Consider the following 55,680-nt stretch of genomic DNA (forward strand, 5'->3'; position numbering starts at 1 on the left):
CACTGACGCCCAAGCCAGGATGTTTCGGCTCCTGCCGGTCAACCCCGGCCCGGACGTCGCCACCACCACCGCCGCCCACCTCGCTGACCTACCAGGCCCCACCCCCACCCACCCAACACCGCAACAAACGCTCGGCAGCGCACACCCCACCCACCCGACACCGCAACAAACGCTCAGGCAGCACGCCACCCCCCACCCACCTGGGCGCGCCACATCAACGGGACGCGAACTGAGGCAGGCCCACACCACGCCCGGCCGATCAAAGCGAAGGAGTCACGCACCCGGCCCGAGCCCGCCGCCTGGTGAGAACAGAGCCAGCGCGGGGTGTGCGTACGCCGGAAAGGAAACTGCCCCGCCGGCGGGGCAGGCGGGGCAGCGACGTGCGGGAGTGGGACGGACGTCAGGACGGTTCGCGGGCGCAGATGAAGCGCGGCTCGGCGTCGTAGCGCCAGGTGAACTTCTCCCGTTTGACGACCTTGCCGTCCTTCTTGATGACCCGGAAGGCGTCCTGGGTGAAGCCCTGGCTGCCGCTGGCGGGGATGCAGGTGGGGCCCGGCTCCAGATAGACGGTCTTCGGCTGGGTGATGTTGCGCCGCGGGCTGTACTCCGTCTTCACGCTGTCCCAGATCTTGGTGCTCCAGATGGACACCGTGATGGAACTGGACGTGTACGAGGTGTCGATCAGGACGCCGTACTCGGTGTTGTTGCGGAACTTGAAGTCCAGGTCCGGCCAGAAGATGGTCGACTCGATGACCGCCGGGTACCGGCTGAACCAGTACGAGTGCGGCTTGTGCTCGACGTCCTCCAGGCCCGCGTAGTAGGTCGCGTTGAACAGCGTGGTGGTGAACTGCGAGGTGCCGCCGCCCACGCCCGGCACCAGCTTGCCGTTCAGGATGACCGGGGCGTCCCGGTAGCCCTGGGCGTAGCCGCGCTCACCGGTGTGCCCGTTGAGCGAGAACGTCTCGCCGGGCAGTACGACCGTGCCGTCCACGTCCTTGGCGATCGTGATGATGTTCTGGCTGCGCGGCGAGGAGAGCCCACCGGTGAACCGGGTGGTGAACGTGGACACCCGCTCCTTGATGCCGAGCCCGGCCAGCTTCTCCGCGGTCAGCTCCGGCTCGGCCGGCTTCAGCTCACCGGTGACCTTGCGGTCCTCCGTCTTCGGCAGGACGGCCAGCAGGTCGCGGCCGAGGGCGGCGCTGTCGAGCTGCTGCCCCGGCTTGCCGTCAACGACCTTCGGCTTGCCCCCGGAGATGGTCATCCGGGCGTCCTTCGGCGGCACCTCGATCGTCGCCAGGTCGTCGCCGAGCGCGGCGCGCAGCCGCTTCACGTCGACCTGCGGGGTCAGCTTGCCGGCCTTGTCGGCGGTGAACCGCAGGCTCCTCGCGATCGCCTTCGGCGGGATCTGCACGGATCCCTTGTCGGTGGTGAGCGTGACCGGCGCGGCGACGGCCGGCTCCGCCAGCTCGGCGACCAGCCGGTCCACCTCCTCGGCGGTGGTCGCCGGGTGCGTCTCGACCAGCGGCACGGTCGCCGGCTGGCGGCTCAGCCAGCCCTCCCGCACCACCTGCGCGGAGCGCTCCGGATCCAGCGCGAGGCTCGGCTTCGGGTGCACCGCCTTCGGCGTGGTGCCCTTCCAGGTGATCGCCGGCATCGTCATCTTCCGGCCCTGGTCGCCGACCACCTTCTTCAGGGCGGTGTCGAGCCGGGCGACGTCCACGGTCACCACCGGCTGCACCGCGCGGGACCCGACGAGCCGGTCGACCGCGTGCGCGTCCGCCTCGGCCGCCGCCGCCACGGTGGCGTCGACGTCGACCGCCAGGCCGACCTCGGCCGGGACGATCTCGGCGGTCCGCTCGCCGACGCGTACCGACAGGGGGGCCGCGAGCTCGCCGGCGCGGCGGTCCAGTGCCGCCCGCAGTTCCCGGGCGGCGTCCGCGCGGCTCTTCCCGCCGAGCTCCGCCCCGAGCACCGTCGTCCCGCGGGGCACGTCACCGGCGTACGCGTAGGCACCCACCCCCGCCACGGAGGCCAGCACCGCCGTGGCGACACCGGCGGCGAGCAGCAGGCGGACCCGGCGGGACCGGGACCCCCCGCCCGGTCGGCCGGCGGGCACGACGGGTTCCGGCTCGTCACCCGGCCAGGTCACCGCGGTGACCTGCACAGTGGGCCGGTCGTCGGCGGGTGGGTTCTTCTCGCCGTACAGCGTCACGGTCACCTCGATCGGGGCATACCACAAGGGGGGAGCGCTCGCCCCGCCCGGAAGACACCTACGGTAACCAACGGCCCGGCGCGGCGGCAGTCTGCGCCCCTCCCGTTGCGGCAGCGCGTGTCGCGCGGCGTGTCGGCGGGGGCTGCCCGGGTGCGCGGCGCGGCGGCGGTCATGGCACGGTAGGGGCATGCGAGCGGACGAGGCGGTCCTGGCGTACGGCGGCGGTTGGCTGGACCGGGCGGGGGAGCTGCGCGCCGACCCGGAGCGGATCGCGGCGCTGATGGCCGACCCGGGCAGCGTCGTCCTGCCGTTCTGGCGGGACCGGTGCCTGGTTGCGGAGGACGTGCCGGTGCGGTTGACCGGCGACCTGGCGGCCGGGGTGCTCGCCCTCGCCGACGAGACCGCCTTCCTGGGCATGGGCGACGACACGTCGGCCGTCTTCGCGGTGGACCTTTCCAGCCGGTCCGAGGCCGCCGCCGTCGAGGCGGCCGGGGCGGGCGCCGCCGTGGACGTCCGGGCGTTGGTCGGCCGGCTCGGTCCGGCCGAGGCGGCCGTCCAGGCGTACGCGCGGGGGCTGCTGCACTGGCACCGGCAGCAGCGCTTCTGCGGCGCCTGCGGGGCGTCGGCCGTCGCCCGGGGCGGGGGACACGTCCGGTCCTGCACCGGGGTGGACTGCGGCCGGCTCCTTTTTCCCCGGATCGAACCGGCGGTCATCGTGCTGGTCGAGGCGCCCGGAGCACCGGACCGCTGCCTGCTGGCCCGGCACGCGGGTGCGCGGGAGGGGGCGTACTCGACGCTCGCCGGTTTCGTGGAGGTGGGCGAGAGCCTGGAGGACGCCGTCCGGCGGGAGATGGCCGAGGAGGCCGGGGTGACGGTGACCGACCTGACGTACGTGGGGTCGCAGGCGTGGCCGTTCCCGGCGGGACTGATGGTCGGCTTCCGGGCCACGGCCGCGTCCGAGGAGGTGCGGGTGGACGGCGAGGAACTGCTGGAGGCGTGCTGGTTCACCCGGGACGAGCTGCGCGAGCGGGTGGCCGCCGGGTGGCCGCTCGGCCGGGTCGACTCGATCGACCACCACCTGCTCCACGGCTGGCTGTCGACGAGCTGAGAAGCGTCACGAGGAACGCGAACGCGGCGGTGGCGACGGCGCTCCACATGATCCCCTCGAAGGTGCGCGGCGCGACGAGGACCGCCATGACAGCGAGGCCAGCGGTCGCGGCCCACAAGGGCGCGGAGGGCCACCGGGTTCCGGCCGCGATCTTTGCATTAACGAGGACGAACACCAGCGCGTACAGCGCGCCGGTGGCGGCGAAGTACGGGGCGTGGCCGTCCAACTGTGCGTAGTTCGCCCCGCCCGCCAGGCGGAACGCGAGTCCGCCAGCCAGGGCCGAGGCTCCGACGAGCACGACGCCGCAGGCGCCGACGACGGCGAGAGCGACCGTTCGGGCACGGCTGTCCCCGACGGCCAGCCGGGGAAGCGCCAGCACAGTGATTACCTGCGGCGCCCACAGCGCGCCTTTGGTGAGCACCGCGCCGACGGCGTACGCGCCCGACTCCGACGCCGGAAGCAGTTGGCGGGCGAAGATCAGGTCGGCGTACGACACCACGAGCATCGCCAGCGCGGCCGTGCCGGCACTCAGGACCTGCCGGATCCGCAGTGTGTTCGCGGTCTCGACGGCGCTGTCCGCCGCTGTCCGCTGGCGGTCGGGGCGCGCGATCCAGGCCAGGATCGGCAGGGCGGCGTACCCGGTCACCATGCCGGCGAGGAGCGTGGCGATGACATCCGCACCAAGGACGAGCGCTACGACCATGCCGGCGTAGCGCCCGACGGCCAGCACCCCCATGCCAGCGGCGAGACGGTGGAATCGCTGGTCGCCCTGGAGCTCCCCGAGCCAGCCACCGGCCAGGACGACGGCGAAGGTCATGGCTGCGGCCAGGGCCACGACCTGGGCGGACAGGCGCAGGGCGATCATCAGCAGCGGTGCTGCGGCGACGATGGCCATGCCGGTGACGGCCGTGGTGACGACGGTGACCCGAGTGGTCGGCGCGCCGGGGTAGCGGGCCCGGTGCACGGCGACCGCCATCTGCAGCCCGGTGCCGGTGACGCTGGCGATGGCGACGAGCGCGAGCACCGTGGCCAGGACGCTGAGCTCCTCGACGGCAAGGTGGCGAGCGCCGAGCATCGGCACCAGATAGGCCAGCCCATTCGTCACCATCGCCGCGACCGCCACGGAGGCGCCGGACGCTCCCATGCGGCCCATGTTCGGCTTGGCTGTCGTCTCAGTCATCGCGCCTCATGTCGGTTCCGCCGTGCGGGACGGTTGTCGCCCGGAGCGACACACCGTCGCCGCGAGCCGCTCATCGAGGTCGTCTGGCAAACTACCGCCAGCGTCGACCCGTGCCTAGAGAGTGCCGATCGGGTGTCCGGAGCGGTCGACGGCGGAACACTGTGGGGGTCCTCGTGCGCCGACCGTCACCAGGGCTCGCATGGCCCAGGGTCGTCGCCTGGTGCCGTCGCTGGTGGCCGGAGGCGGTGCTTGGCCTCGGCGTGGTCGTGGCGATCCTGGGCCCGGTCCTCCCCAGCGGCTTCGTGTTGCGGTACGACCTGGTGTTCGTCCCCGAACCGCCGTTTGGCGCGGTCGTCTGGGGCAGCGGCTCCGAACTGCCGCGCGCGGTGCCCAGCGAGTTCCTCGCCGTGGGCCTCAGTCAGTTGGTGCCGGCGGACGTCGCGGAGAAGGTGCTCCTCGGGGGCGCACTGGCCCTGGCGGCGGTCGGCGCCGCCCGGCTGGCCCCGGTCGGCCATCCCGTGGCTCGTATCGCCGCCGGCCTCTATTACGTCTGGAACCCCTGGGTGTACGGACGACTGCATCTCGGGCAATGGGCCATCGTCGCGGGATACGCCGCTCTGCCGTGGGCGTACGCCTGGGTCCTCGGCGTGGTACGGCGGCCGGCGGACGCCGCCGGACCGGGCCGGCGCGGCACCGTGGCCGGTGGGCTCGCGGTCGTTGTGGGTGGGCCGGCGCTGGTGCTGGCCGCGGCGCTTGCCTGCGGGCCGGCTCTCGCCCTGGCCCGCCGTTGGCGGGCGCTGCTGGCGGGTGCGGCGGTCTTGGCCGGCCTGACGGCCCCCTGGCTGATGGCCCTGGCGCACCGGGACGGCGTGCTCGCCATCGACGAGCGCGGCGTCGCGGCCTTCGCCGCCCGGGCCGACACGCCGCTCGGGGTGCTCGGAAGCGTGGTCACGCTGGGCGGGATCTGGAGCAGGCACGCGGTTCCGTTCGGGCGCGACCAGTGGCCGGTTGCCCTGCTCGCGCTCGCGCTCGCCGCGTCGGCGGCCTGGGGGTTTCTCCTGGCCCGTCGCCGCTGGCCGCCCGCCGCGTGGTGGGGACTGCTTTCTGGGGCCGCCCTCGGCACCGCGATCGCCGTCGTCGCGGCCTGGCCGATGGGCGAGAGGTTGATGGTCGCTCTCGTCATGCACCTTCCCGCGACTGGCGCCGTCCGGGACGGTACCCGGCTGCTCGCCCCGCTCGCGCTGTTGCAGGCGGTCGGCCTCGGGATGCTCGTGGAGTCTCTGGTGGCGGCGGCCGTTCGGGCGCTCGCCCTGCTGGTGGCGGTCGCTCCGGTCCTGCTTCTGCCAGGCATGGCGTGGGGCCTGGGTGGTCAGCTCGACACGGTCCCCTACCCCGCGGAGTGGGCAGCGGTACGGGCGGTGGTGAACGCCGACCCCGTCGCCGGGAGCGTGGTCTCGCTGCCCTGGTCGTCGTTCCGCGCCTACCGGTGGGCCGGCGACGTGCCCGTGCTCGACCCGGCCCCGCGCGCGTTTCGTCGACCGGTTGTCGGCGACCAGGACGTGCTGGTCGGGAGGACCCGGATCCGTGGCGAGAGCTTTGAGGCCGATCGGGTGGCGGCTCTCCTCGCGGCACCCGGCGATCCGGGCCCTGCCCTCCGTCGCCATGGCGTCCGATACGTGCTCGTTCAGACCGATCAGCCCGGCGGCGCGGAGGACCAGGCCCGCTTCGGCAGCGCGGAAGTCGTCCGGCGGGACCCGACGCTGACGCTGCTACGCCTGTCTGGCGGCGATTCTTCCGCCTCCGGCAGGACTGTCGGCATTGCTCCTGCCCTGGGCTATTCGGTACTCGGGGGCACCCTGCTGCTCGCCCTTCTGCGCCCCTCCATTCGCCGCCGACACGTGCTACTGTCCGGTCACTTTTGTCGAAAGGATCGTCAATGAAGGCATCCTTCAATCCCCTCCTCACCGCCGTCGTCGCCGCGGCCATCGGGGCGGTGCTGGGCATCCTGGTCGTGTCGCTCGGGACGTCGTACGTCGGGAACACCACCCCGGCCAACGTCGAACAGCCGATCATCGTGTACGGCGAGCGTTGACGGCCCTTCATGGAGGTCCGCCCTCCTGACGTGTCGTCAGGCACCGTCGTCCTCGACGTCGTGGTGCCCGCCTACAACGAGGCGCGGCGCCTGCCCCAGACCCTGTTGCTGCTTCGAGAGGCGCTGGCCGGCCTCGGCGTCCCCTGCCGGGTGACCGTCGTGGACAACGCGAGCACCGACGAGACCGCCCATGTCGTGGCTGCCACGCCTCCCAGCGCAGTGCCCGTCCGGCTCCTGCACTGCGTCGACCGTGGCAAGGGGTTCGCTGTGCGGACCGGGATGCTGGCCTCCGACGCGAGCTATGTGGGTTTCTGCGACGCGGATCTGGCCACGGCACCCGACCACCTCGCGCACGTGCTGAGCCTTCTCATCGGCGGTGCCGACGCGGTGGTGGGATCGCGCGCGCACCCGCAGTCGGTGGTCCAGGACCGGCACAGCGTCCTGCGGCGGTGGGGCGCGGTGGCATTCCGGGGAGCTGTCCGGCAGGTGGTGCGGGGCGTCAGCGAGACGCAGTGCGGGTTCAAGTTCTTCCGCGCCGATGTCGCACGGCGGGCCTTCGAGCCGCTGCGCTGCGGGGGCTTCGCCTTCGACGTGGAGGTGCTGGGACGCGCCGAGCGTGCCGGAGCACGGCTGGTGGAGATTCCGGTCAACTGGGTGGACGTGCCCGGCTCGCGTTTTTCCCCGGTGCGCCACGGCTGGCGCAGCTTCGTGGACGTTGCGGTTATCCGTCGGCGGCTACGGCAGGTCGAGACCGTCCCAGCGCTGTCGGTCGTCGGTCTCTCGGTGCCCCCGGACATGACCGGTGGCGCCGCCACGGTGGGCGTGCGACCGTGAGCGGTCGCAACGCCCGGACCGTCACCGTCCTCGAATCCACCAGCGACGTCGACGTGGCGGGGCGCCGGATCGTGGTGCTCAACTGGAAGGATCCCTGGCATCCGGACGCGGGTGGCGCCGAGGTCTACGCCTGGCAGGTCGCCCGCGACCTGGTCGCCGCCGGAGCACAGGTCACCTTCGTCACCGCCCGCCCCGCCGGGCAGAGCGCCGAGGTGATTCGAGAGGGCATCCGGATCGTCCGGGTGGGCGGCCGGTGGAGCATCTATCCCCGGGTGCTGAGCTGGTTGCTGCGACGTCGGCGCCGGTTCGACGCCGTGGTCGACTGCCAGAACGGGATCCCCTTCTTCAGCCCGCTGGTGCTGCCCCGATCCGTGCCGGTGGTCTGCGTGATCCACCATGTGCACGACCGGCAGTTCCGGCTGTACTTCGGCCCGGTCGTCGGCCGGTTCGGCGCGTGGCTGGAGGGACCTGTCGCCCGCCGGGTCTACCGGACGGGGGTGATGCTCGCGGTCTCCCCGTCCACCGCCGTCGCTGTGCGGGACCGGCTGCGGTGGGTGGGGCCGGTCGTCGTCGTACCCAACGGGGCCGTCGTACCCAACGAGGCCGGCGCGCCCACCGCCCCCGGTGGCGACGCCGACAGGAAGCGGGACGCTCGGCCCCGGCTCGTCTGCGTCGGCCGGGTGACCCGGCACAAGCGGGTGGACCTGGTGGTCGACGCCGTCGGCCGACTTCGCGACCTCAGACCCGAACTGCACCTGGACGTCGTGGGCAGCGGGCCGGACGTGGGGACGATCCGGCGCCATGTCGCCGCGCGTGGCCTGGACGACGCGGTCACCGTCCACGGCTTCCTGCCAGCCGCCGATCGGGACGCGCTGATGGACGCCGCCTGGCTGCACGTCTCGGGCTCCTGGGGCGAGGGATGGGGGCTTGTCGTCGTCGAGGCCGCGGCCGCCGGGCTGCCGACGGTCGCCTTCGACGTGGACGGGTTGCGCGACGCCGTACGACCGGGGCGGACCGGATGGCTGGTACCAGACGGTGAGGACCCGACGGGCAACCTGGCCGCCGGCTTGGACCGCGCGCTGGACTGGCTCGCGGTGCCCGAGAACGCCGCCCGGACGGCCGCCGACTGTCGGCGGTGGAGCGGCTCGTTCCGCTGGGCCGACACCGGCCGGCGGGTCCGGGAGGTGCTGGCGGACATGCTCGGCCCCCGCGCGGTGCCGTGGTCGCCCGGGAACGCATGCCTCGTGGTCCGGACCGACCAGCCGGAGGGCCTGTTGGCCCGGGTGGCGCCCCTGCTTCCGCGCACCCGGCACCTGGTGGTCGAGCGGGACCGGCTGTGGGTCCTGGTTCCCGGCGCGGAAGCGGCGGCGGTCCGGGAGGTGCTGGTCCGGGCCGGCGTCCCCGACGACGCGGTGACCCAGCAGGAGGCCACCACGGAGGAATTGCTCACCGGAGCTCCGGAACGGCAGTGCTGACTGGGTGGTGGGCCGCTCTGCGCGATTCCGGCACCTCGTCGGCCTCGGCGTACGCGGCGGTGTGGCGCCTGCGCGAGGTGCTGATCTGCCTCGCCCTTGTCGGTCTCTGCATCACTCAGGAGCCCGGCCTCATAGTGCCCGACACGAAGCTCGACATGGCCGTGGATCCCGCAGGCTTCCTCACCCGGGCCTCCGATCTCTGGACCTCTGAGTGGCAGTTCGGCACGCTTCAGAACCAGGCCGTCGGCTACTTCTTCCCGATGGGGCCGTTCTTCCTCCTCGGTGATGCGGTCGGCCTCCCGGCGTGGGTCGTCCAGCGGCTGTGGATGGCCGCCCTGCTGTGCGTGGCGTTCACCGGGACGGTGCGGCTCGCCCGCGCCCTCGACCTGGGTGGTCCGGCGTCCCGGCTGGTCGCGGGCGCGGTGTTCGCGCTCTCCCCTCGCGCGCTGACCCTGGTCGGCACGGTGTCGCTCGAGTTGCTGCCCTACTGCGTCGCGCCGTGGGTGGTGCTGCCCCTGGTCAGGGGCGCCGCCGGCGGCTCCCTACGGCGGGCGGCCATGCTCAGCGGGCTGGCGGTGGTCTGCATGGGCGGCGCGAACGGGGCCGCTGCGGCGTGCGCCGTGCTGCCGGCGTTCCTGTTCGTCCTGACGTGTGCGCGGGGACGGCGGCGCATCGTCCTGTTCGCTTGGTGGACTGCGGCGCTGGTCGCGGCGACCTTCTGGTGGCTGGCACCGCTGCTGCTCCTGCAACGCCACGGTTTCCCGTTCCTGCCCTACACGGAGAGCGCGGCGGTGACGACGAGCGTCACCACGGTCCCGGAGGCCGTTCGCGGCGCAACCCACTGGGTGGGTTACCTGGCCGTCGACGGGGTGCCCTGGTGGCGTGCGGGGTGGGCGTTCGCGACGGTGCCGTGGCTGGCTGTCCTCACCGGCCTCGTCGCCTGCGTCGGGCTGGCCGGGCTCGCCCGCCGGGACCTGCCGGAGCGGCGCTTCCTGGGAATCACGGCCGTGGCGGGGCTGCTCAGCCTGACGGCGGGGAACGTGTCGGACGTGGGAGCGGCCTTCGGCCCGACGGTGCGGGAGGTCCTCGACGGCCCGCTCGCCGCCCTGCGAAACCTGCACAAGTTTGACGTCGTCCTCCGCCTGCCGCTGGCCCTGGCCACCGCGCACATGCTGCACACCGCCGGCCGGGTGGCGACCATCCGTCGCCTTCCACGGCCCGCCGAGATGGCACCCCGCCGCGCCGCGGTGATCGTCACCGCCGCCGCGGTGTTCGCGATCGCCGCCGGAGCGGGTTCCGCGGGACTCGCCGCCGGTGGCGGCTTTCCGGCCCTGCCCGAGCACTGGCGACAGGCTGCCGGGTGGCTCGACCGCAACGCCGGGCACAGCACGACGCTGCTGGTGCCCGGGTCGAACTTCGCCGAGTACGGCTGGGGCCGCCCGATGGACGAGCCGATTCAGGCCCTGGCGGAGTCCAGGTGGGCGGTGCGTTCGCTGGTGCCGGCCGGCTCGGCAGGCAACGCCCGGCTGCTCTCCGCGATCGACGCGCGGCTGGCGACGGGTGCCGCCTCGCCGGGGCTGGCAGACGTCCTCGGCCGGCTCGGGGTGCGCTACCTGCTAGTCCGCAACGATCTCCGGCCGGCCCTCGGCGCCACCGCTTGGCCCGTGCTCGTGCACCGGACGCTGGACAGCGCTCCCGGGTTGTCGCGGGTCGCGCACTTCGGGCCGACGGTCGGGGCAGAGCCAGACCTCGGTGGCGCATGGGACTACGGGCTGCACCGGCCGTACCCGGCGGTGGAGATCTACCAGGTCGACGTGCCGGCGGCGCGCGCGACCCTCACGGACGCGGACGAGCCGCTCAACCTGGTCGGTGCACCGGAGACACTGCTCGACCTCGCCGACGCGGGTCTGCTCGGCGACCGGCCGGTGATCCTCGATGGCGACGCCGGGGCATCCACAGACGCGGGTGTCGTCCTCGCCGACAGCCTCCGCAGCCGGGAGGTCGACTTCGGGCTGGTCCGGGGCAACACCTCACGCACGTTCACCCCCGACGACCGACCCGAGCAGCCGCGCGTGGTCCACGACATCCTCGAACCTGGCTGGCGGTCGTCGTTGACCACGGCCGGATACACCGGGGTGGCCGACGTTCGGGCATCGTCCAGCGCGGCCGATGTCGCGGGTCCGGCCGGGCTGCGCGACCCGTCCGCGTTGCCGTTCGCGGCCGTCGACGGTGACACGGGCACGGCTTGGCTGTCGGACGGCGCGCGCAAGCCCGTGGGCCAGTGGCTGGAGGTTCGGTTCCAAGGCAAGATCCAGGCGCAGTCGGTGGAAATCCAGGTGATCGACGACGAGCTGATCGGGGCGCCGGTGACCAGGGTCCGGGTCAGCACCGCGGGTGGTTCCTTCGTGCACTGGGTGGCCACCGCCGGACGGGCACCGATCCGGTTGGCGCTGCCGTCGGGTCTCACCACCTGGCTGCGGGTGACGGTTGATGGCGTGGCCGACCACGACGTTCCAGGGCGCAGGGCGGGGATCCGCGAACTGCGGGTCCCGGGCGTGCATTCCGGACGATTTCTGCGGATGCCGGCGCTGCCCGCCTCCGCCGGCTCGCCGGAGGTCGTCGCTCTCGCCCGCAAGCCTGACGGACGGTCGGCCTGCACTGTCGCCGGCGACCACTACGTCTGCGCCCCCGACCTGATCCGCCGTGGCGAGGAATCCGCTCTACTGCCCCGCCGCTTTGAGTTGCCGGCGGCGTCAACCGCCCACGTGATCGGCCTGGCCCGGCCGAACCCGGCCACCGCTCTCGCGGCGTACGACGATTTGGCGGCTGGGCCGGTGTTCGCCACGTCGAGCGCGTGGTTCTCCGATCCGGTCGCCTCCGGGAGGGCGTTGGGCGACGGAGACGACGGCACGTCCTGGTGGGCGGACCCGAATGATCCGCAGCCCACGATGGAACTGAGGTGGGCCAAGGTTCGGAAGGTGAGTTGGGTGCGGCTGCGTTTCGCTCCGAGCCTCGTCGGCGCGCCGCCGAAGACGGTCCGGATCACCGGTGACGACGGGATCCGCGAGACGACGGTCGGCCTGGACGGCATGGTCCGCTTCCCCGCGCTGCACACCCGCAACCTCGTCGTCGCGGTGACCTCGACCGTGCCGCGGGTCAGCCGGTCGACAGCGCTGTTCGAGCCACAGGCCCTGCCGCTGGGGCTTAGCGGGATGGACGTCCAAGGAGTGCCGGAAGCCAACCGGCCCCGCGATCTCGCCCGCGAGGTGACCCTGCCCTGTGGTGCCGGGCCGATCATCGTCGTCAATGGAACCCGGGTGCCGACGACGATGTCCGGAACCCTTCGTGACCTGCGGGACCTACGGCCCCTGCCGTACCGGTCCTGCGCGGTCGAGTCCCGCGCCCGGCCGCGCGCCGTTCCGACCCCGGTGGCGTTGCGGCGGGGGCCCAACGAGGTTTTCGCCCCGGCGGACCGCTTCGTGGTGGAAAGTGTGCTGCTGACCAGCACGACGGCGGGCCGGTCGATGACCGCGCGGGGGGACGACGAGCCGTACGTGCGTGTCTCGCGGGTGATCAGCTGGAACGACCAGCGTCGGACGCTTCAGGTGGGGTCCGGTACACGCGGCTATCTGGTTGTCCCAGAGAACGCCAACCCGGGCTGGCGGGCCTCGCTCGACGGCGTTCGGCTCGAACCGGTACGGGTCGACGGTTGGAAGCAGGCCTGGCACGTGCCGGCCGGGGACGGCGGTCGGGTCGAACTGGTCTTCACGCCCGGAGTGCAGTACCACCTCGTCCTACGGATCGCGGTCGTCCTGCTCCTGGCCTTGGTCGTCGCGGCGGTGGTTCCGGCCCGTCGCCGGCCGTGGCACCCTGTGGTGCCAGCGGTTCCGGTGACGATGCCGACCGCGCCCCTTTTCGCCGTCGGGGTGCCGGCCCTGCTGGGTGGGCCGGTGGGTCTCGGGTGCGCACTCCTGCTCGTCGCCCTGCACCCACGGCGTGCGCCCGCTCCCGCCTGGACCTGGGTGCCAGCCGTCCTCGGCCTCACGATGCACGGGACCACGCGGTGGTGGCTGCCGGGGATCGGCTCGGAACCGCTCGCCGCGCTACTCGGCGCGATCCCGACTGGCCTGCTCCTCGTCGCGGTCGCCGCCTTGGCGCTGCGCTTTCGTCGGGTCGATGACCGGCACCAGATACGGCGACCCGGTTGGCTGCTCGGCCGGGCCCGACGCCGCGGCTTGGAGGACCGGGACCTGGTTGGGACCGCCGGACTCCGCGTTGGCATCGATCGAGGGCCGGCCGGGCGGATTCCGCACGGCCGGCGGCCGCCGCCCTACGAGCCGCCGGAGCCGCTGCGCCGGCCGCTCGATCAGGTGGTAACTGGCGATCGCCGCCGGAACGGTGAGGGCCACGGTCAGCACCAGCAGCACTCCGAACGAGCTGTCGAACCGGGTGAACCCGAGCAGCCGGAAACAGGCTTCGAGGGCGAGGAGGTGCCAGAGGAAGACGCCGTACGAGATCCGGCCGAGGAACCTGGACCAGGGATGACTGAGGATCCGACGAGGTAGGCCGCCCGGTCCTGGGCCGACGAGCGGGGCCATCACGCACCAGGTCATCGCGAGGAACATCAGGTGTTCGGTGATTGCCTCGGTAGGCGTGGCGGGTTCAACCGAGCGGGGACCAGCGATCGGGGTGCTGGCGATCCAGAGCAGGGCGGCGGCGATCAGCCAGGACGTCCCAGGGGCGATCATGACGGTGCGCAGCCCGCGGGGAGTGGCGTTCCACAGGTCGCCGTCGGTCGGGGGCGTGCCGTCCGGGGAGGGCGCCGGCGAGACGCGGATCGCGCCCGGGGCGGTGCCGGCAGGCCAGCCCGCGAGGACCGACAGCATGATCCCGATCCCAAACCAGTCCAGGTACGCGGGGAGCCAGAGCACGGCCAGTTGCGGCAGTGGCGAGTTCGGCCCGTGGGTGTACCCGTTCCAGGTGAGGCCGGCTAGGACGAGCCCGGCGCCGAGCGCCAACTGACGACGTGCGCGAGCCTGTGGGGTGCGGCCACCCAGGCGTCGACCGAGCACGGCGACGACCGGCAGCGCCGCGTAGAACGCCACCTCAGTGGCGAGGCTCCAGGTCTGTTCCATCCCGACGGGCAGCCGCAATGGCTGATAAATCTGCGCCAGAAACAGGGGAATCGTCCAGTCCCAGACTGACCGGAGGTAATTGATGTTGAGCCAGACGAGTGCGACAACCGCCATTGCCCAGTAGGCCGGCAGGATGCGCAGCGCGCGGTGCCACAGGTATCTCTGTACGGAAGGCTCCGGTCGCGCGTGAATGGCGGCGAGCGCGAATGGTCGGTACAGGAGAAAACCGGACATGGCGAAGAACAGTGCCACGCCGACGTCCAGCCGGGCCAGCAGCCCACCGGCGTGCCCCACCGAGGTGGTCAACCCGCTCAGGTAGGCGACGTGATGGACGAGGACGCCAGCCACCGCCAGGGCGCGTAGCCCGTCCAGGGCGGGCAACCATCCTTCGGAACCGCGGGCACTCGGAGCGGGCGTCCGCCCTCCCTCACTGCTTCGGTCCGACTCGACAGAAGGGCTCACATTTCCTCAACATCCCATGTGGGCGGGGCGACGGCGAGGCTGCTTCCCGCCGGATTGGTGCGGCTCAGGACGCCGAGTCGGACCATATCCGAAAACACTCTCAATCATGTACTGTCAGCCGACCAGTCGAGCTGTATATGGGGAGGAGCTACATGCGACCTGCGCCGGGTGCCGTCTTGGTGGCGGCGGGCACGTTCCTGATTGTTGGGGCTTTCGCTACGCCGCTGTACGTCGCGCCGGCCCTCGTCAAGGTGCCCCTGGACCAGAGCTCGGTCACCTATTCGAAGGCCGAGAACGCTACAGTTCTGGACTTCGGCACGCTGTCGGAGCGCAGTAACGTCAACCTGACCGCAGTGCGCGCAGTGCGGGGCGATGTCGGGGCCGGCAACAAGGACCGGGCCGTCTTCAACGTCGGCGTCCGGGTGACCGACGAGGCCGACAAGGAGATCACCGTCAGCACCGACCGGGTGGCCCTCGACCGCCGCACGGCGGAGGCGGTTGCCTGCTGCGCCGAGGACATCAACGGCACGCCCTTCAAGCACAAGGGTCTGACCTACACGTTCCCGTTCGGGACCGAGAAGAAGACCTACCAGTATTTCGACAACAGCGCCCGCCAGGCCTACCCGGCTCAGTACGTGGGCACCGAAGAGCTGCAAGGGCTGACCGTCTACAGGTTCGAGATGACGGTCGAGCCGATCAAGATCAGTGAGATCAAGGTCCCCGGCAACCTTCTCGGCTCCACCGAGCCGATGGCCAGTGCCGGCCGCTACTACGCCAACAAGCGAACCCTCTGGGTGGAGCCCGACAGTGGCGTGATCGTCAAGGGCAGGGAAGAGCAGTTGCAGACGCTGCGGGACGCGGCTGGCGTGGACAAGATCAAGATCATCTCGGCGACGCTCGCCTTCACCGAGGAGACCCAGAAGCAGCAGGCGAAGGTCGCGAAGAACGCGCGCCAGCAGATCAACCTGCTTACCCTGGTGGTGCCGATCGCACTCGGCGTCCTAGGCCTGCTTCTGGTGGCGTTGGGCGTGTTCCAGGCGATCCGCGCGAACCGCAAGGGTTCGGCCGGTGCTGCTGTGGACGCCGATGACCGACCGACTGCCGACCTTCCGTCGCAGGCGGCGGGGCCGCGTGACGAGCCGACGGTGCCGTCCGGACCCCGCCACACGCAGCGCAGCGAGTCGTGACGTAGCGGTACGCCTGAACCATGTGGGGCCGGTCGACCATCGGGTCGACCGGCCCCACGTTTGTCGCGGATCCGCCGGCCCGGCAGTTACTGGCGGCGCAGCGCGTAGCGGGTGCACCGCCAGTCTTCGGTGTACGGCAGGTCCGGCCGCTGGCCGACGATCTCGCCCCCATGTCTGGTTGCCAGGCTCACCATGTCGGCGTGCGGCACCGGCGTCATGCGCATCGGTGCCGGGTAGTTGAGCAGCCGGCGCTGCGCCCAACTGATCAGTCGGTAGGGTGCGAGCTGCCAGATGAAACCCTTTGCCGTGCGTGCCGGTTCCGTCGGCAGCCCCACGACGGCGATCCCTCCCGGTCGCAGGACACGCAGGAAATCCGCCAGGTAGCGGTCGATTGCGGGACGCGGCAGGTGTTGCAGCACCAGGGCGCTGTAGACCAGGTCGAAGTGGCCGCCGGGGAACTGGCTAAGGTCGGCCGCGTCGTTGAGCACGAAGCGAATCCTGCCGTCGCTACGGTCGAGCTTCCGGGCGTTCTCGAGCATGGACGGGGCGATGTCGACGCCGACGACCTCATCCGCGTGGGCGGCGAGCGCCTGTGACAGCCGCCCGACGCCACAGCCGAAGTCCAGTGCCCGCTCCCACCGCGTGGGCAGGTCCAGTTGGCCCAACCAGCGGACCGTCTCCTCGACGTCGGTGCGGCCCGTGGCAAGGAACTCCTTGACGTCCCACCGCCCGCCGCGCTTGCCGGGCTGCACCAGCACTGCCCAGAGGGGGTCCTCCGCGCCCAGCCTTGTCCAGTCGCGTCGCACGTCGCTCAGGCTCACCGGCAAACAGTAGGCCATCCGCCGCATTTGTCGACGCAACCGGACCGTGCCGCCGGTGCGGGGCCGGTGTCCCGCCGGCCCCGCACCGCACCTCAGAGGCGGGCGAGCGCCCTGCGCAGCGGGTCGAGCCCGAGCGAGCCCAGGTCGAGCGCCTGGCGGTGGAACTCCTTCAGGTCGAAGTCGGCGCCCTTGCGGGCCTTCGCCTCGTCGCGGGCCTGGAGCCAGATCCGCTCGCCCACCTTGTACGAGGGGGCCTGCCCCGGCCAGCCGAGGTAGCGGTTCAGCTCGAAGCGCAGGTTCTCGTCCGGCACCCGGCAGTGCGCCCGCATGAACTCCCAGCCCAGCTCCGGCGTCCAGCGCTCGCCCGGGTGGAAGCCGAACGGGTTGTCCTTCGGGATCTCCAGCTCCAGGTGCATGCCGATGTCGACGATCACCCGGGCGGCCCGGAACGCCTGCCCGTCGAGCATGCCGAGCTTGTCGCCCGGGTCGTCCAGGTAGCCCAGATCGTCCATCAGCCGCTCCGAGTAGAGCGCCCAGCCCTCGCCGTGCCCGGAGACCCAGCAGAGCAGCCGCTGCCAGCGGTTGAGCAGCTCGGCGCGGACCGCGGTCTGGGCGACCTGGAGGTGGTGACCCGGCACGCCCTCGTGGTAGACGGTGGTCACCTCGCGCCAGGTGGAGAAGTCCGTGACGCCCTGCGGCACCGCCCACCACATGCGACCGGGGCGGGAGAAGTCCTCGCTCGGGCCGGTGTAATAGATCGCGCCGTCGCTGGTCGGGGCGAGGCAGCACTCGATCCGGCGGACCTGCTCCGGGATGTCGAAGTGGGTGCCGTTCAGGTCGCTGATCGCCTTGTCGGCGAGCGCCTGCATCCAGTCCCGGAACGCCTCCTTGCCCTGGATGGTCCGGGCCGGGTCGGCGTCCAGCGCCGCGACCGCCTCGTCGATGGTCGCGCCGGGGCCGACGATCCGGGCGGCCACCGCCCGCATCTCGGCCTCCAGCCGGGCCAGCTCCTCGAACCCCCAGGCGTACGTCTCGTCGAGGTCGACCCTGGCGCCCAGGAAGTACTGCGAGGCCAGCTCGTAGCGCTCGCGGCCGGCGGCCTGCTTCTCCCGGCCCAGCGGGGCCAGTTCGGTGCGGAGGAACTGCCCGAACTCGGCGGTCGCCGCGGTCGCCGCCGCCGCGCCCCGGCGCAGCTCGGCACCGAGGCTGCCGTCGGCGCCCAGCCGCTCGACCAGCCCGTGGAAGAAGTTGTCGCCGTCCGGGTCGGTCCAGATGTCGCACTGCTTGGCGACCTCGACCAACTGCACCCGGGAGCTGACGTGGCCGGCGGCGGCCGCCTCGCGCAGCGTCGCCTTGTAGCCCTCCAGCGCGCCCGCGAAGCCGTTCAGCCGGGCGGCGATGTTGGCCCTGGCGTCGTCGCCCTCGGTGGGCATCAGGTCGAACACCATGCGGACCTCGTGCAGGCCGCTGGCGATCACGTTCACCTCGCTGGTCGTCTCGCCCGCCTCGTAGCGGGCGAGGTCGAGGCCGAGCCGCTCCTGCATGGCCTCCTTGGCGGTCCGTTCCGACTCTGATTCCGGCTCGGTCACGTCCAGGTCGGCCAGAGTCTGTCGGATCAGCCCGGCCCGGGCGGCGTATCCGTCCGGTGACAGATCGTCGAGCTGGCCGTCGTAGCCGGCAATGCCGACGTAGGTGGCGCCGGTCGGGCTCAGCGGCGCCCAGTCGGCCACGTACCGGTTCGCGAGGTCATCGATTCGTCCCACGCTGCGACCCTACGCGACGCGGCTGCCGAGTTGTCGAGCGTGTTTGCGGTGTTCAGGGCAGCGGTCGCGCGGCCGGTCCGGACAGGTGACGGCGCGCCGGCCCGCCGTCGGCGAAGACACCCGGGGGCAGCGTCGCGACGGCGCGATCCCGACCGGTAGGACGGTCGCTGTGGTGGTCGACACGACGTGGAGAAAGTCGCGGGACATTGTCGTGGGGCTGCGGCAGAGTGTCAGGAGTGACGGCGGATATCACCCCTGACCGGGCGGCGCTGCGGAGCTGGCTGCCCGGGTTCGTCGCGCTGGCGGCGATCTGGGGCTCCAGCTTCCTGTTCATCAAGGTCGGCGTCGAGGAGCTGCATCCGCTGCACCTCACCCTCTACCGGGTCGGCGCCGGCGCGGTGACGCTGCTGGTGGTGCTCGCCGTGCTCCGTGACCGGTTGCCCACCGAGCCTCGGGTCTGGGCGCACCTGGCCGTGGTCGCCGCGTTCGGCGTCGCCGTGCCGTTCACCCTCTTTGGCTACGGCGAGCAGCGGGTCGAGTCGATGCTCGCGGGCATCTGGAACGCGACCACTCCGCTGATCGTGCTGCCGCTGGCGGTGCTGGTGTTCCGCACCGAGCGGCTGACCGTCCGCCGCGCGGTCGGGTTGGCGCTGGGCTTCGTCGGCGTGCTGGTGGTGCTCGGCGTCTGGCAGGGCGTGGGCGGGGCACACTTCGTCGGGCAGCTGATGTGCTTCGGCGCGGCCGCCTGCTACGGCGTCGCCATCCCGTACCAGAAGAAGTTCGTCGCCGGCAGCACGCACTCCGGGCTCTCGCTCTCGGCGGCGCAGTTGCTGATGGCGGCGGCCCAGCTCGCGGTCGTCGCGCCGTTCGTCGCGGGGGCGCCGCCGGCGCCGACCGGCCTTTCGGTCGAGGTGGTCGCCAGCGTGCTGGCGCTCGGCGCGCTCGGCACCGGCCTCGCCTTCGTCATCAACATGCGCAACATCCGGGTCGCCGGGGCGAGCACCGCCTCCACCGTGACCTACCTGATCCCGGTCTTCGCGGTGCTGATCGGCGCCCTCGCCCTCGATGAGCGGCTCACCTGGCACCAGCCGGTCGGCGCGCTGATCGTGCTGCTCGGCGTCGCCGTCTCGCAGGGCCTGATCGGCCGGCGTCGGCCGGCGGCCGACGCCGCCGCGCCGCCCGCGCCGGCCATCGTGCCGGCCACCCCTCGCTGAACGGCACCGGCCGACGTCGCCGCGCGGTCTGCGCGGGCCACCTGACGCTGAGCGGTACCGCAGTCTCGGCCGGGCGCCCCGGCCCGGGGCGGCCGGCGAGGCGACAGCTCAGCGCGCGGCGTGCCCGCGCGCCCAGTCGACCAGCCGGTCGGCGTCCCACGTGTTGACCACCCGGTCGGCGGGCACCCCGCAGAGGGCGGCGCGCTCGCAGCCGAACCGCTGCCAGTCGAGCTGCCCCGGGGCGTGCGCGTCGGTGTTGATGGCGAAGTCGCAGCCGGCCTCCAGGGCCCGGCGGATCAGCCGCTTCGGGGGGTCCTGCCGCTCCGGCCGAGAGTTGATCTCCACGGCCACCCCGCGCTCGGCGCACGCGGCGAAGACGGCGTCCGCGTCGAAGTCGCTCTCCGACCGGGTACGCGGCCGGTGCGCCCGGTCGCCCGGCCCCTTCACGCCGGCCGGCCGGGACGACACCATCCGCCCGGTGCAGTGGCCGAGGATGTCCAGGTGCGGGTTCGCGATCGCGGCCAGCATCCGCCGGGTCATCTTCGCCCGCTCGTCGTTCAGGCCGCTGTGCACCGAGCCGACCACCACGTCGAGGCGGGCCAGCAGCTTCTCGTCCTGGTCCAGCGAACCGTCGGCGAGGATGTCGACCTCGATGCCGGTCAGGATCCGGAAGCCCTCCGGCAGCGCCTCGTTGACCTTCGCCACGTGGTCGAGCTGGCGGCGCAGCCGGTCCGCGGTCAGGCCCCGGGCCACCTTCAGTCTGGGCGAGTGGTCGGTCAGCACCACGTACTCGTGGCCCAGCTCGACCGCGGCGAGCGCCATCTCCTCGATGGGGGAGCCGCCGTCGGACCAGTCGGAGTGGGTGTGGCAGTCGCCGCGCAGCGCGGTGCGCAGCGCGGTCGCCGCCGCGTCGAGGTCGGTGCCCTCGGTGGCGACCAGTCGGCGCAGGTAGACCGGCTCCTCGCCGGCGAGCGACTCGGCGACGCAGCGGGCGGTGACGTCGCCGACCCCGGACAGCTCGGTGAGCTTGCCGGTGCGGGCCCGCTCGGCCATCTCCCTTGCCGGTAGCGCGGCGAGGGCCGTGGCCGCCGACCGGAACGCCCGGACCCGGTAGGTCGCTTCGTTCGCCCGCTCCAGGAGGAAGGCGATCCGGCGGAGATCGGCGATCGGGTCCCGGGCGCTCATTCCATGGAAAATACGCCCCCGCGCCGCCGGTCGCAGGGACGGCCGGCGGCGCGGTCAGCCGGTCGTCGCCGGCGCCTTCGGGCAGCCGTGCCGGCGGTGCCACGCGGCCACCTCGGCGGCCGGCTCGCGGTTGCCCTTGCGCCGCCACGAGTTCAGGTAGGGCGCCGGCCAGACCACGCCCCGCCGGATCCACCAGCCGTCCCGGCCCGTACACGGCGGGGAGATGCCGAAGTGCAGGTGGCAGACGTTGTTCGCGTTGCCCGTCCGGCCGACCTCGCCGAGCAGCCGCCCCGCCCGCACCCGCACGCCGGCGTCGATCCCGTCGGCGATCCGGCGCAGGTGCGAGCCGTAGTAGCGCACCCCGTCGTCGCCGAGCAGCGAGACCGACAGCCCGCCGTTGTAGGGCCCTCGCGGCCCCCGCTTGTCGAACCGGTCCACCCGGCTGACCTCCAGGACGACGCCGTCGGTCACCGCCACCACGGGCTCGCCGCAGTCGGCGAAGATGTCCGTTCCCGGGTAGGCCGAGTGGGTCGGGTGGTAGGCGACGTTCGCCGCGCGTACCGGAAAGACGTGCGGCAGCCCGGCGCGGGTCGGCGCCGCCGACGGGCCGGTCGGGGCGGCGGCGTCGGTCGGGGCGGCGGACGACGGCGCCGGCTGCGCGGCCGTGGCCGGCAGGCTCGGGCGGGGGGTGCCGGGTGCCGTCCCGGGCCGGCTCGTCGCGCAGCCGGTGGCCAGCACCGGCACGAGCAGCAGCAGGACCGGGTACGCCGGACGCGCGCGGCGGCGTCGGATCGTCGGCGGGGGCACCCGGACATCCTGACAGAGTCGGTACGGTGGGACGAGCCGCACGGCAGAGGGAGGCGCAGGTGACGACCGGACCGTACGCCTTCCCGCCCGACCCGGACCTGCGCCCGGCGCCGCGTGCCCCCTCGGGGCTCTTCCCCGCCGGGCCGCCGTCGCGGCCCACCTACCGCGAGCCGCACCCGGTCACCGGCGTGGGCGTCGCCGTGGGCGGCGGCGCGGCGACCGTCTGGCTGCTCCTGTTCGGCCTGCTCGGCCGCAGCGTGTCCGAGTACGCCTGGTGGACGGTGGCGGCCGGCGGCCTGGCCTGGCTGGCCGCGCTGCTGCTGGTCCGCGCCGGCGACCGGGGGGTGGCCACCGGGGTCGCGATCGTCACCGCCGGCGGGTGGAGCATCGCCGCGGCCGTCGTGGCGGTGCGCTGGGCGTCGAGCGGGGACTGGCCGCTCTGGTAGGCCCCGGTCACGAGTGGGTCGGCACGGCGGGCGCGGCTGCGCTGCGTCGCGGGCCGGCTGCGCAGCGAATCCCGTCTTGACGTGGCCGCCCGGACTCGGCACCCTCGGCGGTATGGCCTGGACCACTCCGCGGCTCGATCCCGAGCGCAGCCGTCGTCGCCAACAGCTCCTCGCCGAGTTGGCGGGTGCCCGGGCCGTCCGCCAGCGCGAGCGGCCGCAGCGGGTGCGGAGCGAGCGGCTGCGGGAACTCATCGCCACCCGCCGTCGCGTCGCCGGCTGACGAGAGTTTCCTCGGGATTGACCGGCCCTTCGGGGCGTTGACCGGTCGCCTGCCGACCCGACCGGCTAACGTGCACGCGTAACGGGTCGGCGTGCCGAGGCTTTTGGGGGGACCGTGTCGTACTTCGCTGCGGCGGTCGTGCGTGACGGCGGCGGCTGGACCGCGGCCGAGGTGAACCTGCGGGGCGTCACCGACGTCGACGACGTCGCCGACCGGCTGCGCGACGTCGACCAGGACGCCGACCTGTCGCTGCTCTTCGTCGAGGCGGACGACGCCTACCTGGTGATCCTGCGCCTGGACGAGGGGGAGGACCTGCGGGTCTTCGGCTCCGACTCGGCGTACGCGGAGGAGTCCCGGCTGGGCGCGCTGCTGGTGGGAGACCTCAAGACCTCGGTGACGGGGACGGACGACACCGACGAGCCGCGCCCGGCCCCCTCCGGCGACGAGGAGAGCGAGCAGCCCGCCGTCGACCCCGAGGCCGACCCGGTCGGCGACGCCGACATCCTGGCCGACCTGGGCATCCCCGCGCAGAAGCTGCTCAACCTCTGCGCGCAGGAGGGCATGATGCCCGCCGACGTGACCGCCGAGGTGTGTTTGATGCTCGGCTGCGCCGACGAGGTCGAGGAGCTGCGTGAGGTCTGACCCGTCCGGTGCCGCCGGGCCGGGTCGGTCGGGGGCCGGCGGCGGGGAGCCGGCCGACGCCACCGATCCGGCGCTGGAGACCGTACGGCCGGGGCAGCCGACCCCCGGCTCGGTCGGCCGGGTCGGGCCCGGCGCGCACGAGGGGCTGGCCGACCCGGACGGCGCCGGCCGGCGGCAGCGGCACGAGCTGTGGATGCGCCGGGCGCTGGAGGTCGCGGTCACCGGGCCGGCGGAGCCCCCCGGCGGCGCGGGCGAGGACGCCTCCGACGACATCCCCGTCGGCGCCGTGCTCTACGGGCCGGACGGCGCCGAGCTGGCGACGGGGCGCAACGAGCGGGAGCTGACCGGCGACCCGACGGCGCACGCCGAGGTGCTGGCGCTGCGCCGGGCGGCGGAGCGGCTGGGCCGCTGGCGGCTCGACGGCTGCACGCTGGTGGTCACCCTGGAGCCGTGCACGATGTGCGCGGGCGCGCTCGTGCTGGCCCGGGTGTCCACCGTGGTGTTCGGCGCGTGGGAGCCGAAGACCGGGGCCGCCGGCTCACTCTGGGACGTGCTGCGCGACCGTCGGCTCAACCACCGGCCGGAGGTCTACGGCGGCGTCCTGGAGTCGGAGAGCGCCGCGCTGCTGCGCGCCTTCTTCCGCTGACCGCGTCAGGCCGGGGCCGGGGCGGGGCGGAGCAGGGTGGCGGCCACCGTCCGCGCGGTCTCGGTCCACGGGGCGGGTCGCAGGGTCGCCGGGTCGAGCCGGACGATGGCGCGCCGGCCCTCGGCGTGCACCATCCGGCCGTCGACGGAGCGGAACTGGTAGGCGTACTCGGCGCTGCTGGTGCCGAAGTGTTCGAGCCAGAAGTGCACCGCCACGGGCCCGGTGCCGGTGATCGGGGCGCGGTAGGTGATGGTGAACTCGCGTACCGCGTGGAACACGTCGGGGGCGCTGCGCTGCCCGCCCTGGAACGAGACGCCGCGGGCGGCCCAGTACGGCGTCAGGGCCCGTTCCAGCAGCACCGCGTACCGGGCGTTGTGCAGGAGGCCGAGGGCGTCGAGGTCGTCGAAGTGCACCGTGACGTGCTCGACGTGACCGAACTCGACGGCGGGCTGGTCGGCGATGGCGTGGCTCATGAGCGGCCTTCCGGTAGCAGGGTGGGGTCGGGGCACAGCGCCCGTAGGCGGTTCAGCAGGCCCTGGCGGGCGTGCCGGTAGGCGGTGTCGGGGTCCAGCAGCCGGGAGCGCAGCGCGGCGGTGATCCCGAGCGCGTCGATCTCGTACGCCAGTTGCGGGACGTCGGTGTCGGCGGGTAGCTCGCCGGCGTCGACGGCCTCCCGGACGAGCCGTTCGAGGAACGCGGCCCAGCGGCCGAACACCTCGGCGAGCCGGTCCCGGACCGGGCCGGGGCGGGCGTTGTACTCGAAGTCGGTGCTGGCGAAGAAGCAGCCGCCGGGGAGCACCCGGGCGGCGTAGAAGTCGATCCGGGCCTGGTGCAACGCCCAGAGCCGCCGTACGCCGCGGGGGGCGCGCAGGGCCGGGGCGACGATCCGCTCCTGCCACTGCTCCACGGCCCGGTCGATGGTGGCGAGCTGGAGCGCCTCCTTGGAGCGCCAGTGCGCGAACAGCCCGGACTTGCTGACCCCGAGCGTGTCGGCGAGCTGAGCGAGGGAGAGCCCGTGCAGGCCGACCTCGGTGGCCAGCACCACGGCGGCGTCCAGCGCGGCCGTGCGGGTCCGGTCGCCCCGCGCGACTCGTCCGTCGAGTGTCATGGGCAGAGGCTAATAAATAAGCACGACCGGTCGTATAGTTTTGTCGGGTGACGGTCGTCACGACACCGCCCCGCCGTCCAACGGACGACGGGGCGGTGGAGCCGAAGGGGAGGGGATCAGGCGATGATCGTGTCCAGGGCGATCTCGACCATCTGGCTGAAAGTCTGCTCGCGCTCCTCGGAGGTGGTCTTCTCGCCCGTCTTGATGTGGTCGCTGACCGTCAGCAGGGTCAGCGCGCGGGCCTTGAATCGGGCGGCGATCGTGTAGAGCGCCGCCGACTCCATCTCCACCGCCAGCACGCCGTAGTCGGCGAGGTTGTCGTAGAGGTCCGGGCGGTCGGTGTAGAAGGCGTCCGCCGCCAGGATCGGGCCCACCCGCATGGCGATGCCGCGCCGCTCGGCCACCTCGACCGACGTGCGCAGCAGCCCGAAGTCCGCGACCGGGGCGTAGTCGATCAGCCCGTCGAAACGCATCCGGTTCATGTTCGAGTCGGTGGACGAGCCGATCGCCGCGATCACGTCGCGCAGCCGCAGGTCCTCGGTCAGGGCGCCGCAGGAGCCGACCCGGATCATGCTCTTCACGCCGTACTCGTTGACCAGCTCGTGGGCGTAGATCGAGGCGGAGGGCATGCCCATGCCGGAGCCCTGGACGGAGACCTCGACGCCGTTCCAGCGGCCGGTGAAGCCCAGCATGCCCCGGACCGTCGAGTAGCAGCTGGCGCCCTCGAGGTAGGTCTCCGCGATCCACTTGGCCCGCAGCGGGTCGCCCGGCATCAGGACCCGCTCGGCGATCTCTCCCGGCTTCGCGCCGATGTGCGTACTCATGGCAAAGATCCTGCCAGGCCGGAGGCGGGGATACCGGTTCGGCATCCAGACCCGCGGTCCTGTACCCTCGTCGGCGGTGGCGTGTCCGAGTGGCCTAAGGAGCACGCCTCGAAAGCGTGTGAGGGTTTACGCCCTCCGCGGGTTCAAATCCCGCCGCCACCGCTCGTGAACAGCGAGAACGCCCGGTCGATCCGCGAGGATCGGCCGGGCGTTCCGCGTGTGTCCCGGTTTCGGCGGTACGCGAGCGGGCGCGGTAACCCGGACGCCCGTCAGCGCCGGTCGAGTTCCGACTCCAGCCGCTGGATGAGCGTCTTGCGACCCTTGTTGTCGCGTTCGTTCCGCAGTGCCGCCTTGAGTTGGCCCGTGTCGAGGCCCCGGACGAGCTTGGCCGCCTCGGCAACCGGCAGCTCCGACAGCCGCCCGACCGACGTGGCGTTCCGGCGTGCGCGGCTGGCCCGCTCGGTGTTGGCGACGTACTGCTTGCCGGACCTCGACTCCTTCCGCTTCTTGGCGTCGGTCTTGCGCTGCTCCTCGTCGGAGAGCTGCTCCCAGGCCTGTTTGGGCAGGTATCGACTCGTCTCGTCGCCGTGCCGCGCCCGGGTGTCGCCTTCCCTGGTCTGCCAGTGCTCGCCGCCCCAACGCTGCAGGGACTTCTGCCGCTCGTCCTTCGGGCCCTCGTAGCCTCCGCCGCGCTTCTGGTACTCCTTGGTGAGCCGTTGCGACTTGCGCGCCGACCACTGCCTCTGCCTGCCGCCCTTGTCGGAAGCCATGATCTCTTCCTTGAGCTGTTCTCTCAGCTCGGGCTTCGTGTACCGCGCCATGTCCGGCGGATACCCGGCACTCCGCTGCACATGCCTGCCGCGCCCCCGACCCCGTCGACGCCCGGTCCATCCGCAAGGCGTAGCCGGTCGGGCCGCGGTACCGCACGCCGCTGGTGTCGAAGACCGACCGGCGGAGTTCAGCAGGGGCTGTGGCCCTCCTCGAAGAGGCGCTGGGCCCACTCGGCGTACCCGACGATGATCTTGCGGACCGTGCGCCCGTCGTGCAGGAACAGGTACGCGCGGTCGCCCCGCCGGGCGAGCAGCCCGTCGAACCGGTGCGTCCCGTGTGGAGCCTCCAGCTCGCGCGCCGACGGGTAGCGGCTCCAGACCTCGTCGACGGGGCTGCCGGCGGTGACGCCCTCCGGGGTGCGCGTCGCGTCGCCGAGCCAGAGCAGCACGAGCCGGTCATCGACGAAGATCGGGCTGGTCGTGCCGTGCCCGGCGAGTGACGGGCCGCAGGCGTCGACGTCGGTACGCAGGATGCCCCGCCGGGTTAGCTCGTCCTCGGTGTCGCCGAACTCGATGTTGTGGAGCCCGTTCAGGCCGACCACGTCGAGGGCCCCGGCGGGCCGGCCGTCCATTTCGGGCAGTTGCGGGCGCGCGCCACTGCCCGCGATCGAGGCAGCCGTCAGCAGCGTCGCGATGAAGACGAATTGTCGCAATTTCATAGAATCCCCCAGTCCCCAACGGGGCCGGGGCGCTCAGGTTGCTGCTCGTCCCCAGATTGCCGGCTTTCCCACTCGTCGGCCAGCTCGTCCCAGTAGTCGGCGCTCAACCGCCGGCGGCCGTGCGCGAGCCACCCGGCGGTGCTCCGCTCGACGTGCAGGCCCAGCTCGGCGAACGGGTCGATCCACGCGCCGGGCTCCGCGCCGAGCCGGGCGAGCGCGGCGTTGAGCGGCCACTCCGACCGCGGCCCGTCGAAGAGGTGGTCGACGCGCGGCCCCCAGCTCACCCCGCCGCCGAGCCACACCACCGCCGACTGGTAGCCGGCGCCGCCGGCGAACTCCGCCTCCAGGTACGCCACCGGACCCGACCGCGACCAGCCCGCGAGGACCCCGGCGAGGGCGGCCGAGAGCACCAGGTGGAACGGCTCCGCCGGCGACCGTTCCGCCACGGAGAAATCGGGCAGCGCCCCGGTCAGCTCCTCGACCAGTTGCGGGGTGACCGGCAGCAGCGCGAAGTCCTGGCGCAGCTCGCCGACGACCGCGTGGTCGAGGTCGGCGGTCTGCTCGCGGAGCAGCTCGGCGTCCGCGACGACCGCGCTGAGCTGATAACCCATCGGAGCCCTCCGCCGTCCACAGCCTGTGGATGGAACATGTGTACGACGGACCTGCCTCCGCCACCAACCACCGCACGCTACCCGCCCACCCCCGCCGCCGTGGGGACCGTCAACCCCCGCGATCTTGCACTTTCGGCCCCCGTTTCAGGCGGAATGCGGGCCTTCGCCCGGGCCCGAAGTGCGAGATCGCCGGGGTGGGTGGGGAAGGGCGGCGAAGGTAGCGCGTGGCGAGGGTGTGGAGGAGGTCGTGGAGTTCGGGGGGAGCCAGGACCGTGAACGGGACGTCGAACTTGCTCAGGTACGTGGCCAGGTCGTGCAGCGAGTCGGTGCCGGTGACCAGCTCGCACGTCGCGTCGTCGAGCGGGATGATCTCGCCGGAGGTGGGGGTGCTCCGCTCGGCCACCACGGCGGCCGGCGCCTGGAACCGGATGCGCGCCTGGTACGCCCAGACCAGCGAGCGGACCCCGCGCAGCACGTGCGCCGCCGCGTCGCCGCCCGGCGGCTCGCGCGGCACGAACCGTGGTCCGGCCGGCGGCAGCGGACGCAGCCGGTCGGCGCGGAACGTGCGCCAGTCCCGCCGGTCCGTGTCCCAGGCCAGCAGGTACCAGCGGCGGCCCGTGTAGACGAGGGTGTGTGGCTCGACGTCGCGCACGCTGGCGCTCCCGCCGTGGCCGGCGTACTCGAACCGCAGCCGTTCGTGCCGGTGTGCCGCCGCCGCGACGGTGGTCAGCGTGTCGGCGTCGACGGTCGGCCCGCCGCCGGCCGCCGAGACCGTGGTGGTGCGCAGGGCGTCGACGCGCGGGCGCAGCCGCGCCGGCAGGGTCCGTTCGAGCTTGGTCAGCGCCCGCAGCGACGCGTCCTCGATGCCGGTGACCGAGCCCGCCGCGGCGGCCCGCAGGCCGACCGCGACCGCCACCGCCTCGTCGTCGTCGAGCAGCAGCGGCGGTAGCGCGGTGCCGGCGCCGAGGCGGTAGCCGCCGGCCGGGCCGGTGGTCGAGTCCACCTGGTAGCCGAGCTGCCGGAGCCGGTCGACGTCGTTGCGGACGGTCCGGGTGGTGACCGCCAGCCGGGTCGCCAGGTCGGCGCCGGACCAGTCGCGCCGCTGCTGGAGGAGCGAGAGGAGCCGCAGGAGCCGTACCGAGGTTTCCAGCATTTCCCGATTCTGCCCGAGGTTGAGGAAGCTGATGTTCCTCAACCCGTCCTAGCGTCAGGTCATGACGGAGACACCGAGACTGCGCGGCATGGCCAACGTCAGCTACTGGGCGGCGGACTGGCAGGCGGCCAAGGGCTGGTACACGGAACTGATCGGCTTCGAGCCGTACTTCCTGCGCGACGGCTACGCGGAATGGCGCCTCGGCGACCACCAGGACGAGCTGGGCCTCATCGACAGCCGCTACCGGCCGCCGGGCGCGGCGTCCGGGCCGGGCGGCGTCGTCCTGTACTGGCACGTCGACGACGTGCACGGCATGTTCGCGCGGCTGCTCGCCCTGGGCGCCACCCCGCACGAGCCGCCGCAGGACCGCGGCAGCGGCTTCGTGACCGCCACCGTGGTCGACCCGTTCGGCAACCTGCTGGGCGTCATGTACAACCCGCACCACGTCGAGATCCTCACCGGGCAGGGCTGACAGTCGTGGACGAGGTCGAGATCATCCGATTCGCGGACGCCGACGAGTGGGACCGGTGGCTCGCCGCGCACGGCACCCGGTCCGAAGCCTGGCTGGCGATTCCCCCCAGAGGCTCGGGCGCGGTCGCCATGAGCGCGGCGCAGGCCGGCGACGTCGCGATCTGCCACGGCTGGATCGACAGCCACCGCCGCCGCCTGGACGCGACGCACTTCCTCCAGCGCTATTCGCCGCGCCGGCCGGGCAGCCCGTGGTCGCGGTCAACGTCGACCGCGTCGCGGCCCTGGAGGCGGCCGGCCGGATGCGCCCCGCCGGCCGCGCGCAGGTCGAGGCCGCGAAGGCCGACGGTCGATGGGCGACGGCGTACGCCCCGCAGCGCAGCGCAGACGTACCCGAGGATCTCGTCGCGGCGCTCGCGGGCAGCGACCGTGCCCGCGCGGCGTTCGAGGCCCTGAGCCGCAGCGACCGGTACGGGATCTTCCTGCCGCTGCTCAAGGCGCGCACGCCGGCCGGGCGGGCCGGCGCGTTGCGGCGGGCGCTGGCGACCCTGGAGGCCGCGCCGGCGCCGCAGGGGTGACCGGTCGTCCGGGGCCGCGGAGAGCTTCCCGCAGCCCCGGATACCGACCCGGGCCGCCGCCGCTCGGTCGCCGCTGCTTGGTTGCCGCCGCCGGGTCAGGGGCGCTCGGTGATCCGGCCGACGAACGCGCGCCACGCCGCCGGCGGGAAGGCGAGCGCCGGGCCGGCCGGGTCCTTCGAGTCGCGCACGGCGACGACGCCGGGCAGGTTGTCGGCGACCTCGACGCAGTTGCCGCCGTTGCCGCTGCTGCGGCTGCTCTTGCGCCACCGCGCGCCATTCAGCTCCATGTCTCCGCCACCTCCGAGATGAGATCGACAGACTGCCAGTGGGTCAGCGCCTCGCCGCGCACGTTCTCCCACGCAGCCATCATGGCGGCGATGTCCGCGGGGTCGCTAACCACTTGGCCCTGGAGTTGGTTGTCGAGATAGCCGGCGATCCGGTGGTCGTGGCTGTTGGCGATGACGAACGGCCCGTTCAGGCCCGCGTAGGCGCCGACCGACGACGGCACGACGTGCACCCGGACGTGCGGCTCGGCGCAGGCGGTGACCAGGGCCCGGAGCTGCTCGCGCATGGTGGCCCGGCCGCCGACCGGCCGGCGCAGCACCGCCTCGTCGACGACGGCCGTGAACAGCGGCGGCTCGTCCTGCCGGAGGATGCCCTGCCGTGCGAGCCGGGCCGCCAGGTGCCGCTCGACGTCGCCCCGGGGGAACAGGCCGCCGCCGGTCAGCACGGCCCGGGCGTACGCCTCGGTCTGGAGCAGCCCGGGCAGCACCACCGACTCGTACGACCGCAGCGACACCGCCTCGCGCTCGATCTCCTGCCACGGACGGAACCAGATCGGGTCACGACGTCTCGAAGTGTCCGGCCAGATGTCCGACACGTCCCGGTGGAGGGCCTCCGCCGCCGCCAACCGATGTCGGGGATGCGGGATGCGGTCCTCTGTCAGCCAGCGGCCGACCGTCTTCGGGTCGACCCCGACCTTCTCGGCGAGGGATTCGGTCGTGTGCCCGGTGTCGCTGAGCGCGACCCGCAGCGCGTCGTTCACGGGCTCCTCCCATCGGATGTCCCAAATATCTGGCGACCATACATTTACGCGGTGTATCTGTCTGCTCACTGCCGGCAAGTTGGGGTGACGAAGGCGGCGCGGCCGGTGGAGGTGAGGTAGCCCGGCGGTCGTGCCAGTCGCGGGGCCGCCTCGGCGGGGAGAGCGAGGCGGCCCCCCTCCAGCCCGCTCGTCGCGTTCCTCGTCGCGCTCCCGGAGGAGGCCCCGCCCGTGCCCACCCGCCAGCCGCCCGGCCCGGCACCGCTGCCCGTCCGGCCCGATGCCGTCGCCGGTCAATGCCAGCCGACCCCGCCCACGCCTCGCCGGGAGCCCGCGCCTCGCCGGGAGCCTGCGCCCCGTCGGGAGCCTGGGCCCCGCCGGGAGAACGCGTCTCGCAGGGAAGACGCGCCTCGCCGGGAGCCACGGATGCCCCTGGCCGTCGGCGCGACGATCCGCGTGCCGGACGACGCGTACCGTTTCGGCGAGGGACCGCTGACCCTGCGGATCACCGAGGTGCTGAGCATCGGCCCGTTCGAGGGACGGGTGTGGGCCGAGGTACGCGGCCACGAGATCACCCCGGACGGCGCCCTCCGCACCCGCGCGCGCTTCGCCTTCGTCCGCGTCGACCGGGTCGGGGTGCTCTTCGCCGGCGCCGAGCCGGCCGGATCGACGGCGCGACCCGCGCCCCCGCCCGACCACCCGGTCTCGGTCGTCGCCGATCCGTCCGGGTCGGTCACCGGCGGCCCAGGGTCCGCAGAGGCGGCGAGGGCGGACCGGCCGTGAGTCGACGCCGCGAACACGTCCCGACCCGGCCCACCTGGCGCTGCCGGGCGTGCGGCATCGCCTGGCCCTGCTCGGCGGCGAAGCTGCGGCTGCTCGGCGAGTACCGCCACGACCGCGTCGCGCTCATCGTCTACCTGGCGACCCTCCAGGCCGAGGCCGCCGAGCAACTCGCCATGCTGGACCACGACGTGAACCCCGCGGACCTGGCCGACCGCTTCGTCTCCTGGACCCGTGCGCGCGGATGACCGGCCAGGCTCACGGCGGGCGGCGCCGGCTCAGGCCAGCAGGTTGACCAGGGCGGCGAGCCCGACGACCACGATCGCGGCGCGCAGCGCCGCCGGCGGCAGACGGCGCCCCCACCGGCCGCCGACCAGGCCACCCACCACGGAACCCACGGCGATGAGCAGGGCCGGCTGCCAGGCCACCGTGCCCAGGGCGATGAACAGGACCGCCGCGACCCCGTTCACCAGGCCGGCGAGCACGTTCTTGACCCCGTTGACCCAGCGCAGGTCGGTGGAGAGCAGCACCCCGAGCAGCCCCAGCAGCAGCACGCCCTGGGCGGCGCCGAAGTACCCGCCGTACACCCCGGTGGCGAACACGCCGAGGAGCAGGAGCGGCCCGACGTGCCGGACCTCCCCGTCGGCTGGCGGCGGCGCGTCCGCCGGGCCCTGCCGCCGGTGGGCCAGCGCCCGGGCCAGTTGCGGCTGCACCACTACCAGCACCAACGCCAGCCCGATCAACGCCGGCACGATGGCCCGGAATGCCCCCGGCGGCAGGCGCAGCAGCAGTACGCCCCCGGTGATCCCCCCGAGCACGCTCGCGACGCCCAACCGCGCCAGCAGCCGGCCGTGCCCGGCAAGATCACGGCGATAGGCGTACGCCCCGGAGAACGACCCCGGCACCAGCCCGACCGTGTTCGACACGTTCGCCACCACCGGTGGATAGCCCAGGGACAGCAGGACCGGGAAGGTCACCAGCGTGCCCGAGCCCACCACCGCGTTGATGGCACCGGCCGCGACACCGGCGGCCAGCACCGCCAGCATCTCGGCGGCGTTCAACATCGTGTTCATCTGTGTCCGCGCCTTCCCCGGGCCGGTCGTCGCCCTCAGGTCGCCGCCGCCCGGATATCTCGCTGTCGAGTGCGGCTGCCAGCGTATGGTTCCGGCCCTGTCGGTTGATCGACCTGCGTCGGAGATCACCTCTCGAACCCCGGACGGAGGCGTCCCGAAGATCGCCCGCAGGGGGCAGACGGCGGCGAGGCCCAGGACAGCGCGGGCAACGGGTTCGAGATCGCCGCCCCGAACTGCACGCTCTCCGGCTGCACCGCCGACTCCACGGGGACCGGCAGCAGCGACCAGCACTCGGCCGGCTTCCACATCGCCGCCTCGGCCGTCAGCGTGGAGGGCGGCTCGTTCCAGCGGGCCGGCGGCGGCGGAAGGTGGATCGTCGGCGGCGCGGGCATGCGGACCGCGCTCTACCTGGCCGACGGGGCGGACTACCTCTCCGTACGGCTGGTCACCGGCGGGGCCCGGGAGACGCCGTTCCAGCGCCTGATCACCGGGACGGCGGGCTCCCACTCGTCGCTCTCGGTCATCGGCTGACACCCGGGGACGTACAGCGACGAAGGGCCGGCCCCAAGCGGAGCCGGCCCTTCGTCGACGGCGGAGGATACGAGATTCGAACTCGTGAGGGTGTGAACCCAACACGCTTTCCAAGCGTGCGCCCTAGGCCTCTAGGCGAATCCTCCGCAGACGAGGATACAGGTCTCCGGCGGGTGGGCCACCCCACCACCCCCTGAAGATCGGCCGCCGGTCGGGTAGGCTTGGCGGTACCCCCCGTGCGGCGTGCATCTCGTGAACCTCCCCAGGGCCGGAAGGCAGCAAGGATAAGCGGGCTCTGACGGGTGCACGGGGGGCCTTTCTGTCTCCGGGCGCCGGTAACGTCCCTGCGGGTCAGGTCACCGGCGGGGTGGGTGGTCACCCGCGGCTGACCGGCGCAGAATGGCTCGGTCGAGAGGAGGCGGGACGGGTGGCACTGGCGCTCTACCGCAAGTACCGGCCACGCACCTTCGCCGAGGTCATCGGGCAGGAGCACGTCACCGAGCCGCTGTCGCAGGCGCTGCGCAGCGGGCGGCTCAACCACGCGTACCTCTTCTCCGGCCCCCGTGGCTGCGGCAAGACCTCCAGCGCCCGCATCCTGGCCCGCTCCCTCAACTGTGAGCAGGGTCCCACCCCGGAGCCGTGCGGGCAGTGCGAGTCGTGCCGCTCGCTGGCCACCGACGGCGCCGGCTCGATCGACGTCATCGAGATCGACGCGGCCAGCCACGGCGGCGTCGACGACGCCCGCGAGCTGCGCGAGAAGGCGTTCTTCGCGCCGGCCCGCAGCCGCTTCAAGATCTATGTCATCGACGAGGCGCACATGGTCTCGTCGGCCGGCTTCAACGCCCTGCTCAAGCTGGTCGAGGAGCCGCCGGAGTACGTCAAGTTCATCTTCGCGACCACCGAGCCGGAGAAGGTCCTCGGCACGATCAAGTCGCGGACCCACCACTACCCGTTCCGGCTGATGCCGCCGAAGGTGCTCCGGCCCTACCTCGAGCAGCTCTGCGAGGCGGAGGGCGTGGCGGTCGAGCCGGCGGTATTCCCGCTGGTAGTGCGCGCGGGCGGCGGCAGCGCCCGGGACAGTCTCTCCGTGCTCGACCAGCTCATCGCCGGGGCCGGGCCGGAGGGGGTCACCTACCCCCGCGCCGCCGCGCTGCTCGGTGTCACCGACGCCGCCCTGATCGACGAGATGTGCGACGCGCTGGCCGCCGGCGACGGGGCGGCCGCGTACGCGACCGTCGACCGGGTGGCCGAGGCCGGGCACGACCCGCGCCGGTTCGCCTCCGACCTGCTGGAGCGGCTGCGCGACCTGATCGTGCTCCAGCAGGTGCCGGACGCCGCCGCCAAGGGCCTGATCGACGGCCCGACGGACCAGATCGAGCGGATGGCCGCCCAGGCCCAGCGGCTCGGCCCGGGCACCCTGTCCCGCTGCGCCGACATCGTGCACAACGGCCTGGTGGAGATGCGCGGCACCACCGCCCCCCGGCTGCTGCTGGAGCTGATCTGCGCCCGGATGCTGCTGCCCGGTGCCGACGACACCACCGGCGGCCTGCTCCAGCGTCTGGAGCGCATGGAGCGCCGGCTCACCCTCGCCGGCACCGACGCGCCGCCAGCCGCCGCCGGCCCCGCGCCGGCCGCCCCGGCTCCGGTACGCCCCGACACTCCCGCCGCGACCGCGGCTGCCGCCGCGCCCGACCCGGGGCCCGCCGGCCCGCCGGCGGCTGCCGCCGCTCCGTCCGGTGTCGCCGCCGCCCGCGCCGCAGCCGGGGCTGCCACCGGTTCCCGGTCGGCGGAGGCGGTCCCGGGTGCCGCGGACCCGGTGGGTGCCGGTGGCCCGCCCGCCGATGCTCCCGCCCGCCGTCCGGTGCCGCCCTCGGCGGTGATGCCCGACCCGGCCACCCCGGAGCCGCCCCGCCCCGGTGCGGCTCCGGCGGGCGCGCTGGACGCCGTCGCGGTGCGCCGGGTCTGGCCGGACATCGTCGCCAAGGTCAACCGGATCAAGAAGCCGGCCGCCGCGCTGATGCGCGACGCGGTGGTCCGCGACGTGGACGGCGACACCCTGGTGCTGACCGTCAAGTCGCCGGTGCTCGCGCAGATGATGGGCAACCACACCTCGGTGCTGGCCGAGGCGCTGTACGAGGAGTTCGGCAGCCGCTGGCAGATCCGCTGCGAGGTGGCCGGCGAGCGGGGTGGCGCGTCGCTCGGTGGCCCGTCCCGGCCCGCCGCTCCGGCCCGCCCGGCCTCCCCGCCGCCGGCCGCCCCCGTCCACCAGGCCCCGGGCGGCGCCGGCCCGTCCGGCAACGGCGCGGGCGGCGGCATGTCCGGCGGCCCGAGCGGTCCGAGTGGTGCGGCCGGCGGGCCCGATGGCGTGGCCGGTGGGCCTCGTGGTGGCGCGGGCGGCCAGGGCGGGGCGACCCGTCCGGTGTCCGGCGCCGGTGCGGCGCGGGGCGGCGCCACGTCCGCCGACGACGCCGAGGACTGGCCCGAGGCGGCCCGGCCCGGCGGCGCGGCCGACGACGCCGAGGACTGGCCCGAAGCGGCCCGCCCGGGTGGCGCGGCCGGGGGCGCCGACGACTGGCCGGAACCGGCCCGGCCGGGCGGCACGTCGACGGCCACCTCGACGGCGGGCGCGGCGACGACCACCGCACCGACGGGCAGCGCGTCGGCGACCGCCGCGCCGGCCGTACCGAAGCCGGCCGGTCCCTCGGCGGCGCCGCAGCAGGCCGCGCCCGCCGGTCCACCGGTGAGCAGCGCGATCGCGGCGGCGCGGGCGGCTGCGGCGGGACGCGGTCCGCGTCCGGCCCAGGCGGCCCGGAAGACCGCGGACGCCGACTGGGCCGGCGAGCCGCCGTACGACCCGGACTTCGACGGGCCGGTGCGCGGCGGCGGGGGACGCCCCGGCGGCGCCCAGCCGGCGAGCCCGACCTACGAGGGCTTCGACCCGGGCGACGAGCCGCTGGACGAGGTGCTCGACGAGCGGACCGCGCGGGAGTCCAGCGAGGAGCAGGCGGTACGGCTGCTGCGCGAGGCGTTCGGCGCCGAGAAGATCGACGAGGTGGACGCCCGGTAGGGGGCCGTCGCGGCCTGTTCCCGGGACATCCGCGTCTCCCTCCGGTCGAGCCCGTGATCGTCCGCCGGGACCCGCCGGACGGGGAAGCACCGGGCCGGGGCGGGGCCGCTCACAGCGGATAGGCTGAGCGGCGGCCGAGCAGACGAGTGCGAGAAGGAGCCATCCGTGCGCCCAGGTGGACAGCCGAACATGCAGCAGATGCTGAAGCAGGCGCAGAAGATGCAGCAGCAGATCGCCAAGGCCCAGGCCGAGCTCGCCGAGGCCGAGCTGACCGGCACCGCCGGGGGCGGCCTGGTGACCGCGACCGTCGCCGGCACCGGGGAGCTCAAGGCGATCAAGATCGACCCCAGGGCGGTCGACCCGGAGGACGTGGAGACCCTGGAGGACCTGGTCGTCGCGGCGATGCACAACGCCGCCGAGGCGGCCCGGGAGCTGACCGAGAAGAAGATGGGCCCGGTCACCGGCGGCATGGGCGGCCTCGGCCTGCCCGGTTTCTGAGCGGCAGATGTACGAGGGTGCCATCCAGGACCTGATCGACGAGCTGGGGCGGCTGCCGGGCGTCGGCCCGAAGAGCGCCCAGCGGATCGCCTTCCACGTCCTGTCGGCCGACCCGGCCGACGTCAACCGGCTGGCCGGCGCGCTGCGCAAGGTCAAGGAGCTGGTGCGGTTCTGCACCAGTTGCTACAACGTCGCCGAATCCGACCAGTGCCGGATCTGCCGCGACCCGCGCCGCACCGACGAGGTGCTCTGCGTGGTCGAGGAGCCGAAGGACGTGGTCGCGATCGAGCGGACCGGTGAGTTCCGGGGCCGCTACCACGTGCTCGGCGGGGCGATCAACCCGCTGGAGGGGATCGGGCCCGACAACCTGCGCATCCGCGAGCTGATGACCCGCCTGAGCGGGGGCGCGGTGCGGGAGCTGATCCTGGCCACGGACCCGAACACCGAGGGCGAGGCCACCGCCACCTACCTGGCGTTGATGGTCAAGCCGATGGGCATCGCGGTGACCCGGCTGGCGAGCGGCCTGCCGGTCGGCGGCGACCTGGAGTACGCCGACGAGATCACCCTCGGCCGGGCCTTCGAGGGGCGCCGCGCCGTCTGATCCGCCGATCGTGGCCGGCACCGGATCCCGGTGCCGGCCACCGTCGTACGCGCTTCCACATCCACTGTGGGCTCTGACATGTGGACGAAGCGCGCGTCGATAGATGTAACAAATTTGCATCGGCCAACCTGGACATTCCGCCCCATTGATGGCGGTCTGGCGCTGCCTCCGGGGCGGGGCGCCTCGGTTAAGACACGATCCGGTACCAACCGGTTCGGCGACGGTTTCCCGGCGGTCCGAACGAGGGCTAAGGTCACGGCCATCGGTGACCCCTGTCACCACGTTGTCCGTACCCCCAAGGAGAAGCACCATGCGTGCATCCAGGCCGAAGGTCGCGATCGCGGCCGTCGCGGTCGCGGCCCTCGCGGTAGCAGGCTGCGCCGAGAGCGACCGCGGTGACAGTTCCGGCGGTAGCAAGAAGGACACCCTCGTCTTCGGCGTCGCCGGAGACCCGAAGGTGCTCGACCCGAGCTTCGCCAGCGACGGTGAGTCGCTGCGCGTCGCACGCAGCATCTTCGAGACGCTGGTCACGCCGGAGGAGGGGGGCACGAAGATCACCCCCGGTCTGGCCGAGTCCTGGACTCCGGACGCCGCCGGCACGACGTGGACCTTCAAGCTGCGTTCCGGCGTGAAGTTCCACGACGGCACCGACTTCAACGCCGAGGCGGTCTGCAAGAACTTCGACCGCTGGTACAACGCCAAGGGCCTCATGCAGAGCCCGGACGTGACGGCGTACTGGCAGGACGTCATGGGCGGCTTCGCCAAGAACGAGGACGCGGAGCTGCCGCCGAGCCTCTTCAAGTCCTGCACCGCCAAGGACGCCACCACCGTGGACCTGGCCTTCACCCGGGTCTCCAGCAAGATCCCGGCCGCGCTGATGCTGCCGTCGTTCTCCATCCACAGTCCGACCGCGCTGGAGAAGTACGACGCCAGCAACGTGGGCGGCACCGCCGAGGACATCAAGTACCCGGCGTACGCGATGGAGCACCCGACCGGCACCGGCCCGTTCAAGTTCAAGTCCTGGGACGTCGCCAACAAGACGCTCACCATCGAGCGCAACGACGACTACGCCGGCACCAAGGCCAAGCTGAAGACCATCATCTTCAAGACCATCTCGGACGAGAACGCCCGCAAGCAGGCGCTGCGCTCCGGCGACATCCAGGGCTACGACCTGGTCGGCCCGGCCGACGTCGAGTCGCTGAAGGGTGAGGGCTTCAACGTCCTGACCCGCCCGGCGTTCAACGTGCTCTACCTGGCCATCAACCAGAAGGGCAACCCGAAGCTCGCCGACATCAAGGTCCGGCAGGCCATCGCGCACGCCCTGAACCGGCAGGCGCTGGTCGACTCGAAGCTGCCCCCGGGCGCCAAGGTCGCCGAGAACTTCATGCCGGACACGGTCGAGGGCTGGAACGGCGACGTCGCCAAGTACGAGTACAACCCGGAGAAGGCCAAGCAGCTGCTGGCCGAGGCCGGCGCGACGAACCTGACCCTGAAGTTCCACTACCCGACCGAGGTCACCCGCCCCTACATGCCGAACCCGAAGGACATCTTCGAGCTGCTCTCGGCGGACCTCAAGGCGGTCGGCATCAAGGTCGAGGCCATCCCGCTGAAGTGGAGCCCGGACTACCTCAACGCCACCACCTCCGGCAGCAAGCACGACATCCACTTCCTCGGCTGGACCGGTGACTACGGCGACGCCTACAACTTCATCGGCACCTTCTTCGACCGGCCGAAGGACGAGTGGGGCTTCACCAACAAGGCCCTGTTCGACCAGTTCCAGGACGCCGACACCACCGCCGACCAGGCGGCTCGGGTGGAGAAGTACAAGGCCCTCAACAAGGCCATCATGGAGTTCCTGCCCGGCGTCCCGGTGTCGCACTCGCCGCCGGCGATCGTGTTCGGCAAGGACGTGACCGGGGTCAAGGCCAGCCCGCTCACCGACGAGCGGCTTGAAACGGCCGAGTTCAAGTCCTGACCTGACGCTCCGACCGCGGGCGGGCGCTGTTTCGACAGCGTCCGCCCGCGGCCCTCCGTACCCCCTTCGAGGCCGCCGTGTTCCGGTTCATCGTCAGACGCCTGCTCCAGCTGATACCCACGCTGTTCGGGCTCTCCCTCCTGCTCTTCATCTGGCTCCGCCGACTGCCCGGCGGTCCCGAGACCGCCATCCTCGGCGAGCGCGGGACGCCCGAGATGCGCGCCGCGATCCGGCGCAACATGGGCCTCGACGAGCCGATCCTGGTGCAGTACGGCCGTTTCGTGCGGCGGCTGCTCCGCCTCGACCTCGGCACCTCGACCTCCACCAAGCGCGCGGTCACCACGGAGTTCCTGGAGCGCTTCCCGGGCACCGTCGAGCTGACCGTCATGGCGCTGGTGATCGCGATCGGGCTCGGCATTCCGCTCGGCTACCTGGCCGCCCGCCGTCGCGGCCGGATGCTCGACCACCTCTCGGTCGGCGGCTCGCTGATCGGCATCTGCATCCCCGTTTTCTTCCTGGCCTACGTGCTCAAGGCGATCTTCTCGGAGAACCTCGGCTGGTTCCCGTCCAGCGGCCGGCAGGACCCGACGCTCGGCGCCACCCGGGTCACCAACTTCTTCGTCCTCGACGGCCTGATGACGCGGGAGTGGGACGCCGCCGCCGACGCGATCTGGCACCTGGTGCTGCCGGGCGTCGCGCTGGCCAGCATCCCGCTCGCGATCATCGTCCGGATCACCCGGGCCAGCGTGCTGGAGGTGCTCAACGAGGACTTCGTCCGCACCGCCGAGGCCAAGGGCCTCACCGAGCGGACCGTCCGCCGCCGGCACGTGCTGCGCAACGCGATGCTGCCGGTGGTCACCTCGATCGGCCTGCTCACCGGCGGCCTGCTCTCCGGCGCGGTGCTGACCGAGACCGTCTTCGCCTTCAGCGGCATCGGGGCGTTCATCTACGACGCCATCGGCCAGCGGGACTACCCGGTGCTGATGGGCTTCATCATGATAATCGCGGTGGTGTACGTGCTGGTGAACCTCCTGGTCGACCTCTCCTACAGCCTGATCGACCCGAGGGTGAGGGTCCGATGACGATCACCACCGGCAAGAAGAAGGAAAAGATCGACCGGCTCTCCGAGCTGGCCGCCCGGGACGACGAGCGCGGCGTCAGCCTCTGGCAGGAGGCGTTCCGCCGGTTGCGGCGCAACCCCGCGGCGATCATCGGCGCGGTCATCCTGGTGCTCTTCGTCCTGGTCGCGGTCGTCGGGCCGTTCTTCGTCCCGTACGGACCGACCGACGCGATCGGCATCCGCGAGGGCGTGGTCAAGTCGGGCCAGGGCCTCATCCCCGGCTCCTCCGGCGACCACTGGCTCGGCTACGACCACCAGGGCCGCGACGTGTTCAGCCGGATGATCGTCGGCGCCCGGCAGACCCTGCTCGTCGGCGTGGTCTCCACGCTGATCGGTCTGGCGGTCGGCGCCCTGATCGGTGGGGTCGCCGGCGCGGCGGCCGGGCTGGGCGGCCGGTGGGGCCGGGCCGTCGACACCGCGCTCATGCGAGTCGTCGACATGATGCTGGCGCTGCCCAGCCTCCTGCTGGCGGTGAGCATCGCCGCCCTGCTCGGGGCGAGCCTGATCACCGTGATGATCGCGGTCGGCGTGGTCTCCGTGCCGGTCTTCGCCCGGCTGCTGCGCGGCTCGATGATCTCCCAGGCCAACAGCGACTACGTGCTGGCGGCCACCTCGCTGGGCGTGAAGAAGTCGAAGATCGCGATCACCCACGTGGTGCCGAACTCGCTCGCCCCGGTGATCGTGCAGGCCACGCTGACCCTGGCCACCGCGATCATCGAGGCCGCCGCGCTCTCCTTCCTCGGCCTCGGCAACCCCGACACGGCCGTGCCGGAGTGGGGCGTGATGCTCGCCGACGCGCAGCCGTACCTGGGCATCCGGCCGGGGCTGGCGATCTACCCGGCGGTCGCGATCATCATCACCGCGCTCGGCTTCACCCTGCTCGGTGAGGCGATGCGCGAGGCCCTCGACCCGAAGCTGCGGAAGTAGGTGCCCATGTGTGAAGCGCGAGGAGTGAGCTTGCGAGCCCCGCAGTCGCGAACGGAAGGTCGGCTGTGTGAAGAGTTGCGAGCCCCGCAGTCGCGGACGGAGGGTCGGTAATGTCCCTGCTCGAAGTGGACGACCTCGCCGTCACCTTCGCCCGGCGCGGTCAGCGCACCGTGCACGCCGTGGACGGTGTCTCGTTCTCCGTCGACGCCGGCGAGGTGGTCGGCCTGGTCGGTGAGTCCGGCTGTGGCAAGAGCGTGACCTCGCTGGCGATCATGGGCCTGCTGCCCAAGCAGCCGGGCCTGCGCGTCGGCGGCAAGGCGGTCTTCGACGGCACCGACCTGCTCCAGCTCGACGACCGGTCCCGGCGGGACATCCGCGGCCGGGACGTCGCGATGATCTTCCAGGACCCGCTGTCCTCCCTGAACCCGGTCATCCCGATCGGGTTGCAGGTGACCGAGGTGCTCGCGCGGCACCGGGGGATGAAGGGCGCGGCGGCCGAGAAGGAGGCGGCGGCGCTGCTGGACCGGGTCGGCATCCCCGACCCGAAGCGGCGGTTGAAGGAATACCCGCACCAGCTCTCCGGCGGCATGCGGCAGCGCGCCCTCATCGCGATGGCGGTGGCCTGCAAGCCCCGGCTGCTGATCGCCGACGAGCCGACCACGGCGCTGGACGTCACCATTCAGGCGCAGATCCTGGAGCTGCTCAAGGAGTTGGTCCGCGACTCCGGCACCGCGCTCGTCATGATCACGCACGACCTGGGCGTGGTGGCCGGCATGTGCGACACCATCAACGTGCTCTACGCCGGCCGGGTGGTGGAGACGGCCCGCCGTCGTCCGCTGTTCCGCGAGCCCCGGCACCCGTACACCGTGGGGTTGCTCGGCTCGGTGCCCCGCCTGGACGCCGGGCGCGGGGAGCGACTGAACCCGATCCCCGGCTCGGTCCGCGACGTGCTGCCCTGGCCGGACGGCTGCGCCTTCGCGCCGCGCTGCGCCCGGCGGGTCGACGAGTGCGTGGGGGAGCCGCCCGCGCTGGTGCACGCCCACGACGGACGCAGCTACCGCTGCGTCAACCCGGCGCCGCTGCCCGGCACCGTGCCCCCGCGGGCCGCCGCCACCGCCCCGGCGGCGGACGCTCCGGCGGCGGAGGCGACCGCGGGCCCGGTGCCCGCCCCGCGCGAGGAGGAGAAGCCGTGACCGAGAGCGACATCCTCGTCGAGGTCCGCGACCTGAAGGTGCACTTCCCGATCCGGCGGGGGGTGATCCTCGACCGGACGGTCGGGCATGTGAAGGCGGTCGACGGGGTCGACCTGCGCATCGCGCGCGGCAGGACGTACGGCCTGGTGGGCGAGTCCGGGTGCGGCAAGTCGACGCTCGGCCGGGCGCTGCTCCAGCTCACCCCGCCCACCGGCGGCGAGGTCGCCTTCGACGGCGTCGAGCTGACGAAGCTGCCGGCGGGCAAGCTGCGGTCGATGCGCCGCCGGATGCAGATGATCTTCCAGGACCCGATGTCGAGCCTGGACCCCCGGCAGAACGTCGAGTCGATCCTCACCGAGGGGTTGCAGACCCACGGCATCGGCGGCAACCGCGACGAGCGGCGGCGGATCATCAGCGAGACGCTGGACAAGGTCGGCCTGCCCCGCTGGGCGCTCTCCCGCTACCCGCACGAGTTCTCGGGCGGCCAGCGGCAGCGCATCGGCATCGCCCGGGCGCTGGTGCTCGGGCCCGACCTGATCGTCGCCGACGAGCCGGTCTCCGCGCTCGACGTGTCGATCCAGGCCCAGGTGGTGAACCTGCTCGACGAGCTCCAGGACAGCCTCGGCCTGACCTACCTGGTGATCGCGCACGACCTCGCCGTGGTGCGGCACATCTCCGACACGGTCGGCGTGATGTACCTCGGCGCGCTGGTCGAGGAGGCGCCGAGCGACCGGCTCTACACGGAGCCGCTGCACCCCTACACCCGGGCGCTGATGTCGGCGGTGCCGGTGCCGGACCCGGACGTGGAGGATCGGCGGGAGCGCATCCTGCTCGCTGGCGACCTGCCCTCGCCGGCCAACCCGCCGGCGGGCTGCCGGTTCCACACCCGCTGCCCGTGGGCGCAGCCGACCCGCTGCGCCGACGAGCGGCCGGTGCTGCGGGAGATCGGCGGAAGCCGGGTCGCCTGCCACTTCGCGGAGCGGATCGCCAGCGGCGAGCTGCGCCCGCACAAGGTCAGCGTGCAGATCACCCGCCCGATGGGCGAGGGCGAGGAGCCCCACACCGTCTCCGCCCCCAGCGAGCCCGGCTCGTACGTCTGACCCGCGGCGCGGACGCGGTCCCGCCGAGGGGCCGCGTCCGACCGGTGGTCAGCCCTCGGGGCGGTGCAGCAGGGCGACGGCGATGCCGTGCACCGCGTCCAACCCGGCCGGATCAGCCAGCGGGACCCTGCCGCCGGTGACCGAGTACCACTCGTCGGCGTCCTTGTACTGCACCGACAGCGTGACCTGGCCGTCGGCGTAGCCAGTGCGCAGGGTCAGCTCGCCGGTCACCACGCCGACCTCGTCGGTCATCACCCCGCCCGGGCCGGGCACGAGGTCGGCGGTGCGTTCCTGGGCGGCGGCCGACGCGCCGCCGGCGTCGGCGGCCATGCCCGCCCCCGGCACCGCGGTCTGCGTGGCGGCCGTCCCGTCCGCCGTCATGCCGGCCGTGGTCGGCCCCGCCGGCGCGCTGCCGGTGGCCGCCGCCGCGTCCTCCCCGCCGGAGTCCGGCATCTGCTCGGGGGCGGGGTTCGCCCCGGCCCCGGTCACGGCTTGTTCGCCCATGTGCAGCCCTCCAACATGTCGGTCAGGGCGGCCTTCTCGGCGCTGGTCACCGTGAGCCGCCAGTGGTGCTTGACCGTCACCCAGTTCTCGGCGTACTGGCACCAGAACGACCGGTTCGCCGGTTTCCACTGGGACGGGTCCTGATCACCCTTTGCCCGGTTGGAGTTCTTGGAAACCGCGATGAGCTGCGGTCGGTCCATGTCGTTGGCGAAGTCGCCGCGCTTGGCGTCGTCCCACTCGTCGGCGCCGGAACGCCACGCGTTCGCCAGCGGCACCATGTGGTCGATGTCCACGTCGGACGGATCGGTCAGGGCGCGGTCGTCGTACACGCTCTCCCACCGGCCGCCGACCACGTTGCAGCCGGAGAGCTTGATGTCCTCCCCGTCGCGCTTCAGCACGCTGTCCCGCACGTCGCAGTTCTTGCCGGTGTCCCGCCAGTGCGGGAAACGCTCCCGGCTGTAGCCCTTCATCGACCCCGCGCCGGCGACGCTGAGCTGGGCCAGCTTCTGCGCGGCGTTGCCGCCGCTGCTGCTCGGCGGGGCGTCCGGCTCGTCGACGGGGACGCAGCCGGCCGCGCCGAGCGCCAGCGCCGCGGCCAGCGCGGCCGTCACCGCGACGCACGGTCCTGATCTGGTACGCACAGACGACACCTCTCCAGCTTGCGGGCTCCCGGCGATCCCGCACAGTACCCGGGCATGGTTTCGGCGTTTCGTGGCGTCTCTCATATGGTGCGGGGAAGATTGGACGCCATGACCGACTCCGCGCCCGCGCTCCGGCTGGGCACCGCCCACGGTCGGGGCACCCTGCTCGCCGCCGTCCTCGCCTCCGGCATGGTCTTCCTGGACAGCACGGTGGTCAATGTGGCGCTGCCCCGGCTCGGCGCGGAACTCGAGGCCACCGTCGCCGGTCTCCAGTGGACGGTCAACGGATACCTGCTGATGCTCGCCGCCTTCGTCCTGCTCGGCGGCGCGCTCGGCGACCGCTTCGGGCGGCGGCGGGTCTTCCTGCTCGGGGTGGTCTGGTTCACCGCCGCCTCGCTGCTCTGCGGCCTGGCCCAGGGCACGGAGTGGCTGATCGCGGCCCGCTTCCTCCAGGGCGCCGGCGGCGCCCTGCTGACGCCGGGCTCGCTGTCGGTGCTCCAGGCCAGCTTCCACCCCGACGACCGGGGGCGGGCGATCGGCGCCTGGTCGGGGCTGTCCGGCGTCTCCACCGCGCTCGGCCCGTTCATCGGCGGCTGGCTGATCGACGCGCTCTCCTGGCGGTGGATCTTCTTCCTCAACCTGCCGCTGGCCGTGCTGGTGGTGCTCGCCGCGCTGCGCTGGGTGCCGGAGAGCCGGGACGAGGCCGCCTCCCGCACCCGGGCGGCCGGCCGGCGCCGCCGCTTCGACGTGGCCGGCGCGCTGCTCGGCGCGCTCGCCCTGGCCGGCGTCACGTACGCGCTGATCGACGCCCCGGCGCGCGGCTTCGACTCGGCGCCGGTGCTGGTCGCGGCGCTGCTCGGGGTGGCCGGCGCGGTGGCCTTCGTGCTCGTCGAGCGGCGCCGGGGCGACACCGCGATGCTGCCCACCGGGCTGTTCAGCAGCCAGCTCTTCTCCGTGCTGAACGTCTTCACCGTGCTGGTCTACGCGGCGCTCGGCGGCTTCACCTTCTTCCTCGCCGTCTACCTGCAGAACGTGGTCGGCTGGTCGGCGCTGCTCACCGGGGTCGCGTTGCTGCCGATGACGGTGCTGCTGCTGGTCGGCTCGGCGCGGGCCGGCGCGCTGTCGGCGCGGATCGGGCCACGGCTGCCGCTGACCGTCGGGCCGGTGGTCGCCGCCGCCGGGCTGGTGCTGCTGCGGGGCGTCGACCCCGACGCGTCGTACTGGCGGGACGTGCTGCCCGGGGTGGTGCTCTTCGGGGTCGGGCTGACGCTGGTGGTGGCGCCGCTGACCGCGTCGGTGCTGGCGGCGGTCGACGACCGGTTCGCCGGCGTGGCGAGCGGCTTCAACAACGCCGCGTCCCGGGCGGGCGGACTGCTGGCGGTGGCCGCGCTCCCGCTGCTGGTCGGGCTCTCCGGCACCGGCTACGAGCAGGCGGGCGAGCTGACCGGCGCCTACCGGGACGCGATGCTCTGGTGCGCCGGCCTGCTGCTGGCCGGCGCGGCGTTGGCCGCCCTGCTCATCCACCGCCCGCCCCGCGAAGGCGGTACGGTCGCCGCGTGACGGATCAGGACAAGGCGTCGCCCCGCCTGCGCTACCGCCTGCTCACCGGGCCGGACGACGCCGACTTCTGCCGGCGCGTCAGCGAGGCGCTCGCCGACGGGTACCGGCTGCACGGCTCGCCCGCGATGACCTTCGACGGTGAGCGGGTCGTGGTCGCCCAGGCGGTGGTGCTCGCGGACGGTTGGGCGGCCGGCATCACTCCCGTCTGATCACGGCAGCGCCGACGGCGCGACCGCCGGGCGTACGACGCCTGCGGCGGCTCGGGCGGGTGGCGACGTGCGGAAAGGGCCCCCTGCGATCGCCAGGCGTTGGCAGGGGACCCTTCCTCGCGCGTCAGGCGCGGGCGCGGTTGACGGCGCTCGTCACGGCCTTGATCGAGGCGGTGATGATGTTGGCGTCGGTGCCCACGCCCCAGACCGTACGACCGTCGACCTCGCACTCCACGTACGCGGCGGCCTGCGCGTCCCCGCCGGAGGAGAGCGCATGCTCGTGGTAGTCGAGCACCCGCACCGCCACGCCCACCGACTGGAGCGCGTTGACGTACGCGTCGATCGGGCCGTTGCCGACCGCGGTCAGCGAGTGGGCCTCGCCGCCCAGGCCGACGCGGGCCTCGATCTCGACCTTGCCCTCGGGGGTGCCGATGGCGTAGCCGTCCAGGGTGAGCGCCGGGTCGGCCTGGTGGTCGAGCAGGTAGTGCCCCGCGAAGATCTCCCACATCGTGCCCGGGTCGACCTCGCCGCCGTCGTGGTCGGTGACCTGCTGGACCACGCCCGAGAACTCGATCTGGAGCCGGCGCGGCAGGTCGAGCTGGTGCTCGCTCTTCATGATGTACGCGACGCCGCCCTTGCCGGACTGCGAGTTGACCCGGATGACCGCCTCATAGGTGCGGCCCAGGTCCTTCGGGTCGATCGGCAGGTAGGGCACCGCCCAGGTGAAGTTGTCGACGGGCACCCCGGCCGCCGCCGCGTCCGCCGTCAGGGCGTCGAAGCCCTTCTTGATCGCGTCCTGGTGGGAGCCGGAGAAGGCGGTGTAGACCAGGTCGCCCGCGTACGGGTGACGCTCGTGCACCGGGAGCTGGTTGCAGTACTCGACGGCCCGCTTCACCTCGTCGATGTGCGAGAAGTCGATCATCGGGTCGATGCCCTGGGAGAACAGGTTCAGGCCCAGCGTCACCAGGTCGACGTTGCCGGTGCGCTCGCCGTTGCCGAACAGGCAGCCCTCGACCCGGTCCGCGCCGGCCAGCAGGCCCAGCTCGGCGGCGGCCACGCCGGTGCCCCGGTCGTTGTGCGGGTGCAGGCTCAGCACCAGGCTGTCCCGCCGGGGCAGGTGCCGGTGCATCCACTCGATCGAGTCGGCGTAGACGTTCGGCATCGCCATCTCGACGGTGGCGGGCAGGTTGACGATCAGCTTCCGGTCCGGCGTCGGGTCGACCACCTCGATGACCTTGGCGCAGACCTCCAGCGCGTACTCCAGCTCCGTGCCGGTGTACGACTCCGGCGAGTACTCGTAGTGGATGTCGGTGTCCGGGGTGTGGATCTCCGCGTACTTCTGGCAGAGCCGCGCGCCCTGGGTGGCGATGTCCGCGATGCCGTCGCGGTCCAGCCCGAAGACCACCCGGCGCTGGAGCGTGGAGGTCGAGTTGTAGAAGTGCACGATCGCGCGCCGCGCGCCGCGCAGCGACTCGAAGGTGCGGTCGATCAGGTGCTCCCGGCACTGGGTGAGCACCTGGATCGTGACGTCGGAGGGGATCAGGTCCTGCTCGATCAGCTGCCGGATGAAGTCGTAGTCGGTCTGGCTGGCCGAGGGGAAGCCGACCTCGATCTCCTTGTAGCCCATCTGCACCAGGAGCTGGAACATCCGCCGCTTGCGCTCCGGCGACATCGGGTCGATGAGCGCCTGGTTGCCGTCGCGCAGGTCCACCGCGCACCAGCGCGGCGCGGTCTCGACGTGCCGGGTCGGCCAGGTGCGGTCCGGCAGGTCGATGCGGAACTGCTGCTGGTAGGGCTGGTAGCGGTGGTACGGCATCCCGCTGGGGCGCTGCCGGGCGATCGGATCGGTCTCCGCGTCGGTGACGGGTTGAGCCATGACGAAGTGCTCCCCTTGAACATGTGGCGTCAGCAATCGGAAGGTGTCGGCCAGGTGCCGGGGCGACGGTGCCCGGGCGGTGCCGATGGGAAGTTCGGATGTGCTGGACGGCGCGGTTCGACTCCGCGACGAGGTGCCGGCCTTCAGGCCTCGTCGCGGCGACCAAGGAGGAGGTACGCCTGCCACATGACCAGGTAACCCTACGTGGTGGGACGAGTCGCGGGAAGGACGGTCCGGACTATGAGACGTACTTCGCATTCCCGCTGGTCAGCACGATCTCGGCCAGGGGGAGGCGGCGCCGCAGGCCGGTCTCCGACCCGAGCAGGTCGGCGGGCAGGCTGAGCGGGTCGCCGAGCTGCCCGACGGCCACCACCACGTGCGGCCGTACGCCGTCCGGCAGGTCGAGGTCGGCGGCCAGGCCGGCGCGGTCCAGGCCGCGCAGCTGGCGCACGTGCAGGCCGAGCGCCGTGGCCTGCACGGTGAGGTGGGCGATGGCCTGACCCAGGTCGTAGAGGTGCCCGGCGGCCCCGGTCAGGTGGGTGCCCAGCAGCAGGGCGGAGGCGCGCTGGGCCCACCGCTGGTCCGGCTCCGGCAGGTTCACCAGGATCCGCTTGAACGTCTCGTCGTCGCGGTGCCCGAGGACGAACCGCCACGGCTGGACGTTGCCGGCCGAGGGCGCCCAGCGGGCCGCCTCGAGCAGCGTCGACGCGTGGTCGGCGGCCAGTTCCGCCGTCGGGTCGAAGGACCGGGGGCTCCAGCGGAACGCGAGCAGCGGGGTGAGGTCGACCATGCGACGAGTGTCCCGTACGGGCGGTTCGACAACTAAGGGAGGTATGTCCGAATGTGGGGAAAAGCACCCGTAACGTGCGGCTGGGTCAGAGCGTTCCCGCGCTCGGGCTGTCGGTCGGCTCCGGCGCCGCCGTACCGAGCGGCTCGCCGTCCACCACGGGACCGGCGAGCTGCACGGTCGCCGGGGCCGGCCCGGGCGGCCCGGCCAGGGTGAGCGTGCCGAACGCCGTGCGTACCGCGGTGGGCGTGCCGTCGGGGCCGTAGCAGTAGATGCCCACGTCCAGCGGGGCGTTGATCGAGGCCGAGGTGGTCTCCACCGAGTAGCAGGTGCCCGACGCCCCGGGCAGGGGCTGGGCGGGTGACACGGCGAGCGGGGCCCGCCGGTCGGTCAGCACGTCCAGCCAGTCGGTGAACGGGTGCTGCACCCGGGGGTCCAGCCGGCGGGGCACCGCGTCGTCCCGGTCGCCGAGGCGTACGCAGCTCGCCGGCTCGGGCCGGGCGGCGGACGGCAGGGCGCACTGGAACAGCCCGTCGGCGGTGGCGGCGAGTGAGACGTCCGCGGTGCCGCCGAGCGCGCCGCCCGGGACGTCGACCCGCCAGGTGCCGTCGTTCGCGCTGGTCACCATGATCGTGCGGTCCGGGGCGTCCGGGCTGCGCAGCGTGTAGCCGGCGACCAGGTGCCGGTCCTGCGCCGCCGCGGCCAGCGCGGCCAGCGCGTCGCGCGCCGCGTCCATCCCTGCCGGGACGGGCGTCGACGGGGCGGGCGGTGGCGGGACCGGCTCGTCGGCGGTGCAGGCGACGAGGAGCACCGGCAGGGCGAGCGCGAGTGGGCCGGCGAGGCGTCGGGCCGGCCGTACCGCCGTGCGGAGGCCGGCGACGGGGGCGCGGACCTCCTCGGCGGCGGCCTTCCCGGCCCGGGCGGACTGACGATCGCGCCCGCGGGGGCCGGCCGGACTCAGGTGGGCGTGCACCGGGTCATTCTGCGGCCCGGGAACGGCGCGCGGGGGCCCTGCCGCCCCGTCCGCCCGGCGTGTCGCACGCCACGCCCCCCGCGTCGGCCGGGCCGGATCGTGGGATCACCTGACCCGACCGAGCCGGTCGACCGATACCCTGAAGGCGTCTGACACGCGCCGCCGGCCCCGACCGGCGGCGTCGGCACGCTCAGGGTCGTCGCTGGGAGGGAGTGCACCGTCGTGGCACTCGTGGTGCAGAAGTACGGCGGGTCCTCCGTCGCCAACGCCGAGCGGATCAAGCGCGTGGCCGAGCGCATCGTCGCCGCGCGCAAGGCCGGCGACGACGTCGTGGTGGTGGTCTCCGCCATGGGGGACACCACCGACGAGCTGCTCGACCTGGCCAACCAGGTCAGCCCGCTGCCGCCGGGCCGCGAGCTGGACATGCTGCTCACGGCCGGGGAGCGGATCTCCATGGCGCTGCTCGCCATGGCCATCCACAACCTGGGGTACGAGGCCCGCTCGTTCACCGGTTCGCAGGCCGGCGTGATCACCACGTCGGTGCACGGCCGGGCGCGGATCATCGACGTCACGCCGGGCCGGCTCAAGGGCGCGCTCGACGAGGGCGCGGTGGTGATCGTGGCCGGCTTCCAGGGCGTCTCCCAGGACACCAAGGACGTCACGACGCTGGGCCGGGGCGGTTCCGACACCACCGCCGTGGCGCTGGCCGCCGCCCTGCACGCGGACGTCTGCGAGATCTACACCGACGTCGACGGCATCTTCAGCGCCGACCCGCGGATCGTCCCCGACGCGCGACACATCAAGCAGATCACCTACGAGGAGATGCTGGAGCTGGCCGCCTGCGGCGCCAAGGTCCTGCACCTGCGCAGCGTGGAGTACGCCCGCCGGGCGGGCTTGCCGATCCACGTCCGTTCGTCATACTCGACCAACACCGGCACGATGGTCACCGGATCGATGGAGGACCTTCCTGTGGAGCAAGCACTGATCACCGGGGTCGCCCACGACCGCAGCGAAGCCAAGATCACGATCGTGGGGGTGCCCGACGAGCCGGGCGCCGCCGCGCGGATCTTCGACACCGTGGCCGGTGCCGAGATCAACATCGACATGATCGTGCAGAACGTCTCCACCGAGGGCACCGGGCGCACCGACATCTCCTTCACCCTGCCCAAGACCGACGGCCCGACGGCCATGGCCGCGCTCAGCAAGATCCAGGAGTCGGTCAAGTTCAAGGGCCTGCTCTACGACGACCACGTCGGCAAGGTGTCGCTGATCGGGGCGGGCATGCGCTCGCACCCCGGCGTCGCGGCCGGCTTCTTCGCCGCTCTCGGCGCGGCCGGCGTGAACATCGAGATGATCTCCACCTCGGAGATCCGGGTCTCCGTGGTCTGCCGCGACACCGACCTGGACGCCGCCGTGCGCGCCATCCACGAGGCGTTCGACCTCGGCGGCGACACCGAGGCCGTCGTCTACGCGGGGACGGGACGGTAGCCCCCGTGTCGTCGCTGCCCACCCTGGCCGTGGTCGGAGCGACCGGTGCCGTCGGCACCGTGATGTGCGAGCTGCTCACCGGGCGGAAGAACGTCTGGGGAGAGATCCGGCTGCTCGCCTCCGAGCGCTCGGCCGGGCGGCGGGTGCGCTGCCGGGGCGAGGAGCTGACCGTCCGGGCGCTGACCCCGGAGGCGTTCGACGGCGTCGACGTGGCGATGTTCGACGTGCCGGACGACGTCTCCGCGCGGTGGGCCCCGGTCGCGGTGGGCCGGGGCGCCGTCGCGGTGGACAACTCCGGCGCCTTCCGGATGGACCGCGACGTCCCGCTGGTGGTGCCGGAGATCAACCCCGAGCAGGTGCGCAACCGGCCGAAGGGGATCATCGCCAACGCCAACTGCACCACCCTCGCGATGATCGTCGCGGTCGCCCCGCTGCACCGCGAGTACGGGCTGCGCGAGCTGGTGCTCGCCTCCTACCAGGCGGTCTCCGGCGCCGGTCAGGCCGGCGTGGACACCCTGCACACCCAGCTCACCAAGATCGCCGGTGACCGGGCCCTCGGCTCCCGCCCCGGCGACGTACGCCAGGCGGTCGGCGACGAGCTGGGCCCGTTCCCGGCGCCGGTGGCGCTCAACGTGGTGCCCTGGGCGGGCTCGCTGGCCGAGGCGGGCTGGTCGTCCGAGGAGATGAAGCTGCGCAACGAGTCGCGCAAGATCCTCGGGCTGCCCGACCTCAAGGTCTCGGCCACCTGCGTACGGGTGCCGGTGGTGACCGGCCACTCCGTCGCGGTGCACGCGGTCTTCGCCACCGAGGTGGACGCCGAGGGCGCCCGCGAGGTGCTGCGCAACGCCCCTGGGGTGATCCTGGTCGACGAGCCGGGCGACGGCGAGTTCCCGATGCCGATCGACGCGGTCGGCACCGACCCGTCCTGGGTGGGCCGGATCCGCCGCGCCGTCGACGACCCGCGCGCCCTCGACTTCTTCGTCACCGGCGACAACCTGCGCAAGGGCGCGGCCCTCAACACCGCCCAGATCGCCGAACTCCTCGCCAAGGAACTGACCCCCCGCTGACGGGTGCGGTCAGGCGGCGGCCAGGCGGACGCCGTCGCGGCCGTGCCGCTTCACCGCGTAGAGCGCCTGGTCGGCGCGGCGCAGGGTGAGTTCGGGGGACTCGCCGGGGCGGGGCAGGGCCACCCCCACGCTGATCGTGCGGCCGATCTGCCGCGCCGCCTCGGTGAGGCGCTCGGCGATCCGGACGGCCTCGTCGGGGCGGTTCACCTCGATCACCGCCACGAACTCGTCGCCGCCGATCCGGTACAGCTCGTCGCCGTGCCGCAGCGCCCCCTCCAGGGCCCGGGCCAGCCGGACCAGCACCCGATCGCCGGCCTGGTGGCCGTACGTGTCGTTGACGCTCTTGAAGCCGTCCACGTCGATCGCCAGCAGGGCCGTACGACCGGGGGTGGCCACGGCGATGCGTCGGCCGAACGGGCCGGTGTGGCGCAGCCCGGTCAGCGGGTCGGAGTTGGCCTGCTCCCGCAGCCGGGCGACGGTGCGCAGCCGGTCCAGGCAGCTACACGCCTGGCCGGCGAGCAGCTCCAGCAGGTTGACGGTGGTCGGGTCGGGGCGCAGCAGCCGCTCGTCGGCGACCAGCAGCACCCCGCCGTCGCCGGGTGGGCCGACCGGCACCGCGACCAGGGTGCGCACCCCGGCCCGGGACAGCGGCCGGTGGTCGGGGACCGGTGGATGCCCCGCCTCGCCGAGCGTGTACCCCACTCCGTGGTGGTGGGCGCGGCTGATCATCCGGCCCAGCGCGGCGGGGCCCGCCTCGGTCAACTCCGCCCGGATCCGGGACTCGAACTCGCCGGGGGTGGCGGTGGGCGCGCCCAGCCGGGGCCCCTCCGGCCCGGCGAGCACCAGCACGGCGGCGGAGAGTGTGGAGACGTCCCGGGCCGCGGCGATCGCGGCGGCGAACAGGTCCCACTCCGTCGACGCGGAGGTCAGCGCGGTGGCGTGCCGGAGCAGCTTCTCGCTGCGGCTCTCCGCGGGCGGCCCGCCGAGCGCCACGATCCGGGCGCCGAGCCGGGCGGCCAGCCGCTCGGCGGTCTCCCCCCACCGGGCCAGGTCGGCCGGCCCGCGCCACTGGAGGTCCAGCACGCCGATCGGCCGCCCCGCCGGGTCCAGTACCGGTACGCAGACCTCGGCGGTGACGTCGGGGCGTACCGGGATGTAGTCGGGGTCGTCGGCGACGTCGGGCACGACGGCGGTCTCGCCGGAGGCGTACACCCGCCCGACGATCCCGGTCTTCGGCGGCACGGTCGAGAAGACCTGCCAGGAGCCGGTCGCCGCGACGCAGCGGAGCCGGTCGTGCACCTGGAGCAGGACGGAGATGGTGGCCGGCGCGTACCGGGCGAGCGCGGTGACGGCCCACTGGCACGCCTCCAGGGCGGTCGACGCCATGGGGAGGCGGACCGTCACGTCACGGATGACTCGCTCGTGATCCACTGGGCACGTCGTTCCAGGTTGGGAGGGGTGCGGGCCGGCGGGCGGGCCCGCACCAAGGGTACTCAGCGAGGCGCCGTGCCACCCGGAGCGAGATCGTCCACAGCCTTCGTACACATGTGCTATCCACAGGCTGTGGACACGGCCTGTGGGTTCGGGCGGGCCGCGCGGCGGGGCTCGCGGCGATAGCGTGAGGGTTCCGGTCGAGTGGAGGCACGATGCTCATCGCCCAGCTCAGTGATCCGCACGTGACCACCGGCGTGCTCGCCGCCGAACCGGCCGTCGGCCTGCACCGTGCCCTCGGCCGGGTGTTGGCGCTGAACCCCCGGCCGGAGTGCGTGGTCGTCACCGGCGACCTCGTCGACCACGGCCGCCCCGACGAGTACGCCGCGCTGCGCGAGATCATCGGCCGGTTCCCGCTGCCGCTGCATCTGGTCGCCGGCAACCACGACGACCGGGAGTCGCTCCTCGACACCTTCGGCGGCACGCCGTGGCTCGGTGGCGGTTTCTCGGCCTACTACCACGTCGACCACCCCGAGGCGACGATCGTGGTGCTGGATTCGCTGATGCCGGCCGGCGACGGCGCCGGCTGCCTCGGCGAGGACCAGCTCGGCTGGCTGGACGGGGTGCTGGCCGGCCGGCCGGAGGTGCCGGCCGTGGTCTGCCTGCACCACCCGCCGGCGCCGGTCGGCATCCCGGCCGCCGACGACATCCGGCTGACCGACGGGGACGCGCTGGCCGAGGTGATCGCCCGGCACCCGCACGTCGCCCGGGTGGTCGCCGGGCACGTCCACCGCCCGGTCACGGTGACCTTCGCCGGCACGGTGCTCACCACCGCGCCGAGCACCTGGCGGCAGAGCACGCTCACCATGAGCGCCGACGAGCAGATCGGCTGGGTCACCGAGCCGACCGGCTTTCTGCTGCACCGGGTCGCCGCGGGTGGCTGCGTCACCCACCTGGTGCAGGTCAGCCACGCCGCCGGCAAGACCTGCGGATTCTGACCCGGGCGCTGACGCCGGGCACCGGGCTGACCGGCGGACCGTCTCTCCTGCGGGCCCGGACAACCGGGAGGACCAGGACGCTCGGGGCTGGTCAGGCCGCCGTCGGCGTGCGGGTGCCGTCGTCGCCGGACCGGGCCGGTTCGTCGGACGCCCGGCGGGGAGAGGCGCGGCGGAACCGGGCCCAACGGGCGCGGACCATCTCGTGGAGGCGGTTGGACCACGCGCCGAGCAGCAGCAGGAGCATGGCCGCCCCGACGGCCCAGGCCAGCTTGTCGGAGGTCGTGCGGATGCCGGGGAGCGTGACCGCCAGGGCGAGGGTGGACACCCCCGGGAAGATCACACCCATGGCGAGCGCCTGCGCCACGTGCCCGTCGTGCTTGCGCCGCCAGTAGAAGGCCTCCCAGCCGAAGAGGCTGGGCTCGCCGGTGTAGCGCGCGATGGCGGGACGCAACACCTGCTCGAGGTACTGACCGGCGATGCGGATGTCCCGGTACTGGGAGACGACGCTCAGCCCCAGGG

54 protein-coding genes, 2 tRNA genes, 1 other RNA gene and 1 pseudogene (1 of these 58 only partly in view) are annotated in these 55,680 nt (G+C 73.1%); 32 read left to right on the forward strand and 26 right to left on the reverse strand.

Features of this window, described 5'->3' with window-relative positions:
* Positions 1-400 precede the first annotated feature (400 nt).
* Positions 401-2,218 (reverse strand): VanW family protein, encoded by a 1,818-nt coding sequence (locus tag AB0G14_RS10765; RefSeq protein WP_357695962.1) that lies wholly within the window; start codon positions 2,216-2,218, stop codon positions 401-403.
* Positions 2,219-2,399: 181 nt separating this feature from the next.
* Here AB0G14_RS10765 and nudC point away from each other — a divergent pair, with 181 nt between their 5' ends.
* Positions 2,400-3,320, forward strand: a complete 921-nt coding sequence (nudC, locus tag AB0G14_RS10770; protein WP_357695964.1) for an NAD(+) diphosphatase — start codon at positions 2,400-2,402, stop codon at positions 3,318-3,320.
* Here the strand turns inward: nudC and AB0G14_RS10775 are convergent.
* Positions 3,217-4,500 carry a polysaccharide biosynthesis protein gene (locus AB0G14_RS10775; protein WP_357695966.1) on the reverse strand — a complete coding sequence of 428 codons (1,284 nt, stop codon included), beginning with the start codon at positions 4,498-4,500 and terminating at the stop codon, positions 3,217-3,219. The two genes, nudC and AB0G14_RS10775, sit on opposite strands and share 104 nt — an antisense overlap.
* Before the next feature lie 245 nt (positions 4,501-4,745).
* On the opposite strand from AB0G14_RS10775, the gene AB0G14_RS10780 reads away from it, so the two are divergent.
* From AB0G14_RS10780 to AB0G14_RS10800, 5 genes are all read left to right on the forward strand, one after another.
* Complete coding sequence (locus AB0G14_RS10780; protein WP_357695968.1) at positions 4,746-6,440, forward strand: hypothetical protein; 1,695 nt, start codon at positions 4,746-4,748, stop codon at positions 6,438-6,440.
* A complete protein-coding gene (locus tag AB0G14_RS10785; RefSeq protein WP_357695970.1) occupies positions 6,437-6,592 on the forward strand; it encodes a hypothetical protein in 156 nt (51 codons plus the stop codon). Before AB0G14_RS10780 ends, AB0G14_RS10785 begins: the two co-directional genes overlap by 4 nt.
* Positions 6,593-6,622: 30 nt before the next feature.
* Positions 6,623-7,426 carry a glycosyltransferase gene (locus AB0G14_RS10790; protein WP_357695972.1) on the forward strand — a complete coding sequence of 268 codons (804 nt, stop codon included), beginning with the start codon at positions 6,623-6,625 and terminating at the stop codon, positions 7,424-7,426.
* Complete coding sequence (locus tag AB0G14_RS10795; RefSeq protein WP_357695974.1) at positions 7,423-8,901, forward strand: glycosyltransferase family 4 protein; 1,479 nt, start codon at positions 7,423-7,425, stop codon at positions 8,899-8,901. The genes AB0G14_RS10790 and AB0G14_RS10795 overlap by 4 nt, the downstream gene beginning before the upstream one ends.
* Before the next feature lie 77 nt (positions 8,902-8,978).
* Complete coding sequence (locus tag AB0G14_RS10800) at positions 8,979-13,466, forward strand: alpha-(1->3)-arabinofuranosyltransferase family protein (RefSeq protein WP_357696152.1); 4,488 nt, start codon at positions 8,979-8,981, stop codon at positions 13,464-13,466.
* Here AB0G14_RS10800 and AB0G14_RS10805 read toward each other — a convergent pair.
* Positions 13,347-14,498 (reverse strand): annotated as a pseudogene (locus tag AB0G14_RS10805) (acyltransferase); the annotation flags it as partial. The gene AB0G14_RS10800 and the pseudogene AB0G14_RS10805 overlap by 120 nt on opposite strands.
* Positions 14,499-14,650: 152 nt before the next feature.
* Here AB0G14_RS10805 and AB0G14_RS10810 point away from each other — a divergent pair.
* Complete coding sequence (locus tag AB0G14_RS10810) at positions 14,651-15,685, forward strand: DUF3068 domain-containing protein (RefSeq protein WP_357695976.1); 1,035 nt, start codon at positions 14,651-14,653, stop codon at positions 15,683-15,685.
* An 86-nt stretch (positions 15,686-15,771) separates the two neighbouring features.
* On the opposite strand, the gene AB0G14_RS10815 is transcribed toward AB0G14_RS10810, so the two are convergent.
* Together AB0G14_RS10815 and AB0G14_RS10820 are read right to left on the reverse strand one after the other, a co-directional pair.
* Positions 15,772-16,506, reverse strand: coding sequence for a class I SAM-dependent methyltransferase (locus AB0G14_RS10815; RefSeq protein WP_357695978.1), 735 nt, complete (start codon positions 16,504-16,506; stop codon positions 15,772-15,774).
* A 92-nt stretch (positions 16,507-16,598) separates the two neighbouring features.
* Positions 16,599-18,269, reverse strand: coding sequence for a DUF885 domain-containing protein (locus AB0G14_RS10820; protein WP_357695980.1), 1,671 nt, complete (start codon positions 18,267-18,269; stop codon positions 16,599-16,601).
* 236 nt (positions 18,270-18,505) lie between these two features.
* Between AB0G14_RS10820 and AB0G14_RS10825 the strand changes: the two genes are divergently transcribed.
* Positions 18,506-19,483: a DMT family transporter gene (locus tag AB0G14_RS10825; RefSeq protein ID WP_357695982.1), complete on the forward strand. Its 978-nt coding sequence runs from the start codon at positions 18,506-18,508 to the stop codon at positions 19,481-19,483.
* 108 nt (positions 19,484-19,591) lie between these two features.
* Here AB0G14_RS10825 and AB0G14_RS10830 read toward each other — a convergent pair whose 3' ends face one another.
* Entirely contained in the window at positions 19,592-20,668 is a 1,077-nt protein-coding gene (locus AB0G14_RS10830) for a PHP domain-containing protein (RefSeq protein WP_357695984.1), read from the reverse strand.
* A 54-nt stretch (positions 20,669-20,722) separates the two neighbouring features.
* Positions 20,723-21,475 (reverse strand): M23 family metallopeptidase, encoded by a 753-nt coding sequence (locus tag AB0G14_RS10835; protein WP_357695986.1) that lies wholly within the window; start codon positions 21,473-21,475, stop codon positions 20,723-20,725.
* A 98-nt stretch (positions 21,476-21,573) separates the two neighbouring features.
* On the opposite strand from AB0G14_RS10835, the gene AB0G14_RS10840 reads away from it, so the two are divergent.
* The 4 genes from AB0G14_RS10840 to AB0G14_RS10855 all read left to right on the forward strand — a co-directional run bounded on the left by AB0G14_RS10840 (position 21,574) and on the right by AB0G14_RS10855 (position 23,489).
* Complete coding sequence (locus tag AB0G14_RS10840; RefSeq protein ID WP_350709641.1) at positions 21,574-21,921, forward strand: hypothetical protein; 348 nt, start codon at positions 21,574-21,576, stop codon at positions 21,919-21,921.
* 112 nt (positions 21,922-22,033) lie between these two features.
* Positions 22,034-22,201 carry a hypothetical protein gene (locus tag AB0G14_RS10845; protein ID WP_350709602.1) on the forward strand — a complete coding sequence of 56 codons (168 nt, stop codon included), beginning with the start codon at positions 22,034-22,036 and terminating at the stop codon, positions 22,199-22,201.
* 114 nt (positions 22,202-22,315) lie between these two features.
* Positions 22,316-22,843, forward strand: a complete 528-nt coding sequence (locus AB0G14_RS10850; protein ID WP_357695988.1) for a tRNA adenosine deaminase-associated protein — start codon at positions 22,316-22,318, stop codon at positions 22,841-22,843.
* Between the two features lie 193 nt (positions 22,844-23,036).
* Positions 23,037-23,489, forward strand: a complete 453-nt coding sequence (locus AB0G14_RS10855; protein WP_357696155.1) for a nucleoside deaminase — start codon at positions 23,037-23,039, stop codon at positions 23,487-23,489.
* Between the two features lie 5 nt (positions 23,490-23,494).
* Here AB0G14_RS10855 and AB0G14_RS10860 read toward each other — a convergent pair whose 3' ends face one another.
* The 3 genes from AB0G14_RS10860 to deoD form a co-directional block, all read right to left on the reverse strand.
* On the reverse strand, positions 23,495-23,962 hold the full coding sequence (locus AB0G14_RS10860; protein ID WP_357695990.1) for a hotdog domain-containing protein: 468 nt from the start codon (positions 23,960-23,962) through the stop codon (positions 23,495-23,497).
* Positions 23,959-24,597, reverse strand: a complete 639-nt coding sequence (locus tag AB0G14_RS10865) for a TetR/AcrR family transcriptional regulator (protein ID WP_357695992.1) — start codon at positions 24,595-24,597, stop codon at positions 23,959-23,961. The genes AB0G14_RS10860 and AB0G14_RS10865 overlap by 4 nt, the downstream gene beginning before the upstream one ends.
* Before the next feature lie 116 nt (positions 24,598-24,713).
* The gene (gene deoD / locus AB0G14_RS10870) at positions 24,714-25,421 is read right to left on the reverse strand and encodes a purine-nucleoside phosphorylase (RefSeq protein ID WP_357695994.1); all 708 of its coding nucleotides are present in this window, start codon (positions 25,419-25,421) and stop codon (positions 24,714-24,716) included.
* Between the two features lie 75 nt (positions 25,422-25,496).
* On the opposite strand from deoD, the gene AB0G14_RS10875 reads away from it, so the two are divergent.
* A tRNA-Ser gene (locus AB0G14_RS10875) sits at positions 25,497-25,583 on the forward strand.
* Positions 25,584-25,690: 107 nt separating this feature from the next.
* Here AB0G14_RS10875 and AB0G14_RS10880 read toward each other — a convergent pair.
* From AB0G14_RS10880 to AB0G14_RS10895, 4 genes are all read right to left on the reverse strand, one after another.
* Positions 25,691-26,242, reverse strand: a complete 552-nt coding sequence (locus tag AB0G14_RS10880; protein WP_357695996.1) for a hypothetical protein — start codon at positions 26,240-26,242, stop codon at positions 25,691-25,693.
* Positions 26,243-26,379: 137 nt separating this feature from the next.
* Positions 26,380-26,874, reverse strand: a complete 495-nt coding sequence (locus AB0G14_RS10885; RefSeq protein ID WP_357696157.1) for a hypothetical protein — start codon at positions 26,872-26,874, stop codon at positions 26,380-26,382.
* A 32-nt stretch (positions 26,875-26,906) separates the two neighbouring features.
* Entirely contained in the window at positions 26,907-27,521 is a 615-nt protein-coding gene (locus tag AB0G14_RS10890) for a hypothetical protein (protein WP_357695998.1), read from the reverse strand.
* A 109-nt stretch (positions 27,522-27,630) separates the two neighbouring features.
* A complete protein-coding gene (locus AB0G14_RS10895) occupies positions 27,631-28,674 on the reverse strand; it encodes a WYL domain-containing protein (protein ID WP_357696000.1) in 1,044 nt (347 codons plus the stop codon).
* Between the two features lie 61 nt (positions 28,675-28,735).
* On the opposite strand from AB0G14_RS10895, the gene AB0G14_RS10900 reads away from it, so the two are divergent.
* Together AB0G14_RS10900 and AB0G14_RS10905 are read left to right on the forward strand one after the other, a co-directional pair.
* Positions 28,736-29,146 (forward strand): VOC family protein, encoded by a 411-nt coding sequence (locus AB0G14_RS10900; RefSeq protein ID WP_357696002.1) that lies wholly within the window; start codon positions 28,736-28,738, stop codon positions 29,144-29,146.
* A 247-nt stretch (positions 29,147-29,393) separates the two neighbouring features.
* Positions 29,394-29,720: a YdeI/OmpD-associated family protein gene (locus AB0G14_RS10905; RefSeq protein ID WP_357696004.1), complete on the forward strand. Its 327-nt coding sequence runs from the start codon at positions 29,394-29,396 to the stop codon at positions 29,718-29,720.
* A gap of 95 nt (positions 29,721-29,815) precedes the next feature.
* Here AB0G14_RS10905 and AB0G14_RS10910 read toward each other — a convergent pair whose 3' ends face one another.
* Together AB0G14_RS10910 and AB0G14_RS10915 are read right to left on the reverse strand one after the other, a co-directional pair.
* Positions 29,816-30,007, reverse strand: a complete 192-nt coding sequence (locus AB0G14_RS10910) for a DUF397 domain-containing protein (RefSeq protein WP_357696006.1) — start codon at positions 30,005-30,007, stop codon at positions 29,816-29,818.
* Positions 29,998-30,765, reverse strand: a complete 768-nt coding sequence (locus AB0G14_RS10915) for a helix-turn-helix transcriptional regulator (RefSeq protein WP_357696008.1) — start codon at positions 30,763-30,765, stop codon at positions 29,998-30,000. Before AB0G14_RS10915 ends, AB0G14_RS10910 begins: the two co-directional genes overlap by 10 nt.
* A 423-nt stretch (positions 30,766-31,188) precedes the next feature.
* Here AB0G14_RS10915 and AB0G14_RS10920 point away from each other — a divergent pair, with 423 nt between their 5' ends.
* Entirely contained in the window at positions 31,189-31,545 is a 357-nt protein-coding gene (locus tag AB0G14_RS10920) for a hypothetical protein (RefSeq protein ID WP_357696010.1), read from the forward strand.
* Positions 31,542-31,790 (forward strand): flavin reductase, encoded by a 249-nt coding sequence (locus AB0G14_RS10925; RefSeq protein WP_357696012.1) that lies wholly within the window; start codon positions 31,542-31,544, stop codon positions 31,788-31,790. The genes AB0G14_RS10920 and AB0G14_RS10925 overlap by 4 nt, the downstream gene beginning before the upstream one ends.
* Positions 31,791-31,820: 30 nt before the next feature.
* Here AB0G14_RS10925 and AB0G14_RS10930 read toward each other — a convergent pair whose 3' ends face one another.
* Both AB0G14_RS10930 and AB0G14_RS10935 read right to left on the reverse strand, forming a co-directional pair.
* Positions 31,821-32,615: a sulfite exporter TauE/SafE family protein gene (locus AB0G14_RS10930; RefSeq protein ID WP_357696014.1), complete on the reverse strand. Its 795-nt coding sequence runs from the start codon at positions 32,613-32,615 to the stop codon at positions 31,821-31,823.
* Positions 32,616-32,740: 125 nt separating this feature from the next.
* A complete protein-coding gene (locus AB0G14_RS10935) occupies positions 32,741-33,007 on the reverse strand; it encodes a hypothetical protein (protein WP_357696016.1) in 267 nt (88 codons plus the stop codon).
* Here AB0G14_RS10935 and AB0G14_RS10940 point away from each other — a divergent pair.
* A complete protein-coding gene (locus tag AB0G14_RS10940) occupies positions 33,006-33,146 on the forward strand; it encodes a hypothetical protein (protein ID WP_357696018.1) in 141 nt (46 codons plus the stop codon). The two genes, AB0G14_RS10935 and AB0G14_RS10940, sit on opposite strands and share 2 nt — an antisense overlap.
* Positions 33,147-33,207: 61 nt before the next feature.
* On the opposite strand, the gene AB0G14_RS10945 is transcribed toward AB0G14_RS10940, so the two are convergent.
* Positions 33,208-33,292 (reverse strand) — tRNA-Ser (locus tag AB0G14_RS10945).
* 82 nt (positions 33,293-33,374) lie between these two features.
* On the opposite strand from AB0G14_RS10945, the gene ffs reads away from it, so the two are divergent.
* From ffs to AB0G14_RS10990, 9 genes are all read left to right on the forward strand, one after another.
* Positions 33,375-33,465: signal recognition particle sRNA small type (gene ffs / locus AB0G14_RS10950), an RNA gene on the forward strand.
* 108 nt (positions 33,466-33,573) lie between these two features.
* Complete coding sequence (locus AB0G14_RS10955; RefSeq protein WP_357696020.1) at positions 33,574-36,213, forward strand: DNA polymerase III subunit gamma and tau; 2,640 nt, start codon at positions 33,574-33,576, stop codon at positions 36,211-36,213.
* A gap of 189 nt (positions 36,214-36,402) precedes the next feature.
* Positions 36,403-36,711 carry a YbaB/EbfC family nucleoid-associated protein gene (locus tag AB0G14_RS10960; RefSeq protein ID WP_357696159.1) on the forward strand — a complete coding sequence of 103 codons (309 nt, stop codon included), beginning with the start codon at positions 36,403-36,405 and terminating at the stop codon, positions 36,709-36,711.
* A 7-nt stretch (positions 36,712-36,718) separates the two neighbouring features.
* Complete coding sequence (gene recR, locus AB0G14_RS10965; RefSeq protein ID WP_357696022.1) at positions 36,719-37,312, forward strand: recombination mediator RecR; 594 nt, start codon at positions 36,719-36,721, stop codon at positions 37,310-37,312.
* Positions 37,313-37,622: 310 nt separating this feature from the next.
* On the forward strand, positions 37,623-39,287 hold the full coding sequence (locus tag AB0G14_RS10970; RefSeq protein WP_357696024.1) for an ABC transporter substrate-binding protein: 1,665 nt from the start codon (positions 37,623-37,625) through the stop codon (positions 39,285-39,287).
* Positions 39,288-39,364: 77 nt separating this feature from the next.
* Positions 39,365-40,369 carry an ABC transporter permease gene (locus AB0G14_RS10975; RefSeq protein WP_357696026.1) on the forward strand — a complete coding sequence of 335 codons (1,005 nt, stop codon included), beginning with the start codon at positions 39,365-39,367 and terminating at the stop codon, positions 40,367-40,369.
* Positions 40,366-41,334 carry an ABC transporter permease gene (locus AB0G14_RS10980; RefSeq protein WP_357696028.1) on the forward strand — a complete coding sequence of 323 codons (969 nt, stop codon included), beginning with the start codon at positions 40,366-40,368 and terminating at the stop codon, positions 41,332-41,334. The genes AB0G14_RS10975 and AB0G14_RS10980 overlap by 4 nt, the downstream gene beginning before the upstream one ends.
* 110 nt (positions 41,335-41,444) lie before the next feature.
* Positions 41,445-42,527: an ABC transporter ATP-binding protein gene (locus AB0G14_RS10985; protein ID WP_357696030.1), complete on the forward strand. Its 1,083-nt coding sequence runs from the start codon at positions 41,445-41,447 to the stop codon at positions 42,525-42,527.
* Entirely contained in the window at positions 42,524-43,627 is a 1,104-nt protein-coding gene (locus tag AB0G14_RS10990; protein WP_357456356.1) for an oligopeptide/dipeptide ABC transporter ATP-binding protein, read from the forward strand. The genes AB0G14_RS10985 and AB0G14_RS10990 overlap by 4 nt, the downstream gene beginning before the upstream one ends.
* Before the next feature lie 48 nt (positions 43,628-43,675).
* On the opposite strand, the gene AB0G14_RS10995 is transcribed toward AB0G14_RS10990, so the two are convergent.
* Positions 43,676-44,131 (reverse strand): hypothetical protein, encoded by a 456-nt coding sequence (locus AB0G14_RS10995; RefSeq protein WP_357696033.1) that lies wholly within the window; start codon positions 44,129-44,131, stop codon positions 43,676-43,678.
* Complete coding sequence (locus AB0G14_RS11000) at positions 44,113-44,772, reverse strand: HNH endonuclease family protein (protein WP_357696035.1); 660 nt, start codon at positions 44,770-44,772, stop codon at positions 44,113-44,115. The genes AB0G14_RS10995 and AB0G14_RS11000 overlap by 19 nt, the downstream gene beginning before the upstream one ends.
* Positions 44,773-44,880: 108 nt before the next feature.
* On the opposite strand from AB0G14_RS11000, the gene AB0G14_RS11005 reads away from it, so the two are divergent.
* Both AB0G14_RS11005 and AB0G14_RS11010 read left to right on the forward strand, forming a co-directional pair.
* On the forward strand, positions 44,881-46,332 hold the full coding sequence (locus tag AB0G14_RS11005) for an MFS transporter (RefSeq protein ID WP_357696037.1): 1,452 nt from the start codon (positions 44,881-44,883) through the stop codon (positions 46,330-46,332).
* Positions 46,329-46,541, forward strand: coding sequence for a DUF1737 domain-containing protein (locus AB0G14_RS11010; protein ID WP_357696039.1), 213 nt, complete (start codon positions 46,329-46,331; stop codon positions 46,539-46,541). Before AB0G14_RS11005 ends, AB0G14_RS11010 begins: the two co-directional genes overlap by 4 nt.
* Before the next feature lie 124 nt (positions 46,542-46,665).
* Here the strand turns inward: AB0G14_RS11010 and leuA are convergent, their stop codons facing one another.
* The 3 genes from leuA to AB0G14_RS11025 form a co-directional block, all read right to left on the reverse strand.
* On the reverse strand, positions 46,666-48,417 hold the full coding sequence (gene leuA, locus AB0G14_RS11015; protein ID WP_357696041.1) for a 2-isopropylmalate synthase: 1,752 nt from the start codon (positions 48,415-48,417) through the stop codon (positions 46,666-46,668).
* Positions 48,418-48,655: 238 nt separating this feature from the next.
* Positions 48,656-49,207 (reverse strand): nitroreductase family protein, encoded by a 552-nt coding sequence (locus AB0G14_RS11020; RefSeq protein ID WP_357696043.1) that lies wholly within the window; start codon positions 49,205-49,207, stop codon positions 48,656-48,658.
* A gap of 85 nt (positions 49,208-49,292) precedes the next feature.
* Entirely contained in the window at positions 49,293-50,177 is an 885-nt protein-coding gene (locus tag AB0G14_RS11025) for a hypothetical protein (protein WP_357696045.1), read from the reverse strand.
* Positions 50,178-50,399: 222 nt separating this feature from the next.
* On the opposite strand from AB0G14_RS11025, the gene AB0G14_RS11030 reads away from it, so the two are divergent.
* A complete protein-coding gene (locus AB0G14_RS11030) occupies positions 50,400-51,665 on the forward strand; it encodes an aspartate kinase (RefSeq protein ID WP_357696047.1) in 1,266 nt (421 codons plus the stop codon).
* A 5-nt stretch (positions 51,666-51,670) separates the two neighbouring features.
* Positions 51,671-52,732, forward strand: a complete 1,062-nt coding sequence (locus AB0G14_RS11035) for an aspartate-semialdehyde dehydrogenase (RefSeq protein WP_357696049.1) — start codon at positions 51,671-51,673, stop codon at positions 52,730-52,732.
* A gap of 9 nt (positions 52,733-52,741) precedes the next feature.
* Here AB0G14_RS11035 and AB0G14_RS11040 read toward each other — a convergent pair whose 3' ends face one another.
* Positions 52,742-54,163: a diguanylate cyclase gene (locus tag AB0G14_RS11040; protein WP_357696051.1), complete on the reverse strand. Its 1,422-nt coding sequence runs from the start codon at positions 54,161-54,163 to the stop codon at positions 52,742-52,744.
* Positions 54,164-54,378: 215 nt separating this feature from the next.
* Here AB0G14_RS11040 and AB0G14_RS11045 point away from each other — a divergent pair, with 215 nt between their 5' ends.
* Positions 54,379-55,161, forward strand: a complete 783-nt coding sequence (locus AB0G14_RS11045; protein ID WP_357696053.1) for a phosphodiesterase — start codon at positions 54,379-54,381, stop codon at positions 55,159-55,161.
* Between the two features lie 91 nt (positions 55,162-55,252).
* Here the strand turns inward: AB0G14_RS11045 and AB0G14_RS11050 are convergent, their stop codons facing one another.
* On the reverse strand, positions 55,253-55,680 hold the 3' portion of the coding sequence (locus AB0G14_RS11050; protein WP_357696055.1) for a hypothetical protein. Its footprint extends 202 nt past the window's final position; the window shows 428 of its 630 coding nt (coding positions 203-630); its start codon lies beyond the right edge, outside the window; its stop codon occupies positions 55,253-55,255.

The organism is Micromonospora sp. NPDC023814 (assembly GCF_040639595.1).
Classification (GTDB): Bacteria; Actinomycetota; Actinomycetes; order Mycobacteriales; family Micromonosporaceae; genus Micromonospora.

Coding starts and splice junctions, on each gene's coding strand:
- AB0G14_RS11005 (WP_357696037.1), top strand. CDS start 44,881: ATGACCGACTCCGCGCCCGCGCTCCGGCTGGGCACCGCCCACGGTCGG.
- AB0G14_RS10890 (WP_357695998.1), bottom strand. CDS start 27,521: ATGGGTTATCAGCTCAGCGCGGTCGTCGCGGACGCCGAGCTGCTCCGC.
- AB0G14_RS10845 (WP_350709602.1), top strand. CDS start 22,034: ATGGCCTGGACCACTCCGCGGCTCGATCCCGAGCGCAGCCGTCGTCGC.
- AB0G14_RS10900 (WP_357696002.1), top strand. CDS start 28,736: ATGACGGAGACACCGAGACTGCGCGGCATGGCCAACGTCAGCTACTGG.
- AB0G14_RS10785 (WP_357695970.1), top strand. CDS start 6,437: ATGAAGGCATCCTTCAATCCCCTCCTCACCGCCGTCGTCGCCGCGGCC.
- AB0G14_RS10940 (WP_357696018.1), top strand. CDS start 33,006: ATGCGGACCGCGCTCTACCTGGCCGACGGGGCGGACTACCTCTCCGTA.
- AB0G14_RS10880 (WP_357695996.1), bottom strand. CDS start 26,242: ATGGCGCGGTACACGAAGCCCGAGCTGAGAGAACAGCTCAAGGAAGAG.
- AB0G14_RS10830 (WP_357695984.1), bottom strand. CDS start 20,668: ATGAGCGCCCGGGACCCGATCGCCGATCTCCGCCGGATCGCCTTCCTC.
- recR (WP_357696022.1), top strand. CDS start 36,719: ATGTACGAGGGTGCCATCCAGGACCTGATCGACGAGCTGGGGCGGCTG.
- AB0G14_RS10860 (WP_357695990.1), bottom strand. CDS start 23,962: ATGAGCCACGCCATCGCCGACCAGCCCGCCGTCGAGTTCGGTCACGTC.
- AB0G14_RS11020 (WP_357696043.1), bottom strand. CDS start 49,207: ATGGTCGACCTCACCCCGCTGCTCGCGTTCCGCTGGAGCCCCCGGTCC.
- AB0G14_RS10970 (WP_357696024.1), top strand. CDS start 37,623: ATGCGTGCATCCAGGCCGAAGGTCGCGATCGCGGCCGTCGCGGTCGCG.
- AB0G14_RS10935 (WP_357696016.1), bottom strand. CDS start 33,007: ATGCCCGCGCCGCCGACGATCCACCTTCCGCCGCCGCCGGCCCGCTGG.
- AB0G14_RS10865 (WP_357695992.1), bottom strand. CDS start 24,597: ATGACACTCGACGGACGAGTCGCGCGGGGCGACCGGACCCGCACGGCC.
- AB0G14_RS10960 (WP_357696159.1), top strand. CDS start 36,403: ATGCAGCAGATGCTGAAGCAGGCGCAGAAGATGCAGCAGCAGATCGCC.
- AB0G14_RS10985 (WP_357696030.1), top strand. CDS start 41,445: ATGTCCCTGCTCGAAGTGGACGACCTCGCCGTCACCTTCGCCCGGCGC.
- AB0G14_RS10995 (WP_357696033.1), bottom strand. CDS start 44,131: ATGGGCGAACAAGCCGTGACCGGGGCCGGGGCGAACCCCGCCCCCGAG.
- AB0G14_RS10775 (WP_357695966.1), bottom strand. CDS start 4,500: ATGACTGAGACGACAGCCAAGCCGAACATGGGCCGCATGGGAGCGTCC.
- AB0G14_RS10930 (WP_357696014.1), bottom strand. CDS start 32,615: ATGAACACGATGTTGAACGCCGCCGAGATGCTGGCGGTGCTGGCCGCC.
- AB0G14_RS10920 (WP_357696010.1), top strand. CDS start 31,189: ATGCCCCTGGCCGTCGGCGCGACGATCCGCGTGCCGGACGACGCGTAC.
- AB0G14_RS10895 (WP_357696000.1), bottom strand. CDS start 28,674: ATGCTGGAAACCTCGGTACGGCTCCTGCGGCTCCTCTCGCTCCTCCAG.
- nudC (WP_357695964.1), top strand. CDS start 2,400: ATGCGAGCGGACGAGGCGGTCCTGGCGTACGGCGGCGGTTGGCTGGAC.
- AB0G14_RS10980 (WP_357696028.1), top strand. CDS start 40,366: ATGACGATCACCACCGGCAAGAAGAAGGAAAAGATCGACCGGCTCTCC.
- AB0G14_RS10910 (WP_357696006.1), bottom strand. CDS start 30,007: ATGGAGCTGAATGGCGCGCGGTGGCGCAAGAGCAGCCGCAGCAGCGGC.
- AB0G14_RS10810 (WP_357695976.1), top strand. CDS start 14,651: ATGCGACCTGCGCCGGGTGCCGTCTTGGTGGCGGCGGGCACGTTCCTG.
- deoD (WP_357695994.1), bottom strand. CDS start 25,421: ATGAGTACGCACATCGGCGCGAAGCCGGGAGAGATCGCCGAGCGGGTC.
- AB0G14_RS11045 (WP_357696053.1), top strand. CDS start 54,379: ATGCTCATCGCCCAGCTCAGTGATCCGCACGTGACCACCGGCGTGCTC.
- AB0G14_RS10855 (WP_357696155.1), top strand. CDS start 23,037: ATGCGCCGGGCGCTGGAGGTCGCGGTCACCGGGCCGGCGGAGCCCCCC.
- leuA (WP_357696041.1), bottom strand. CDS start 48,417: ATGGCTCAACCCGTCACCGACGCGGAGACCGATCCGATCGCCCGGCAG.